This window comes from Sneathiella sp. P13V-1 (assembly GCF_015143595.1).
Classification (GTDB): Bacteria; Pseudomonadota; Alphaproteobacteria; order Sneathiellales; family Sneathiellaceae; genus Sneathiella.
On sequence record NZ_WYEU01000002.1, the window covers coordinates 57672 to 115342 of the forward strand.

55 protein-coding genes and 1 other RNA gene (2 of these 56 cut by a window edge) are annotated in these 57671 nt (G+C 47.6%); 45 read left to right on the forward strand and 11 right to left on the reverse strand.

The features are described 5' to 3' along the window. Window positions 1-719: the 5' portion of an iron-containing alcohol dehydrogenase gene (locus GUA87_RS07205; protein ID WP_193715898.1), read on the reverse strand. The gene continues 415 nt to the left of window position 1, outside the view; 719 of the gene's 1134 nt are visible here — the first part of the coding sequence; the start codon lies at window positions 717-719; the stop codon falls past the left edge of the window. Window positions 720-913: 194 nt separating this feature from the next. Here GUA87_RS07205 and GUA87_RS07210 point away from each other — a divergent pair, with 194 nt between their 5' ends. After that, the gene (locus GUA87_RS07210; RefSeq protein ID WP_193715899.1) at window positions 914-2845 is read left to right on the forward strand and encodes a bifunctional metallophosphatase/5'-nucleotidase; all 1932 of its coding nucleotides are present in this window, start codon (window positions 914-916) and stop codon (window positions 2843-2845) included. 62 nt (window positions 2846-2907) lie between these two features. Here the strand turns inward: GUA87_RS07210 and GUA87_RS07215 are convergent, their stop codons facing one another. After that, window positions 2908-3390 (reverse strand): DUF1499 domain-containing protein, encoded by a 483-nt coding sequence (locus GUA87_RS07215; RefSeq protein WP_193715900.1) that lies wholly within the window; start codon window positions 3388-3390, stop codon window positions 2908-2910. Between the two features lie 203 nt (window positions 3391-3593). Here GUA87_RS07215 and GUA87_RS07220 point away from each other — a divergent pair, with 203 nt between their 5' ends. Genes GUA87_RS07220 through GUA87_RS07235 form a run of 4 tightly spaced genes read left to right on the forward strand, consistent with a single transcriptional unit; the run spans window position 3594 to window position 6471 of the window. Next, window positions 3594-4298 carry an ABC transporter permease gene (locus GUA87_RS07220; protein ID WP_193715901.1) on the forward strand — a complete coding sequence of 235 codons (705 nt, stop codon included), beginning with the start codon at window positions 3594-3596 and terminating at the stop codon, window positions 4296-4298. Beyond that, window positions 4295-5008, forward strand: a complete 714-nt coding sequence (locus GUA87_RS07225; RefSeq protein ID WP_321575886.1) for an ATP-binding cassette domain-containing protein — start codon at window positions 4295-4297, stop codon at window positions 5006-5008. Before GUA87_RS07220 ends, GUA87_RS07225 begins: the two co-directional genes overlap by 4 nt. Then, a complete protein-coding gene (locus GUA87_RS07230) occupies window positions 5005-5829 on the forward strand; it encodes a substrate-binding domain-containing protein (protein WP_193715902.1) in 825 nt (274 codons plus the stop codon). The genes GUA87_RS07225 and GUA87_RS07230 overlap by 4 nt, the downstream gene beginning before the upstream one ends. A 12-nt stretch (window positions 5830-5841) precedes the next feature. Beyond that, window positions 5842-6471, forward strand: a complete 630-nt coding sequence (locus tag GUA87_RS07235; protein ID WP_227711794.1) for a trimeric intracellular cation channel family protein — start codon at window positions 5842-5844, stop codon at window positions 6469-6471. On the opposite strand, the gene GUA87_RS07240 is transcribed toward GUA87_RS07235, so the two are convergent. Continuing rightward, window positions 6468-7004: a winged helix-turn-helix transcriptional regulator gene (locus GUA87_RS07240; RefSeq protein ID WP_193715903.1), complete on the reverse strand. Its 537-nt coding sequence runs from the start codon at window positions 7002-7004 to the stop codon at window positions 6468-6470. The two genes, GUA87_RS07235 and GUA87_RS07240, sit on opposite strands and share 4 nt — an antisense overlap. A gap of 40 nt (window positions 7005-7044) precedes the next feature. Between GUA87_RS07240 and GUA87_RS07245 the strand changes: the two genes are divergently transcribed. After that, window positions 7045-7416: a VOC family protein gene (locus GUA87_RS07245; protein WP_193715904.1), complete on the forward strand. Its 372-nt coding sequence runs from the start codon at window positions 7045-7047 to the stop codon at window positions 7414-7416. A gap of 75 nt (window positions 7417-7491) precedes the next feature. Then, on the forward strand, window positions 7492-8556 hold the full coding sequence (locus GUA87_RS07250; protein ID WP_193715905.1) for an alkane 1-monooxygenase: 1065 nt from the start codon (window positions 7492-7494) through the stop codon (window positions 8554-8556). Here GUA87_RS07250 and GUA87_RS07255 read toward each other — a convergent pair. The 3 genes from GUA87_RS07255 to GUA87_RS07265 all read right to left on the reverse strand — a co-directional run bounded on the left by GUA87_RS07255 (window position 8543) and on the right by GUA87_RS07265 (window position 10197). Next, window positions 8543-9019: a hypothetical protein gene (locus tag GUA87_RS07255; RefSeq protein WP_193715906.1), complete on the reverse strand. Its 477-nt coding sequence runs from the start codon at window positions 9017-9019 to the stop codon at window positions 8543-8545. The genes GUA87_RS07250 and GUA87_RS07255 overlap by 14 nt on opposite strands. A 70-nt stretch (window positions 9020-9089) precedes the next feature. After that, complete coding sequence (locus GUA87_RS07260) at window positions 9090-9863, reverse strand: crotonase/enoyl-CoA hydratase family protein (RefSeq protein ID WP_227711795.1); 774 nt, start codon at window positions 9861-9863, stop codon at window positions 9090-9092. A gap of 22 nt (window positions 9864-9885) precedes the next feature. Further along, window positions 9886-10197 (reverse strand): putative quinol monooxygenase, encoded by a 312-nt coding sequence (locus GUA87_RS07265; RefSeq protein WP_193715907.1) that lies wholly within the window; start codon window positions 10195-10197, stop codon window positions 9886-9888. Window positions 10198-10438: 241 nt separating this feature from the next. Here GUA87_RS07265 and GUA87_RS07270 point away from each other — a divergent pair, with 241 nt between their 5' ends. The 13 genes from GUA87_RS07270 (at window position 10439) to GUA87_RS07330 (ending at window position 23534) form a co-directional block, all read left to right on the forward strand. Next, window positions 10439-11215 (forward strand): DeoR/GlpR family DNA-binding transcription regulator, encoded by a 777-nt coding sequence (locus GUA87_RS07270; RefSeq protein ID WP_193715908.1) that lies wholly within the window; start codon window positions 10439-10441, stop codon window positions 11213-11215. Further along, window positions 11212-12258, forward strand: coding sequence for an ABC transporter ATP-binding protein (locus GUA87_RS18060; protein WP_193715909.1), 1047 nt, complete (start codon window positions 11212-11214; stop codon window positions 12256-12258). The genes GUA87_RS07270 and GUA87_RS18060 overlap by 4 nt, the downstream gene beginning before the upstream one ends. A gap of 114 nt (window positions 12259-12372) precedes the next feature. Next, window positions 12373-13614, forward strand: coding sequence for an ABC transporter substrate-binding protein (locus GUA87_RS07280; protein WP_415774792.1), 1242 nt, complete (start codon window positions 12373-12375; stop codon window positions 13612-13614). 54 nt (window positions 13615-13668) lie between these two features. After that, window positions 13669-14547, forward strand: coding sequence for a carbohydrate ABC transporter permease (locus GUA87_RS07285; RefSeq protein ID WP_193715911.1), 879 nt, complete (start codon window positions 13669-13671; stop codon window positions 14545-14547). Continuing rightward, window positions 14544-15356, forward strand: a complete 813-nt coding sequence (locus GUA87_RS07290; protein WP_193715912.1) for a carbohydrate ABC transporter permease — start codon at window positions 14544-14546, stop codon at window positions 15354-15356. The genes GUA87_RS07285 and GUA87_RS07290 overlap by 4 nt, the downstream gene beginning before the upstream one ends. 154 nt (window positions 15357-15510) lie before the next feature. Beyond that, entirely contained in the window at window positions 15511-17415 is a 1905-nt protein-coding gene (locus tag GUA87_RS07295) for an ATP-binding protein (RefSeq protein WP_193715913.1), read from the forward strand. A 343-nt stretch (window positions 17416-17758) separates the two neighbouring features. Continuing rightward, window positions 17759-18946 carry a type III PLP-dependent enzyme gene (locus GUA87_RS07300; RefSeq protein ID WP_193715914.1) on the forward strand — a complete coding sequence of 396 codons (1188 nt, stop codon included), beginning with the start codon at window positions 17759-17761 and terminating at the stop codon, window positions 18944-18946. Between the two features lie 23 nt (window positions 18947-18969). Continuing rightward, the gene (locus GUA87_RS07305; protein ID WP_193715915.1) at window positions 18970-20007 is read left to right on the forward strand and encodes a 1,9-bis(guanidino)-5-aza-nonane synthase; all 1038 of its coding nucleotides are present in this window, start codon (window positions 18970-18972) and stop codon (window positions 20005-20007) included. Window positions 20008-20013: 6 nt separating this feature from the next. Further along, window positions 20014-20922, forward strand: a complete 909-nt coding sequence (gene speB, locus GUA87_RS07310; RefSeq protein ID WP_193715916.1) for an agmatinase — start codon at window positions 20014-20016, stop codon at window positions 20920-20922. Between the two features lie 78 nt (window positions 20923-21000). Then, window positions 21001-21240, forward strand: coding sequence for a hypothetical protein (locus tag GUA87_RS07315; protein ID WP_193715917.1), 240 nt, complete (start codon window positions 21001-21003; stop codon window positions 21238-21240). 136 nt (window positions 21241-21376) lie between these two features. Beyond that, complete coding sequence (locus tag GUA87_RS07320; protein ID WP_193715918.1) at window positions 21377-22183, forward strand: undecaprenyl-diphosphate phosphatase; 807 nt, start codon at window positions 21377-21379, stop codon at window positions 22181-22183. A gap of 62 nt (window positions 22184-22245) precedes the next feature. Further along, window positions 22246-23052, forward strand: a complete 807-nt coding sequence (locus GUA87_RS07325) for a DUF3108 domain-containing protein (protein WP_193715919.1) — start codon at window positions 22246-22248, stop codon at window positions 23050-23052. A gap of 29 nt (window positions 23053-23081) precedes the next feature. Continuing rightward, the gene (locus tag GUA87_RS07330; protein ID WP_193715920.1) at window positions 23082-23534 is read left to right on the forward strand and encodes a D-Ala-D-Ala carboxypeptidase family metallohydrolase; all 453 of its coding nucleotides are present in this window, start codon (window positions 23082-23084) and stop codon (window positions 23532-23534) included. Here GUA87_RS07330 and GUA87_RS07335 read toward each other — a convergent pair. Next, window positions 23527-23991, reverse strand: coding sequence for an Lrp/AsnC family transcriptional regulator (locus GUA87_RS07335; RefSeq protein WP_193715921.1), 465 nt, complete (start codon window positions 23989-23991; stop codon window positions 23527-23529). The two genes, GUA87_RS07330 and GUA87_RS07335, sit on opposite strands and share 8 nt — an antisense overlap. A 160-nt stretch (window positions 23992-24151) precedes the next feature. Here GUA87_RS07335 and GUA87_RS07340 point away from each other — a divergent pair, with 160 nt between their 5' ends. Together GUA87_RS07340 and GUA87_RS07345 are read left to right on the forward strand one after the other, a co-directional pair. Beyond that, window positions 24152-27568 carry an indolepyruvate ferredoxin oxidoreductase family protein gene (locus GUA87_RS07340; protein WP_193715922.1) on the forward strand — a complete coding sequence of 1139 codons (3417 nt, stop codon included), beginning with the start codon at window positions 24152-24154 and terminating at the stop codon, window positions 27566-27568. Window positions 27569-27667: 99 nt separating this feature from the next. Beyond that, complete coding sequence (locus GUA87_RS07345; protein WP_193715923.1) at window positions 27668-29047, forward strand: adenylate/guanylate cyclase domain-containing protein; 1380 nt, start codon at window positions 27668-27670, stop codon at window positions 29045-29047. Here the strand turns inward: GUA87_RS07345 and GUA87_RS07350 are convergent. Beyond that, window positions 29044-29688 carry an MBL fold metallo-hydrolase gene (locus GUA87_RS07350; protein WP_193715924.1) on the reverse strand — a complete coding sequence of 215 codons (645 nt, stop codon included), beginning with the start codon at window positions 29686-29688 and terminating at the stop codon, window positions 29044-29046. The genes GUA87_RS07345 and GUA87_RS07350 overlap by 4 nt on opposite strands. Before the next feature lie 65 nt (window positions 29689-29753). Further along, window positions 29754-30656, reverse strand: coding sequence for a transcriptional regulator GcvA (gcvA, locus tag GUA87_RS07355; RefSeq protein ID WP_193715925.1), 903 nt, complete (start codon window positions 30654-30656; stop codon window positions 29754-29756). A gap of 112 nt (window positions 30657-30768) precedes the next feature. Between gcvA and GUA87_RS07360 the strand changes: the two genes are divergently transcribed. The 12 genes from GUA87_RS07360 (at window position 30769) to ccoS (ending at window position 44889) form a co-directional block, all read left to right on the forward strand. Then, entirely contained in the window at window positions 30769-32556 is a 1788-nt protein-coding gene (locus GUA87_RS07360) for an acyl-CoA dehydrogenase family protein (RefSeq protein WP_193715926.1), read from the forward strand. Between the two features lie 28 nt (window positions 32557-32584). Beyond that, window positions 32585-34375: an acyl-CoA dehydrogenase family protein gene (locus GUA87_RS07365; RefSeq protein ID WP_193715927.1), complete on the forward strand. Its 1791-nt coding sequence runs from the start codon at window positions 32585-32587 to the stop codon at window positions 34373-34375. Window positions 34376-34619: 244 nt separating this feature from the next. Next, window positions 34620-35432, forward strand: coding sequence for a Crp/Fnr family transcriptional regulator (locus GUA87_RS07370; protein WP_193715928.1), 813 nt, complete (start codon window positions 34620-34622; stop codon window positions 35430-35432). Between the two features lie 10 nt (window positions 35433-35442). Then, window positions 35443-36792 carry an oxygen-independent coproporphyrinogen III oxidase gene (gene hemN / locus GUA87_RS07375; protein WP_193715929.1) on the forward strand — a complete coding sequence of 450 codons (1350 nt, stop codon included), beginning with the start codon at window positions 35443-35445 and terminating at the stop codon, window positions 36790-36792. A 223-nt stretch (window positions 36793-37015) separates the two neighbouring features. After that, window positions 37016-38638: a cytochrome-c oxidase, cbb3-type subunit I gene (gene ccoN, locus GUA87_RS07380; protein ID WP_193715930.1), complete on the forward strand. Its 1623-nt coding sequence runs from the start codon at window positions 37016-37018 to the stop codon at window positions 38636-38638. A 5-nt stretch (window positions 38639-38643) separates the two neighbouring features. Then, window positions 38644-39369 (forward strand): cytochrome-c oxidase, cbb3-type subunit II, encoded by a 726-nt coding sequence (gene ccoO / locus GUA87_RS07385; RefSeq protein ID WP_193715931.1) that lies wholly within the window; start codon window positions 38644-38646, stop codon window positions 39367-39369. An 8-nt stretch (window positions 39370-39377) separates the two neighbouring features. Continuing rightward, window positions 39378-39530 carry a cbb3-type cytochrome oxidase subunit 3 gene (locus GUA87_RS07390; protein ID WP_193715932.1) on the forward strand — a complete coding sequence of 51 codons (153 nt, stop codon included), beginning with the start codon at window positions 39378-39380 and terminating at the stop codon, window positions 39528-39530. After that, window positions 39530-40396: a cytochrome-c oxidase, cbb3-type subunit III gene (gene ccoP, locus GUA87_RS07395; RefSeq protein WP_193715933.1), complete on the forward strand. Its 867-nt coding sequence runs from the start codon at window positions 39530-39532 to the stop codon at window positions 40394-40396. The genes GUA87_RS07390 and ccoP overlap by 1 nt, the downstream gene beginning before the upstream one ends. Window positions 40397-40479: 83 nt before the next feature. Beyond that, window positions 40480-41937, forward strand: a complete 1458-nt coding sequence (ccoG, locus tag GUA87_RS07400; protein WP_193715934.1) for a cytochrome c oxidase accessory protein CcoG — start codon at window positions 40480-40482, stop codon at window positions 41935-41937. Window positions 41938-41948: 11 nt separating this feature from the next. Further along, window positions 41949-42431 carry a FixH family protein gene (locus tag GUA87_RS07405; RefSeq protein WP_193715935.1) on the forward strand — a complete coding sequence of 161 codons (483 nt, stop codon included), beginning with the start codon at window positions 41949-41951 and terminating at the stop codon, window positions 42429-42431. After that, window positions 42419-44740 (forward strand): cation-translocating P-type ATPase, encoded by a 2322-nt coding sequence (locus GUA87_RS07410; RefSeq protein WP_193715936.1) that lies wholly within the window; start codon window positions 42419-42421, stop codon window positions 44738-44740. Before GUA87_RS07405 ends, GUA87_RS07410 begins: the two co-directional genes overlap by 13 nt. Further along, window positions 44737-44889, forward strand: a complete 153-nt coding sequence (gene ccoS / locus GUA87_RS07415; protein WP_193715937.1) for a cbb3-type cytochrome oxidase assembly protein CcoS — start codon at window positions 44737-44739, stop codon at window positions 44887-44889. Before GUA87_RS07410 ends, ccoS begins: the two co-directional genes overlap by 4 nt. Before the next feature lie 47 nt (window positions 44890-44936). Here ccoS and GUA87_RS07420 read toward each other — a convergent pair whose 3' ends face one another. Then, window positions 44937-46151 carry an MFS transporter gene (locus GUA87_RS07420; RefSeq protein ID WP_193715938.1) on the reverse strand — a complete coding sequence of 405 codons (1215 nt, stop codon included), beginning with the start codon at window positions 46149-46151 and terminating at the stop codon, window positions 44937-44939. 181 nt (window positions 46152-46332) lie between these two features. Between GUA87_RS07420 and GUA87_RS07425 the strand changes: the two genes are divergently transcribed. The 4 genes from GUA87_RS07425 (at window position 46333) to GUA87_RS07440 (ending at window position 50179) form a co-directional block, all read left to right on the forward strand. Continuing rightward, on the forward strand, window positions 46333-47073 hold the full coding sequence (locus tag GUA87_RS07425; RefSeq protein WP_193715939.1) for a TerB family tellurite resistance protein: 741 nt from the start codon (window positions 46333-46335) through the stop codon (window positions 47071-47073). A gap of 1 nt (window position 47074) precedes the next feature. Further along, on the forward strand, window positions 47075-47761 hold the full coding sequence (locus GUA87_RS07430; protein ID WP_321575887.1) for an N-acetylmuramoyl-L-alanine amidase: 687 nt from the start codon (window positions 47075-47077) through the stop codon (window positions 47759-47761). Window positions 47762-47793: 32 nt separating this feature from the next. Continuing rightward, an RNA gene (gene rnpB / locus GUA87_RS07435) (RNase P RNA component class A) lies at window positions 47794-48176 on the forward strand. A 152-nt stretch (window positions 48177-48328) separates the two neighbouring features. Beyond that, complete coding sequence (locus GUA87_RS07440; protein ID WP_193715940.1) at window positions 48329-50179, forward strand: cation:proton antiporter; 1851 nt, start codon at window positions 48329-48331, stop codon at window positions 50177-50179. A gap of 39 nt (window positions 50180-50218) precedes the next feature. On the opposite strand, the gene GUA87_RS07445 is transcribed toward GUA87_RS07440, so the two are convergent. Beyond that, window positions 50219-50686, reverse strand: a complete 468-nt coding sequence (locus tag GUA87_RS07445) for a Dps family protein (protein WP_193715941.1) — start codon at window positions 50684-50686, stop codon at window positions 50219-50221. Window positions 50687-51089: 403 nt separating this feature from the next. Here GUA87_RS07445 and GUA87_RS07450 point away from each other — a divergent pair, with 403 nt between their 5' ends. The 7 genes in view from GUA87_RS07450 to mraY are tightly spaced (at most 4 nt apart) and all read left to right on the forward strand, a layout consistent with a single transcriptional unit that may run on beyond the window. Continuing rightward, window positions 51090-51554 (forward strand): division/cell wall cluster transcriptional repressor MraZ, encoded by a 465-nt coding sequence (locus GUA87_RS07450; protein WP_193715942.1) that lies wholly within the window; start codon window positions 51090-51092, stop codon window positions 51552-51554. Beyond that, complete coding sequence (gene rsmH, locus GUA87_RS07455) at window positions 51544-52497, forward strand: 16S rRNA (cytosine(1402)-N(4))-methyltransferase RsmH (RefSeq protein ID WP_415774793.1); 954 nt, start codon at window positions 51544-51546, stop codon at window positions 52495-52497. The genes GUA87_RS07450 and rsmH overlap by 11 nt, the downstream gene beginning before the upstream one ends. Next, window positions 52494-52925 (forward strand): hypothetical protein, encoded by a 432-nt coding sequence (locus GUA87_RS07460; protein WP_193715944.1) that lies wholly within the window; start codon window positions 52494-52496, stop codon window positions 52923-52925. The genes rsmH and GUA87_RS07460 overlap by 4 nt, the downstream gene beginning before the upstream one ends. Next, on the forward strand, window positions 52922-54712 hold the full coding sequence (locus tag GUA87_RS07465) for a peptidoglycan D,D-transpeptidase FtsI family protein (RefSeq protein ID WP_193715945.1): 1791 nt from the start codon (window positions 52922-52924) through the stop codon (window positions 54710-54712). Before GUA87_RS07460 ends, GUA87_RS07465 begins: the two co-directional genes overlap by 4 nt. After that, window positions 54699-56138 (forward strand): UDP-N-acetylmuramoyl-L-alanyl-D-glutamate--2,6-diaminopimelate ligase, encoded by a 1440-nt coding sequence (locus tag GUA87_RS07470; protein ID WP_193715946.1) that lies wholly within the window; start codon window positions 54699-54701, stop codon window positions 56136-56138. The genes GUA87_RS07465 and GUA87_RS07470 overlap by 14 nt, the downstream gene beginning before the upstream one ends. Next, on the forward strand, window positions 56135-57565 hold the full coding sequence (locus GUA87_RS07475; protein WP_193715947.1) for a UDP-N-acetylmuramoylalanyl-D-glutamyl-2,6-diaminopimelate--D-alanyl-D-alanine ligase: 1431 nt from the start codon (window positions 56135-56137) through the stop codon (window positions 57563-57565). The genes GUA87_RS07470 and GUA87_RS07475 overlap by 4 nt, the downstream gene beginning before the upstream one ends. 4 nt (window positions 57566-57569) lie before the next feature. After that, on the forward strand, window positions 57570-57671 hold the 5' portion of the coding sequence (gene mraY, locus GUA87_RS07480; protein ID WP_193715948.1) for a phospho-N-acetylmuramoyl-pentapeptide-transferase. It continues 987 nt past the right edge of the window; the window shows 102 of its 1089 coding nt (coding positions 1-102); it begins with the start codon at window positions 57570-57572; the stop codon falls past the right edge of the window.

Sequence of the window (57671 nt, forward strand, 5' to 3'; positions counted from 1 at the left end):
CAGCGGGCTTCCTTATCCTGACCGTCCTCAACCGCGCGCTTTAGATACGTGACAACACGCTCTAGACCGTCAAGACCAATCGCTGCCGCTGGTGGGTTAATCACAGGTGTGAGATAGGCTTCAATGCAGTGCGCCATGGCATCCATACCTGTTGCAGCGGTAAGAATGGGAGGTAGGCCCAAGGTCAGATCTGGATCGCAAATAGCCATTTTGGGTAACAATTCAGGACTTGCGATCACCACTTTATGGCCTTCTTCGGTTATGATAACGGAACCTCCACCAACTTCACTTCCGGTTCCTGCCGTCGTTGGAATTGCAATGATTGGAGGGCATGCTCCAATGCTGTCACGCCCGCCTTTTACGGTGGACCAATTCCCGATGGGACCTTCATGATCAACAGAAAGCGCAACACCTTTGCCAAGGTCGATGGACGAGCCGCCGCCAATTGAAATGATGCCGTCGCAGTTATTCTCCCGATAAAGCGCGAGAGCGTCTTTCACAGCGACTTCGGTGGGGTTAGGGGGCGTGCCGTCGAAGGTTGTAAATTCCACATCGTTTGGAATGGCGTTTCTTAAGGTATCATAGAGCCCTGCCGCAATAATGCCTTTGTCGGTACAAATCAAAGGGCGTTTGATGCCGTTCTTTTCCAGTGCCATTCCAATTTTCTTAATCGCACCATGATCAATTTCCATATGATTTGGATAGGTGATTGTTGCCATTTTCCCCTCGCTTTTTGTTTTTGATTATTTTTTTGCAAGATTAGAAAACAATTCGCAGTATCACCAGAAAAAACTAATGGTCGTTATGGCAATGTCATAATTGTTTTATCGCACCAACATGCAGCTGCAAAAAAACTGTCATGCTCTTCCATATATTGTTTTGCATTAAACAATATCTACGGGGTGCTACTCTTATGTTCAAAAAAGCTCTATTGGTAAGCGCGTTGGGGTGCGCGTTATTTGTACCATCACTTGTATCCGCTGAAACACTTTCCGTCCGCTCTGTGACGCCAAACCCACTTGGCGCTTTCGAAAAACTCTATGTTTTGAACGGCAATACGATTGCTAATGAAAAAATGACGTTGGACCGCTCTCCTGCCGCGGTGATGATGAAGGAGGGGGAGACACGTAACGTTCGTATCCTTCATATAAACGATATCCATGCACGATTGGTGGAATATCACCGTAAAGGTGATGCGCATCGCATGGCGCAAATTGCGAAAATCGTCAAGGACGCGCGGAAATCTGCAGAAAGCAATAACGAGGCGGTTCTGTTCCTCAGCATCGGAGATGAGCATATCGGCACTGTCTGGGACGAACTTCTTGGGGCAAATGAAGATGAGTTTCAAATGAGCGCACCTTACCATGCCTTATCTGCCGCAGGTCTTGATGTGGCTGCAGTTGGAAACCATGAGTTGGATAAAGGATCCGCGCTGCTGGCACGCGCTATCGAACAGGATGCAGATTTCCCTGTGCTGACAGCGAACTTGAAGGGGTCTAAACACAACATGCCATGGGCACCCGCTGCCATAGGTGTTGTGAATGGCGTGCGCGTTGGAATAGTCGGATTGACATCTGTTATTGATACCTACCTTGAGACTGAAGCCGACCCAGGACTTAAAGGCTACAATCCCGCGGTGGTGGCTGCAAATGTGGTGAGTGCGCTAAATGATCATGTAGATATGATCGTGATTGCAAGTCATGTTGGATATAACGGCAAATTGCCCGGTGATCAGACGGCAAAATATGATCTGAAAATGGGTGATGTTCAAATCGCGGAGGCGGTTGCTAAAGTCGCAACTAAACCTGCATTGCTTCTTGGCGGTCACACCCATACTGTTCTAAACAAGGACGGCTTTAGCAACGATACGATTATTAAAGAAATTCCAGTTGCTCAGGTCGGTGAATATGGGCGTTACGTTGGTAACACAACCGTCTCTCTAACGATGGGCAAGGGCGGCAAAGTTACTGCTGAATATGGCACCGGCCTCATTGCGACCAAAGGCCGTAAAACTGAAACTGAAGCCGACTATGATGTAGACTATCAGAAAAATATTCTGGATCCTATCAAGCTACGTCTGGATGAACGACTGAAAGCACCTATTGGCAGGGTTGTGAAGTTTGAAGGTCTCGACGATGCCAAGGTTATTGAAGATCGTTATGTGGGCGAGAGTGCCATTGCAAACTTTATGAATGATGCCATTGTCGTACGAAGCATGCATTGGCCAACAGGTCAGGTGGATTTCGCCGCTTTCAATGCCACAGGTATGCGCGGCGTTGATATGAACGGCGACCTCACATATGCGGAATGGTACAGCGTGATGCCTTATGCGGATGAAGTGCTTGTTTACGAAATGAGTGGTGCCGAAATTAAGGACCTCGTGGAAGATAACGCACGCCGTATCCTGCGCCCAGAAGAGCTTAAAAAGAATGGTGGACCGCTTGATCCTTCTAACTTCATTTCACGGGGATTTCAGCATTACTCTTCTGGTATTCGCTATGAGATCAATATGGGCGCCAATGTCATGGAAACCAAGGCTGTCAATATTACCCTAAATGGTGAGCCGATTGAAAAGGTCTTGGATAAGAAATTCAAGATGGTCTTTAATTCATACGTATCGCACGGACGTGAAGGGTATGATGGCGGTGCCATTAAAGGTCTGCCGCCTGAAATCAAAGGCTTCAACCTTGAAGCACTACGAAAAGAACGGGCGAAGAACACATATCTTCTCTATCGCGGGCAGATCATTGACTACATTCAGGCCGATGCAAAAGGTGTCGTGGGCCCTGAAACTGGTGCCAAATACGACCAGCGGGTTGTTGTTCGAGGCGCTAGTGTAAACTAATCCCGGATTTTTTTAAGAGAAAGCGCGGTGCAAGCCACCGCGCCAATCCGTCATGGAAAATCTTATTCTGAAATAGCTTGCAGCCATTTCGTAACGCGTGCCTGATTAGCGCCTAAATCAGAGTGACCATAGATGGAACGGCTGTAGATATACAGTATGGATTTGCCTCCTTCTAAGCCGACAAATTTTACTGAAATGATATCTGGCCAACGGACGAGTGAGGTGCGGTCAAGAATTTCAATCTGGTCACTTTCATCCAAGCGGACTTTTGCGTTGCTGTTTTCCAGAATGAATTTTTCAAACCGTCCTTTCAAGTCAGTCGCGGAAAGCTCGAATATGGGCGGCTGCCCATTTGGTTTTGTGTTTTGGCAAACCTCTGTATCACAGAGTAAAAACCAGTTCGGTTTGTTAGGTGCCTTCAATGTTGAAAAGTCGGTTTTGGAAGCTGCTGGCGCGGACAGAATGTTATCCCATATAGGGGTCAGCCTTAGTAACACAAGCAAAATGAGCAGGGAAATGATCCCGTAGATGAAAAGTTGCAGCATTTTGAATAACCCCCTGGATCTCATGCGACTTCATACCTGTGTTCTTGTTAATTGCCTTTTGAGGTTAGCAGTTTCTTTCGGCTGTCCCAAGCCATAATAAACCTACACAAAGTCCCAAATAAAGGATACGGATGGTATAAGCAGGATCCAGAATTTTTGGAATCACATTCCCGTGATGAGAAGCAAATGCGGTCAGAAATTTAATGAATGATATTTTAGGGGGAGTACTTGAGGCCTTCAGGTTGCTGGTGACGCTGGATGAGGATCTTATTGAAATATCAATGAGATCCATGCAGGTTACTTTTACGGCTGTTTTCATTGCCTCTGTTATTGGACTGCCTTTAGGGGCATGGCTTGCCGTTGCCAGATTTAGGTATCGCAGGTTCTCTATCGCGCTATTGAACGCTTTAATGGGATTGCCGCCAGTAGTGGTGGGGCTTTTCGTTTATGTGGTGTTATCCAGATCAGGCCCATTTGGTGTGCTGGATTTACTGTTTACGCCAACCGCGATGATTGTTGCCCAGGTCATCATTGTAACCCCGATAATAGCTTCCATATCCCATCAGGTTTTAAGGGAATTGTGGTTCTCCTATCATGATCTATTGATTTCCATCGGTGCTACGAAGTGGCAACGAATGTTGGCACTTTTGAAGGATGGGCGTCGTGGCCTTTTAACAGCCACCCTGACAGGATTTGGGCGGGCTGTTGGTGAGGTGGGCGCGATTATGATTGTCGGCGGGAATATCGACCACTTAACGCGTGTGCTGACCACTGCTATTGCACTTGAGGTTGGAAAAGGTGATTTCCCGCTGGCCATTGGTCTTGGGATTGTTCTGATTTCCCTTGCGCTGATCGTAAATCTGTCTATCCACCTCTTGTCCCGAACAGAAAGAGGGGCAACCTGGTGACGTCAATTTTACCGATAAAGCTGGAAAATATCTCCTTAAGGAGAAAAGCAAAACACATACTTGGGCCTATTGACTGGGAAGTTTCCGGGCGTGGCGTTACCATGTTGATGGGCCCCAATGGTGCCGGAAAATCTTCGCTGCTAAAAATGATCCATGGTTTGGAGCCGATACGCGAGGGAAAAATAGTCTGGCCATCAAATGCGACGGATTTCCGTGAACAACAATCCTTTGTCTTCCAGTCCCCAATAATCATGCGAAGGACCGTATTTGAAAACCTGATTTATCCGCTCAGACTTCGAAAAATCTCTCCTGATGAGAGAACTAAACGAGGGGAGTTTTGGCTGGAACGAATTGGCCTTGCCGATATGAGAAATGCGGATGCAATGTATCTTTCAGGCGGCGAGAAGCAGAAACTTGCATTGGCCCGCGCACTTATCATCAAACCGCAATTACTATTTCTGGATGAGCCGACAGCAAATCTGGATGGCGGATCTACTTTTCTGATTGAAAAGATTATCAAGGAGATCGCGGATCAAGATGTACGTGTCATTATGTCGACACATGATTTGATGCAAGGCAAACGCCTGGCGGATGAAGTAGTATTTTTAAATAAAGGGAATATAGTAGAAATAAGTCCCGGTACTGAGTTTTTTGAAAATCCCCGATCGGATCTTGCAAAAAGATTCTTAGACGGAGAAATATTAATATGAAACTCCTGCTTGCCCTTGTCGGTTGGTGCCTTTCTCTTCTGATCGCAATGCCCTCTTGGGCTGATGAAATTAAACTGGCTGTGACGACCTCTTTTCATAACTCGGGTCTTGCTGATGAGCTTCTCCCAGAGATTAAAAAGGATTTGAACCTGACCGTACATCTTCTTGTCGTTGGCACAGGTCAGGCCCTTAAATTGGGGCGGTCTGGAGATGTGGATGCGATATTGGTGCATTCAAAGAAGGCGGAAGAAAAGTTTGTCGCAGATGGCTTTGGCTGCTATCGCCGGGAGTTGATGTATAACGATTTTGTTTTGGCGGGTCCGAAGAATGATCCGGGCAAGATCGCCAGACTTTCTAAAGCAGTTGACGCCTTAAAAGTAATCGAGAAAAACAAACATCTTTTTGCCAGTCGCGGCGATGATAGCGGTACCCACAAAAAGGAAATAAGCCTTTGGCGCTCAGCTGGGTTAAACCCGTTTGAATTTGACAGCGTCTGGTATCGCTCCGCCGGATCAGGGATGGGGGCGACACTCAATATTGCCAATGCGATGAATGCTTACGTATTGACGGACCGTGCAACTTGGCTGAATTTCAAGAACCGTGATGGACTGAAACTAATGCTCCAAGGAGACAAGGCACTCCATAATCAATATACCTTCATTCCCGTTTGCATAAAAAAACATCCTCATGTGAAGCGGGAGCTTGTGGCCAAGGTTGAGCAATGGCTTGCTGGAGAAAAAGGGCAGGGCATCATTGGTGCCTACAAGTTGGCGGGGGAGCAATTATTCTTTCCCAATGCGAATAACAAGAACCTGAATTAGGTGGTCGGTTAATTGGAGATTAGTCAGTTAATTAATATTCTCGATCTCGCAGGTGTTGCGGTTTTTGCAGCAAGTGGCAGTCTGGTCGCGAGCCGAAAAGAGATGGATCTTATCGGGTTCGGGTTAATGGCCGCGCTTACCGGGCTCGGTGGTGGGACCCTTCGTGATCTTATTTTGGGGCGTGAAGTTTTCTGGCTGCAAGCGGAGTGGTATGTGGCCGTATGCCTTGTCGTCGCTGCTGTGGTTTTCTTTGTTGCCCCTATGCTGCAAAGAAGATTTACCGCACTGCTATGGGCTGATGCGGTTGGGCTTGCTGTTTTTGCCGTTATGGGAACTCATATAGCGATGGTGGAGCAGGTGCCGTGGATACAAGCCATGGTGTTTGGAATGATGACGGCGACTTTTGGCGGATTGATGCGGGATGTTGTGGCAGGTGAACCGTCACTGTTTATGAAGCCCGAAGTTTATGTCAGTGCTGCATTTGTTGGCGGAGGCACCTATCTTCTATTATTGGAACTCTCCCTTCTGCAGCCGGTCGCGGCTGTTATCGCTGTGGTCTGCAGTTTTTTGGTTCGTAGTGGCGGAATTATCTGGAAGTGGGAGCTTCCCCGCTACAAACCCAAGGCGGGTCGCGAATACTAACTCACTTGCCGCACGGTTTGAGTGATTTCTCCACCTGTGTTGATTGCCATATAAGTTGGATAGGGAACTCGGTGAGATAGATCTATTTCCCGTTTGAGCCATTCTCTTTCTTCCAACGCACCAAGTGACTGGGATAATGCGCGGTCAGTAATCGTTCCAAGACTTGATTTAATCGCTGAGAAGCGGGCGGGTTGCCTAGTCACCGCAAGCACGGGCACCGTCCAGCTTTTTCGAACCAGATCAAACATCTCTTCCTGTGGGACGAGTTGGATAATTCGATCCGCCATGGAGGCGATGACTTTTCCTTTTACTGTTAAACGAAATTCAGGCCGCAAAGGGTGGCCGTGCCCCGGATTTTTTTCGATCAATTCAAGTTCATATAAGTGATTTAAGCTTGCGCCAAAGGAAGTTCTGCTTGCGCCCGTTGCGGCAACAAGCGGCGCTTGTTTTCCTGTGTGACCTGAATAGAGGAGCGAGAGAATTTTCAGTGTCCATGCTTTGGATGTGAGCTTGACAAGCAGTTCTGTATTCATAAAGTATAGTTACTATACTTTTGATGCAAAGGGAAGCGATATGTCGGTAATTACAGTAGATGATCAGATAACGATCGCATTGTCAGTGCGTGATAGGCACGTTAGTGCTGAGTGGTATCAAAACACTCTTGGCTTTCAGCTTGTCCATCATATCGATGAGGCTGGATGGAGCGAACTGCAAACAAATACACAAGGGGTGGCGCTAGGGTTGGGAGAGCAGGTGGAGCCTCAACCAGGTAATTCGGTCCCGGTTTTTGGCGTTGCTGATATCGGTGTTGCGCGCAAAGCGTTGGAAGAGGCGGACGTGCAATTTGATGGCGATACAGAAACGATTGAGGGCATGGTCAGTTTGGCAACATTCTATGACCCAGATGGAAATGCCTTGATGATCGCCCAAAATCTCGCGGTTTAGGGGGGATTGCCCTTGTTGTGATGTGAATGGATTTCATATATTATCCAATTCTGTTGTTGAGGGAGGCCAACGGCTATGCCGCATTACGGATGGTATTATCTGACTTATCTTTTGCCAGCACTTGTTGCTTGGGGAATTTATGCGGGTGGATGGCTGTTATGGCTTGCCCCGCTTTGGACATTTATTCTTGTGCCTATTTATGATCACCTTCGCGGTACAGAGCAGGGCAATGTAGAACCGGAGCAAGAAGCTGCGTATTCATCTGATATTGGATATAATCTGGTGGTATGGCTTTGGCCCTTTCTGCAAGCCGGGTTACTGGCGGCGGCGTTTGCGCGCATTTATGTTGGCGGCTTTGCGTTTTGGGAGTTGGTTGCAATGACCTTCTCTGTCGGTATCATTACAGGGGCTGTCGGGATTACATGGGCTCATGAGCTTTGTCACAGGACCAATGTTGTCGAGAGGGCCTTGGCCGAGATTACGTTATATATGGTGAGCTATCCGCACTTCGCAGTGGAGCATGTCTACGGTCACCACAAAAATGTAGCAACCCCAAAAGATCCAGCAACTTCAAGGCTTGGAGAGAGTTTTTATAAATTTTATTTCCGTTGTGTTTGGGGGAGTTTGCGAAGCGCCTGGCAAATTGAAGCCCAGCAAATGAAGAAAAAACGACGCGCCGTTTTACATTATTCAAATCGTATGGTGCGTTACTTGGTTGTGCAGGTTTTGCTATATGCGGCTGTTTACTACCTGTTTGGTGTAACAGGCCTTGTATTTTTTGCAGTGCAATCCATTGTCGCCTTTACCTTACTAGAGCTGATTAACTATCTGGAACATTACGGACTTCTTCGGAAAGTAAATGATCAGGGGCGCTATGAAACCGTACGCCCTTGGCACAGCTGGAATTCCAGCCATATTGTTTCGAACCTGTCATTGATCAATCTTGCACGGCATTCTGATCATCATTTCCGGGCATCGCGGCGTTATCAGATCCTTCGTCATTTTGATGAGGCTCCGCAATTGCCTTCTGGCTATTCGGCGATGTTGGTTCTCGCGCTTGTTCCGCCCCTTTGGTTCCGAGTAATGAACCCGAGAGTGCGGGAGTGGCGCAAAACCCATGAGGTACCTATTGAGGCGTAGGGCTTGGTGTCTTTAGACAGCTTTTGATCAATTCCGCGCAAAGGGCGCGGCTACCTTCTGACTGATCATTGGTGCGGTAGGATAAAGAGACAACCTTGTCATTTTCCAAAGTGAAAGTCGCTTTACAGCTTTGCTGCTTTGGAATTGTGACCGGATAATGATAAAAGCCGCCGATCCCCCAGCTTCGATTGGGGCCAACTCTCACGGAAGGGTAAAATCCAGGTCCGGGATATGGGGGGAGGATATGGGCAATATTCTCTGCTTTATATGCGACATATTCCCGACCTCGCTCATCCGTGCTTTCCTGATCCGGAAGTCCTGCGCACTCAAATAATTCGGATTTTGCCATACCAACAATTTCAGTTCTGGCGGTTTCAGCCTGCTCTAATGCTATATTCGCGCAGGAATTAAGTGAAAATCCGCACAGCAGCATAAATCCAATTTTAATGAGCGGCTTGCTCATATGAGGTGTCCTTCCCGTTATCCAATATAGATATTGTAGGGAAGAACACATCATTCAACGGTGATTTTGATCAATCAGCGATGCTTCCATGGCGCCCAGATCCGGCTGCGAATTTTGCGGCACCTTGACTGGCTTCTTGTATGATTGCCTGACGTGCGCTTTGCCATTCTTCATACAGTGCGGCTTTTTCGTCTTTGCCAAATTGGGTGTAAATAGTTTCACGGTCCGCAAGCATGGCAATTGGCGGGAAGGTTGCTATTCTCTCCGCCAATTCAATGGCGTCTTTTTTAAGATCTTTGGATGTTGTCAGCCGAGTAACTAGACCTAGTTCAAAGGCGCGTTCAGCAGATACCGGATCTCCTGTTAGCATCATATCCATTGCGGGGCCGGTTCCAATAATGCGGGGCAAACGCGTGGGTGTGCCATCGCTCATGGGGACGCCCCATCGCCTGCAGAAAATACCAAAAACAGCTGTTTCATCTGCAATTCGAATATCACAGTAAAGGGAGATTCCAAGTCCCCCTGCAACGGCATAGCCTGAAATTGCACCAATCACAGGTTTACTTAAGGGGCGGTGTAGTGGCCCCTCAGGGTGCCCTGCCCAAGGTTTATAGTCCGCCTTCTTGCTAACTTCTTTCAAGTCAGCCCCAGCACAGAAGTTGCCACCCGCGCCGATAAGAACTGCCACTTTTTGACTGTCATCCTGTTCAAAATCGAGAAAGGCTTTTGTGAGCAATTCTGTAGCTTCTTTATCAAGCGCGTTGCGGCTTTCTGGCCTGTTCAGCGTGATAACTGAAACAGGCCCATGAATCTCGGTATAGATCTTTAATTGGTTCGGCATCATGATTGCCTTTCAAATGAAAGAACTATTCCGCAGCAGTTAGAATGTGGATGGCTTTATCTGCCACTAGGTCCTTGGTCTTTTTGCCGTATTCTTTCATATGATCTGAAACGGCGTGAGCCATCAGATCTTCCTGACTTTCCCACTTTTCAATAACCGCGAAGCTGTCCGGACCAAGCTTCGTTTGAAATGGTCCCATATCTGGCGCGTCGACTACAGCCGCATATTCAACGCAACCTTTTTCTGCATGAACAGCGGGAACATTGGCATTAAATGCAGCCAATACTTCATCTCTTTTTCCGGGCTTAGCGGTAATAATTGCTACGATATTGAGCATGGTGACTTCCTTTCATTTTATTATTTTTTGTCGTCTTTAAAATCGTAGCAGTTTTAGAGGATTTTCCAAATGATAATCACGCCTGTGTGTTAAGTGGCTGACATAGCAGGATTCTTTTTTATAGGTTGAATGAACTTCTTCGACTTTCAAATGCTTAAAAATTCTGAAAAATAAGTTTCATAAAAACGTCATTTGCTTTCATATGAAAATTTATCTACTCTTTCTGTAGGGAGAGAAATAAATGAAACCGGAAGCAAGAAAAGCCGAGATAGCTGATCTGGTGCGCCGTGAAGGCTTCATTTCAGTGGAGGCTTTGGCAGACAAGTTCGCTGTTACAACTCAGACAATACGTAAAGATATCAATCAGTTGCATGAAGCTGGATTGGTGTTTCGGCGCCACGGTGGGGTGGAGCCAATTACTGTCATGGCGAACCTTGCCTACGGTGTGCGTCAGGTTCTGAACTTGGATTTCAAACGGAAGCTCGCCTCTCTGGCGGCTGAATATATCGAAGATGGTTCGGTGCTGGCGTTCAGTATCGGAACCACACCTGAGCTTGTAGCGCAGTCACTTGCTGCAAAAGAAGATCTTACGGTTATTACCAATAACCTTGGGGTTGGGATGAGTTGTCTTGGCTTTAAAGGGTGTCGCGTTTTCATCGCAGGTGGCGAGATTAGAACATCTGACAGAGATATCGTCGGACCAGAAGCCGCAAATTTCTTCGGCAAATACAAGGTGGATATCGGGATTTTCGGTATTGGCGGGTTGGATCCAGAAGGGCATTTGCTTGACTTCCACGAAGAAGAGGTGATGGCCCGCAATTCAATTTTGGAAAACTGCCGGACATCGTTTTTGGTCATGGACCACACAAAAGTAAATAGGCCCGCTCATGTTCGGGGCGGACATATCACGGATGTCGACTACGTGTTTTGCGATCGCGCGTTACCTGCCAACATTTCGCGCATGTTGGAGGAGGCAAACACGAAAGTCATCTATCCGAAAGAAAGCGAGAAAGTATGAGTAGTATTGTTGTTACAGATCTTGTGAAACAGTTTGCAGACGCAGAACCTGTGGTAAAGGGTGTTTCCTTCACCGTGGAGGAAGGCACACTTACAGTGCTGCTCGGCGGGTCAGGTTGCGGTAAATCAACGATTCTACGGATGATTTCTGGTCTTGAAGATGTTTCAGGGGGGAGCATTAAAATCGGCGGTGAAGAAGTGTCAGGTACGGATGCTTCCAAACGTGGCGTATCGATGGTTTTCCAGAACTACGCACTATTTCCACACCTTAGCGTCGCTGAAAACATCCTGTTCGGCTTGAAAGTCCGAAAGGTTCCAACTGCCGAGAGAAACAAACGCCTTCAGGAAGCGGCGGAACTGGTTGGATTGTCAGAATATCTTGATAGAAAACCTGCGCAACTGTCCGGTGGGCAAAGGCAGCGTGTGGCGCTCGCACGAACTATTGTGGCGCGCCAGCCTGTCTGTTTAATGGATGAACCGTTATCCAACCTCGATGCTAAGCTAAGGGCCTCCATGCGCGCTGAAATAAGGTCCCTGCAACAGCGTTTAGGGCTCACTATGATCTATGTGACCCATGATCAGATTGAGGCCATGACAATGGCAGATCAGGTGGTTCTATTGAATGATGGTGTGGTTGCACAGATGGCATCACCCGCTGATCTTTATGATGATCCGGCCGATACATATGTGGCGCGGTTTATTGGAAGTCCGCCCATGAATGTACTTTCCGAATTCGCTGGGGCAGCTGAATTCATCGGTGACTGGCAAAAAGGGTGGACATTAGGTGTCCGCGCGGAGCACGTGAAAATTGCCACCTCCGGCCTCAAAGGCAAAGTCGAAAATGTAGATTACCTCGGTTCGGAAACGGTTTTATGGCTCGATACCGATGGTCAAAAAATTGCCTGCAAATTGCAAGGCAGAACAAATCATCAGGTGGGTGACGAACTTTTCTATCAATGGGATCAGAAAGATACGCACTGGTTTGATGAAAATGGAGTAGGGCGAGACAGCGTGCAGGCTGCCCCGCCTTCTAACCGCATTTGAGTATGTCGCGGAAAGTAACCTGATGGTGCTTAAGCAGCATCGTCAAACACCAAACAGGATAGAGGATTATAAACCATGTCTTTTCTAAAACCAAAGAACTTGCTGGGCTTGGCAATGGGTGCCACGATGGCACTCAGCGCAGGTGTCGCAGCTGCTAAAACCAGTCTCACCATGTATTATCCAGTTGCTGTGGGCGGACCGCTTACAAAAATCGTGGATGGTATTGTCGCTGATTTTGAAAAACAGAACCCGGATATTGATGTCAATGCGATCTATGCCGGTAACTATAACGACGCCCGCATTAAAGCTCTTGCAGCTCTGAAAAGTGGTCAACCAGCGCAACTTTCTGTCATGTTCTCAATCGACATTTATGATCTGATTGAGCAAGACGCCATTGTTGCATTTGATGATGTTGTCTCCACTGATGAAGAGAAAGCCTGGTTGAAATCCTTCTACCCAGCCTTGATGGAAAACGGGCAGACTTTGGGTAAAACCTGGGGTGTTCCGTTCCAGCGTTCCACAATCGTCATGTATTACAACAAAGACGCTTTCCGCGCAGCTGGTCTGGATGCCGAAAATCCACCAAAAACATGGGAAGAGTTGGTGGCCGCTGGTAAGAAACTGACCAAAAAAGATGGCTCCCAGTGGGGTATGATGATCCCATCTACTGGTTACCCATACTGGATGTTCGGTGCGCTCACAAAACAGAACGGCCAAGTTCTGATGAATGCAGACGGCACAGAAACATATTTCAACAATCCAAAAGTTGTTGAAGCTTTGTCCTTCTGGAAAGATCTGTCTCAGAAGCATGAAGTGATGCCAAAGGGTGCCATCGAATGGGGAACACTTCGTAAAAACTTCCTTGAGCAGAAAACAGCGATCATGTGGCACTCCACAGGTAACCTGACAACTGTGAAGAAAAACGCCAAGTTTGATTTTGGTGTTGCGATGCTCCCAGGAAACCCAAGCCGTGGTACGCCAACAGGTGGCGGTAACTTCTACATCTTCAAAAAATCAAGCGATGAAGAAAAGAAAGCCGCTCTTAAATTGATCAAATTCATGACCAGCCCAAAGAATGCGGCGAAATGGTCAATGGAAACTGGTTACATCGGTGTAAGTCCAGAAGCCTACAAAACGAAAGAGCTGAAGGAATATGCCAAATCCTTCCCACCAGCTGCTGTGGCACGTGATCAGTTGAACTTTGCGACAGCTGAACTGTCTACATACCAGACAGGTCGTGTGCGCAAACTTCTCGACGACGCTCTGCAAGCTGCAATTGCTGGGGGTAAAACACCAGAAGAAGTTCTGAACGACGCGCAAGCACGCGCCACTCAGCTTCTGAAGCCATACAAATAAGTATTATGTGATGGCCGGGGCGGGATGCCGCCCCGGTGATTTTTGGAGTTTTGAATGCGGATATCGGGTAATCGTCATATTTTGGGGTGGTTGTTAATTTCGCCAGCGGTAATTCTGTTGGTGACTTTTACGCATTACCCGTCTGTTTCCAGTTTTTTTTCCAGTTTGTTTAGTCGTGGCAATCCGATACGCCCCTCTAAATTTGTCGGTGCTGACCAGTATACCGCCATGTTGGAAGACCCTGTCTTTTGGACAGTTCTGGAAAATAACCTGATTTACGCTGCCGGAACCATTCCGGCTTCAATTGGTTTAGCTTTGCTTATGGCCGTTTTGGTGGATCAGATGCTGCCCGGGCGTGCTTTTTTAAGGCTAGCCTATTTTACACCTACAATCTTGCCGATGATTGCCGTCGCAAATATCTGGCTGTTTTTCTACACACCTGAAATAGGTCTTTTGGATCAAGTTCTAAGGCCTTTGGGAATTGATACCCCTAACTGGTTGGGGGATCCCAGCACAGCTTTGTGGTCAATCATTTTCATAACCATCTGGAAAGAAGCAGGCTTCTTCATGATCTTTTATCTGGCAGCCTTGCAAACGCAGTCACCAGAGTTAAAAGAAGCCGCCAAGTTGGAAGGGGCAAGTGCGTTTACATTCTTCCGGAGGGTCACATTTCCTTTGTTGATGCCAACCACCTTATTCGTATTGGTGAACGCAGTATTGAATTCATTCAAGCTGGTGGATCATATTTTCATTCTGACCAAAGGTGGTCCAAATAACGCGAGTAGCTTGATCCTTTATTATATCTACGAAACAGCCTTTTCTTTCTTTGATACGCCGTATGCAGCGGCGCTGACCATTGTTCTTCTAGGCTTCCTTGCTCTGTTGGCATTTGTACAGTTTGGCCTGCTTGAAAAAAGGATCCACTACAGATGAGGAACTTTATCCCTTACACCTTAACCAGTTTTGGGGCATGGGCACTGGCAATCTTGTGGATTTCGCCATTGGTTTTCGCTTTTTGGGCGGCATTCCACTATTCATCAGACGCCATTCATTTTGATTTGCTGGCGCCGCTTACTTTCGAGAATTTCCGCACCGTTTGGGAGCAGGCACCTTTCCCCCGATATATGTTCAATACTTTCGTGCTGGTGACAGGATTGTTGATCTCCCAATGCGTGCTGGCCACCTTGGCAGCGTTTGCATTTGCCAGAATGAATTTCTGGGGCGGCAGTGTTGCTTTTGCGTTGGTGTTGGTTCAGTTGATGGTAACCCCTGAGATTTTAATCGTAGAAAATTACGCAACCGTTTCTGCACTTGGCTATGCGGATAGCCTTGTTGGAATTGGACTGCCTTATGCAGCTTCAGCCTTCGGAATTTTCCTTCTTCGTCAGAGTTTTAAATCTATTCCGAAGGAGTTGGATGACGCCGCGCGGATGGAGGGGTGCTCAACACTCGGAATTTTGTGGCGGGTCTATGTTCCGTTGGCAATACCAACTTATCTTGCATACGGGCTTGTCTCCATTAGCCATCATTGGAACAACTTCCTGTGGCCCCTGGTGATTTCAAACTCGGTGGAAACAAGACCTTTGACTGTCGGTCTTGCTATATTTGGCGCGCCTGAATCTGGTGTGGAGTGGTCAGAGATCTCAGCGGCCACCCTTATATCGATTGCTCCGCTGCTAATTGCATTCCTTTTGTTCCAACGTCAGTTTATCAAATCCTTCATGGCATCCGGCATAAAATAGTTGCCTGATATCAAGCGATAAAATTCAAAAATTAAGAACTGCGCAACTATTTGAAACTAATCTTTCCTGCAGGAAAGAAGTTTGAGTTTTGAGGGGGAGATGCGCAGGAAAGGCTGTTACTTTTCTGGTGCACTACTCGCATTTCGGGAAAAAGATGGTCGCTGGTGAACTAATACTGTTTCTGTGTTTGTTTACAGCCTTTGTTGTGTTGTTACGACAAAGGCTGAAATTCACGCGTGTTCATATCGGACCAAAGCTGGTTATTGTCGGGCTTGGCCTGGTTTCGCTAACCTCTTTTATTGATTTCCTGGTCGTTGGCCCCAATCATGTACTTCCAACCGGCATTCATGATGAAGAATTTATCGAGTTCTGGCGCATTTATGGCTATGTCCCCGGGATGATTTTCATCCTTTTGGGGATGGCTGGCTTTATCCCTGCAATGGGGGCATTGAACAAGGCTTACGATGTGCGTGAGGCTTCGGAACGGAAGCTGCTGCAGCAGGCCGTTGATCTGAACGAAGCCAAAATGCGTGCTGAAAAAGCAGAACTTATTTTGCGTGAGGCACTTGAATCAATTGCGGATGCCTTTGTTATCTTTGATGCAGAAGACAAACTGATTGCCTATAACAGTCAGTATAAAAAGCTCTTCCCAGATGTTGCTGATATATTGGAGCCAGGTGTTACCTTCGAGGAGCTTATTCGCTATCAGGCAATGACTTCGGATTTGCTGGAAAGTGACGAGGAGAAGGAAAACTGGGTGCAGCAACGCCTTGAGGAGCATCGAAACCCAGACGAAGCTAAAGAGCAGATTTTTAAAGACGGCCAGATTTATAGGCTGTCCGAGTTTAAAACCGCATCTGGCGGAACCGTTGCGGTTCGAACCAACATAACGGACCTTCGTAATCGCGAACGCGCCCTTATTCATCTCAATGAACGTCTGGAAGAAGCGCAATCAGTTGCCCATCTTGGTAGCTGGTCAAAAGAGCTTTCATCAAACAAGTTGGAATGGTCTGACGAAGTCAGCCGTATTATGGGATACGAACTTGGTACCATTCCGCATGAGTATAGTTACTATACGGATCGCATTCACCCGGATGATATCGACGAGATGTTTGATATCGTACGCAGCGCCCTTAAAGAACAGGATGGATATCAGGTTGAATACCGAATGGTTCACCCTGATGGCAAAGTTGTTCATGTCAGGGAACTGGGTAAGGTGGTCAAGAACTCAGCCGGAGAGCCTGTCGCGCTACATGGTACCATGCAGGACATCACTGCTGAGCAGGAGGTGGAGCAGGAGCTTCTTGAAGCCAAAAAGAAAGCGGAAGAGGGAACGAAGGCAAAATCAATGTTCCTGGCCAATATGAGTCATGAACTTCGAACTCCGTTAAATGCGATCATTGGTTTTGCAGAAGTCATTTCAAAAGAGATATTCGGCTCGATCAATAACGAGAAATATAAAGAATATTCTGAAAATATTCTCTCTTCCGGTCAGCACCTGTTGTCATTGATTAATGATATTCTGGATTATTCCAGACTTGAAGCAGGCAAGTTTGAATTGGATGAGGTTGAGGCCGAAATGAGGGAAATTCTGTCCTGGACAGAACTTCTGCTGCGGCCTCGTGCCCAGGAAAAACATATTGCCTTAAATGTGGATCTGGATACCGACCTTATCTTTAGCGGTGATGAAAGAAAGATTAAACAGGTTCTGATCAACCTTGTGAATAACGCGGTTAAATTTACACCCCCAAATGGAGTGGTCGACGTCTTTGTCGAAGATAGCGATTTTGACCATGTGAGAATTGTTGTTCAGGACAATGGTTACGGAATCAGTGACGAAGATTTGAAACAAATCATGCGTCCCTTTGTGCGGACAGTTAATTCGATGACCCGTTCAATTGAAGGAACGGGGCTTGGATTGCCGCTTTCCAAATCCATTGTCGAATTGCATGGCGGCAAACTGGAAATGCAGAGCAAACAAGGAATTGGAACACGTGTGGACGTGTTAATGCCGCGTCGCCGGTTTGAGAAAATGCAAACTCTCAAAAAAAAGGCTTGATTTCATTCCGAAATAAATTCATATGGGCTTCGAAGACGTAATGGCGCACGTGCCACGACGCTTGTCTCCATAATGGATTGTACGGGCAACGACGCAAATCGTCCTTTCTTGGTTTTCTGGTGTTTCACCAGTAGGATTGATTGAGGGGTTTGCCGTAGATGAACTGAAATCCGTAATTGTATTCCCTCCAATTGAAATTGCCGCGAACCGCTAATGGTTTGTATTATTTTCTTTTGGAGAAATCTGTCTTGCTTCTTGAACGTTGAGGAGCGGAACGTAATGGCACCCGAAATTGAGCGATGAGGTGCTGTCTGACAACATTCTAATAATTGGATTAAAGCCCATGCAAATTGCTCTACAAAAAAAAGCATTAACCCTGGGGGAGTATGAAACTTCGTCATTGGGATTGAGAGCTTACAATGACGAAGCGACAGCGCTTTCACTAGAGAATTGTGCAGATGCAGTACATTTTCTGTATCCGGAAATTCTGACTGGCAATCTCGCAAAATTTACAACTTCCTTCGCTGGGACAACCCTGTACGCGATTAAAGCCAACCCACATCCATCACTGCTAACCTTTATGTGGAAGCATGGGATTAGAAGTTTTGAAGCTGCCTCCATCCGGGAGATACGTTTCATTTTGTCACTCCTGCCCGATGCAGAAATCTATTACATGCACCCTGTGAAAAGCAGGCAGTCTATTCGCGAAGCCTACCAACTGGGTGTAAGAGCGTTCGCCTTCGACTGTGCTGAAGAGCTCTACAAAATTGAAACTGGAACAGATCATGCTGAGGATCTAAGCCTTTTCCTGAGATTGCATATGGATCAAGCTGATGCCCGGTATCCACTCAATGACAAATTTGGGCTGTCGCTAAATGAAGCGCCACTTATCCTTCAACGGATGCAGTCTTCTGCAAATAAATTGGGTGTTACTTTCCATGTTGGATCTCAATGCATGAACCCTGATGCCTACCGTCATGCGCTTTCACAGGTCAGAATGGTGGTTGATCAGGCTGGTGTTGACATTCATGCTATCGATGTTGGTGGTGGGTTCCCTGTTTCTTATCCGGGTATGGATAACATCGACCTGGCGCCCTATTTTGATACAATTAAACAGGCAATTGCCGAGTTTGATTTTGGTGATGTTGATCTGCTGTGTGAGCCGGGAAGAGCGCTTTCAGGAAATGCAGGCGCGGTCGCGGTCCGTGTCGAACTTAAAAAGTCGTCGAACCTGTATCTGAATGACGGAACTTACGGTGCCTTATTTGATGCAGGAATTTCGAACTGGAAATATCCTTTGTCTGTTGTGACTTCGGATGGACGCACGCTGGACCCATCAGAAAGTGACTATAAGTTCTATGGTCCAACTTGTGATAGCCTGGATATGATGGCGGGCCCTTATAAATTGCCTGCGGATATTGAGGAAGGTGATTGGATTATCTTCCATCACCTTGGCGCATATGGTTATGCCATGCAGACAAAATTTAACGGATTTTATTCTGACACCGTTGTCGAGATTTCGGCTTTGTGATCAGTGACGTGTAGGTTTTTAAAATGAACGATCAGACTGTAAATATTGAAAAAACGGATTTGCTGACCAAAAAGGTTGAGCATATCGATATCAAAAGCTTCGATGCGCGCCCAATTGTTGAGGCGATGAGCAAGATGTCTTTTTCTTCCCGCGATTTGGCCCGCGCAACTGAGATTTTTAACAAATCAGTTGCGGACCCTGACTGCGCGGTGATCTTGACACTTGCAGGCTCAACATCAGCAGGTGGATGTATGCATGTATATCGGGATATGGTCGAGTGCGGCATGGTCGATGCGATTGTATCAACCGGTGCCTCCATCGTTGATATGGATTTCTTTGAGGCATTGGGTTTTTCTCATTATCAAGGTGATCCTTTCATGGATGATCGGAAATTGCGGGATCTGTATATTGATCGCATTTACGATACTTACATTGATGAAGAAGAGCTTCAGTCCTGTGATGAAACCACTAAAATCATCGCGGATAGTCTGGAAAAACGCCCGTATTCTTCGCGGGAGTTTATTTATGAAATGGGTCGTTGGCTCAAAGACAATGCGGTCAAGAAAGGGAGCTTGATCGAAACCTGCTATGATCACAATGTTCCGATTTTTGTACCTGCATTCTCCGACTGCTCCGCAGGGTTTGGTCTGGTGAAACATCAGGTGGAAAATCCGGATCAGCATATGAGCATCGACAGTGTAGCTGATTTCCGTGAACTTACAGAAATCAAGATGGCGGCAGGTACAACAGGTTTGCTGATGATTGGTGGCGGGGTGCCCAAAAACTTTGTACAGGATACCGTTGTTTGTGCAGAAATCCTCGGTAAAGAGGTGGAAATGCACAAATATGCTGTTCAGATTACTGTTGCAGATGTACGTGATGGTGCCTGCTCTTCCTCAACGCTGAAAGAAGCGTCAAGTTGGGGGAAGGTTGACACAGTATATGAGCAGATGGTTTACGCGGAAGCAACAACTGTTGTTCCTCTGTTGGCATCTGACGCTTACCATCAGGGAGCTTGGAAAGACCGTCCACGCCGAAACTTCTCAAACCTGTTTAAGTGATAACGGATGCAGGATCTGAAAAGTAGAGTTTTGCCTTCTGAAGAGGGGTTCTTAGGCCTCTCTCCAGAAGATGCAATGCCTTTTGAAGAGGCCAAAGTTGTTATTGTACCTTTTGGTCTGGAAGCCTCTGTTAGTTATGGAGGAGGGACGTCCAAAGGCCCTGCGGCGCTTATTGAAGCGAGCCATCAGGTTGAGCTTTTTGATGAAGAGTTTTGGACTGAACCCTTTCGTGAGTATGGTGTTACGACGCTGACTGATGAAGCGGTAGATGGCTCCGATATTCCTGCGGCACTGGATCAGTTGGCAGCTATCAATTCTACCCTCCTTGCAGCGGGCAAATTTCCGCTGGTGGTGGGTGGTGAGCATTCCATTACCCCAGGTGCTATCAGACCTTTTCTGGAAAAATACCCTGATCTGGCAATTTTGCATTTTGATGCTCACGCCGATTTGCGTGATGGGTATGAAGGGGAGCATTATTCTCATGCGGCGGCCATCCGCAGAGTGTTAGATCATCCGACAGTTCCGATAGTTTCTGTCGGGATTAGAAATATCTCTGCTGAGGAAATTCCGTTTCTGGAAGAGAATAGGGACCGTATTCAAATTCACTGGGCTTATCAGAAAGACACTTGGGATGTTGAGGAAATTGTGAGACCTCTTAAAGGGCGTCCAATTTATCTGACTTTTGATTTGGATGGATTTGATAGTTCCCTGATGCCCGCCACAGGAACACCAGAGCCTGGGGGGCTGTTTTGGGATGATGCGCTGAAAATTATCCGCAGGGCTGCTGTTGTAGGGAATATCGTAGGCGCAGATGTCAATGAGTTGGCACCAATGGAAAGTTTTCATGCACCAGACTTCCTGGCTGCGAAACTCGTCTACAAGATATTAAACCATACATTTTGCGATCCCGTTTAGAGATATCGTCACAATATTGCCCGAAAATAACCCTTTTAGGGCTATCAAATTGGCATAATTCCTCGTCATCGTGGAATTATGAAAAAACCTACTTTTGAAAAATACACATGGTTTGAAACCTTTAGGTTCCTTCACCCAACCTACACAGGGTGGGGGTTTCTGGTTCGCGTGTTGATAGTTTTAAATTTTGTAGGTGGCCTTGGCGCGGCGATTTTGCTTTTGAATGAACGTCCTACTCATTCAATTGCAGCCGATGAATGTCGCTATTGCTCAAACCTGCAGAAGCCATTAGAAAGCCAAAGTCGGTTCGTTGGTTAATTAACCATAGTTCATTTTCCTGTTTATTTAAATTTAAGCCTTGTTTTTTATCAAAAGAGGGTGCGTCATGAATATGCCATGGTTGCTGTCTAATTTGCTCGACCAATAGGGCGTACCTATCGTGTGAGGGGAAAAATTGGCTTTTTTTCATTTGTTTGTTTTGGCGGTTATTCAGGGGATAACCGAGTTTTTGCCAATTTCCTCTAGTGGGCATCTTGCTCTGGTTCCAATTTTAACAGATTGGCAAGACCAAGGGCTGCAACTTGATATTGCCACACATGTTGGAACACTTTTGGCAGTTGTCCTCTATTTTCGATCCGATATCATTTTTATGATCAAGGGACTGGCTGGTCGCGGGAATGCAACTGATGTCATTTTCGGGCGTCAGCTGTTCTTTCATACAGTCATTGGATCCATACCCGCCGTCTTAGCGGGGGCTGCCATATACTTCGTGTTGGAGGCAGAGCTTCGATCCCTGCTTATGATTGCCGTGATGACGTTGTTCTTTGGTATTATTCTTGGCGCGGCGGATCTTTTCTTTAAGGGTGATAGGGATTTGCGGGCCATGAACAGCTGGGATGCGCTGTTTATTGGGATTTTCCAGATTTTTGCTTTGTTTCCGGGAACCAGTCGTTCTGGTGTTACGATGACTGCAGGTTTGCTACGTGGAATGGATCGTAAAGCAGCAGCTCATTTTTCCATGCTGTTATCTATCCCGATTATATTTGGGGCAGGGGTAGCTGGCACAGGAAAAATTATTGCAAATGGTCAGGTCGAAGTTGGTCTAAGCGCACTAATCGCTGCTTTTGCAGCATTTGTGGTTGCCTATCTCGTTATTAAGCTGCTGATGGATTGGATCGCGAAGATTGGATATATGCCCTTTGTGATTTATCGTTTGGTGCTGGGTATTCTCCTGCTGATAGTATTTTCAGTAAGCGGTTGATCTTGAAAAAGACATTGTTCTTTCCTATTTATTAGGGCAATGTCAATTAAGGCGGTGGGTCAATGTCTATTCGAAATATTGCATTAGGAACGCTGGTAGCTGTCGGCACTGTTGGAGTGGCTAAAGCTGAGACCCTAAATATGACCCATTCCGTTTATCTTGGCGGGTTCTTTATGGGCACCTTCCAAACCGAATTTAACCAACTCAATGATAGCTATTCCATTAAAGCCGTTGCGAAAAGCAACAGGAAACTGGATTGGTTTTTCACTTGGGATGCAGTAGCCTCTAGCGAAGGTAAACTTAGCGGCAACAAAATCCTACCTTCAGAACACCGCTATCAGAGCAAATGGAAAGATGAACAGCGCGGCGCTGAAATTCTTTTTCAGACTGCCGCCCCTCCTAAATATGAACTTACGGGAAAAAAACCCAACAATCCGAAGAAATCCACACCGCTTAAACATGTTGAGCTGATGAAGGCCGTTGATCCGCTAACGGCGATCATGGCGGCGACTTTCAAACTGGAAAGTGATGGCAAGTGTAATGGGCAGTATCCGGTTTTTGATGGACGTCGTCATTACGAAATCAATCTGAAGGACATTGGTGTCGCCTCTTTTAAGAAGTCAAATTATTCAGTTTTTAAGGGTGAGGCAAAAGGTTGCCGTATTACCTATAACAAACTTGGCGGTTTTAAGAAAAACTCTAATTTTGAACTTGAAGATGATTTGGATATCTACATGGCAGCTCCTGTGCCGGGAGGGCGTATCGTGCCTGTTCGTATGAGTGTGGATACCGAATTGGGTGGGTTTGAGTTACATCTGGAACGTTACAAATTCCGTGATGTCCAACTCGCGAGCCGTAACGCGAAGTAAGTTTTCCAAACAACTTGAGGAGTTAAGCTGTGAATGTTACAGAGCACTTTACCTTGCGTGAATTAACCCATAGCGATGTGGCCTTGCGGCAAGGTATTGATAATACACCCTCCCCAGAGGTGGCAGACGCGCTCACCAAATTAGCAGCACATATTCTTGAACCGGTCCGGCAACATTTCGTGACCCCTTTTTCACCAAGCAGCGGATACCGCTGTATCAAACTTAACCGGTTAATAGGATCAAATGATAATTCGCAGCATGTTAAAGGGCAGGCTGTGGATTTTAAAATTCCAGGAAATGATAATTACGATATCGCTTTTTGGATTTATCAAAACCTGGATTTTGATCAGATCATTTTGGAATGCTATACACCGGGTGACCCGCAAAGCGGATGGGTCCACTGCTCATATGTGGAGACAGGAAACCGAAAAGATGTGCTGACCTATACGGGGCGGGAATATCTGCACGGATTAATCAGTTAGCGAGTAGCGGTAATGATCCGCTTGATTTTATGTCCTTCAGAACAATGTTGGATTTAACATGAGCGATACCCGGTAATCTGAAAATAAACTCATCCAGAAATTTGTTAAATTCAGCAATGTTTCTCACGACGACCCTTAAGTGATAATCCGCATCTCCGGTTGTGGCATAACAATCCAATATTTCCGGCCGCTCATTAATGGCGTCAATAAAAGCCTGCACATTCTCTTCTTTTTGACGAGACAAGCTGACATGCAGGATCGCGGAAAATTCAAATCCCGCAGCGCTTCTATCCAGTTGCGCTCTATATCCTTCTATAAGGCCAATCTCTTCAAGGCTTTTGACCCGCCTCCAACAGGAGGAAGGGGATATAGAGAGATTGCTAGCGAGCTGTGCGTTTGTCGCTCTACAGTCCTCTTGCAACAGGTTCAAGAGTTTTAGGTCAATATCATCAAGCATTCCCATATTTTATATAATGTGGAATTATTTTTCAAAAATAAAATACAGAATAAAAAATATAGTCATTATTTCGGGAAATGCGGATTAAGACTGGTAAGAGTTTTCAGAAGCGGCGTGATAAAATCTAATCAGGTTGAGCTGTGGAGCGAGGAGAGTATCTATGTCCAGCAATGAGAATATCGAAATCAGGGACTATGAACTGAAAGATCGGTATTTCCAAAAGACGGGGCGGGTCTTTTTGACGGGTACGCAAGCACTGGCGCGAATTCCATTAATGCAAAAGCAGCTTGATAAAGACAAAGGTCTGAAAACAGCCGGGTTTATTGCCGGATACCGTGGCTCGCCGCTCGCGACCCTTGATAAAGAGCTTTGGACATTGAAAGAGACGCTCAAGGAAGAGCAAATCGAGTTTATCCCTGCTGTAAATGAGGAGCTTGCTGCGACAGCGGTTCTTGGATCGCAGCAGGTCGAAACGGATCCTGAAAAAGAAGTGCAGGGCGTTTTTGGCATGTGGTACGGCAAGGGGCCTGGGATTGATCGTGCAGGTGACGCGTTAAAGCATGGCAATGCCTATGGATCCTCACCCACGGGCGGCGTTCTTGTGGTAGCTGGCGACGATCATGGAAGCGTGTCTTCCTCCATGCCGCATCAGTCTGATGTGGCGTTTATGACATTCTTTATGCCAATTCTAAATCCTGCCAATGTTGCGGAATATCTGGAATTTGGGGAATATGGCTACGCCCTGTCCCGCTACAGTGGCATGTGGGTAGGCTTTAAAGCGGCCACTGAAACTGTTGAAAGTGGTATGAGTGTAGAGTTGAAAGCGCCGCGAGAGTTTAAAGTGCCTGACTTTACGCCGCCACCTTCAGGGCTTCACTATCGGTGGCCAGATCTGCCGGGCCCCCAGATTGAGGAGCGCTTGGAGGCTAAAAAACATGCGGTACTTGCCTTTGCAGAGGCTAATCCAATTGACCGTCATATCTATGATGTGGCGGAGGCTAAGTTTGGTATTGTGACAACCGGTAAGGCGCATTTGGATCTGATGGAAGCGCTTCGACTTCTCGAAATTGGGGAAAAAGAGGCTCGCGAAATCGGTATCGACATTTACAAGATCGGAATGGTTTGGCCGCTCGCTAAAAAGTCATCATTGGATTTTGTGAAAGGCAAGGAAGAGGTGCTTGTCGTTGAAGAAAAGCGCGGCATTATTGAAAGTCAGTTTAAAGAATATTTCTACGATCATCCGGGTACAAAGCCGCTCAGAATGGTTGGGAAGAATGACGAGTTTGGCGCACGCCTTATTCCGTGGATTGGTGAACTCAGCCCACGTCAACTGGCGGTCATCGTTGCCAAAAGACTTCAAGGTGTCTTTCCAGATTTGAAACTGGAAGAAAAAGTAACCGCCTTGATGGCAGAAGATGCCGTTTGTCTTCAAGTGGAAGGCGCAACACGTAGTCCCTACTTCTGTTCGGGGTGTCCGCATAACCGGTCCACAAAAGTTCCAGAAGGGTCAAAAGCTCTTGCCGGTATTGGCTGTCACTTTATGGCGAGCTGGATGAACCGAGACACCAACTATCTTATCCAGATGGGCGGCGAAGGGGTGAATTGGGTAGCCAATTCACGTTTCAACGGAAACAAGCATGTATTCCAGAATCTAGGAGATGGGACCTATTATCACTCAGGCATTCTCGCTATTCGTCAGGCTATCGCTGCGAATACAAATATCACCTACAAAATCCTGTTCAACGATGTAACGGCGATGACCGGAGGGCAACCTGCGGATGGCCCTGTGGATGTTGTCTCCATTGCTCATTCGTTACGTGCGGAAGGTATTGAACGGATTGCACTTTTATCCGATGATATTGGAAAATTTGATCCAGCTGACTTTCCTAAAGGGGTGACTTTTGACGATCGGATTGCTCTGAACAACATTCAGAAAGAGCTGCGTGAAATCCCTGGTGTGACAGCCCTCATTTACGATCAGGCTTGCGCAACAGAGAAGCGCCGTCGTCGCAAAAGAGGATTGATAGAAGATCCAGCCAAATTCGCTTTTATCAATCCGGATGTTTGTGAAGGGTGCGGCGATTGTTCTGTAGCCTCAAACTGCCTGTCCGTAGAGCCATATGAAACAGAGTTTGGTCGGAAAAGGCGAATTAATCAGAACGCCTGTAATAAGGATTTCTCCTGCCTTGAAGGCTTCTGCCCGAGTTTTGTGACGATTGAAGGCGGGCAGCGTGCGAAACCAAAAGTGAAAGACCTAACGGCAGTTTTGGAAGAGCAACTTTCTAAGCTGGATACGCCTTTCGTGAAGGCGCTGGATCGTCCTCATAGCCTAGTTGTTACCGGTGTTGGCGGGACAGGTGTTATTACGGTGGGGCAGCTCATCACAATGGCCGCTCATTTGGAAAATAAAGGGGCATCGGTTCTTGATTTTATGGGATTTGCCCAGAAATTTGGCCCAGTAATCAGTTATGTACGCCTTGCAGAAGACCCTGATCAGATAAATCAGGTACGCATTGATGATAACTCAGCCGATGCGCTTATCGGGTGCGATATTGTTGTAAGTACATCCCCGAAGGCGTCAGCGACCTACCAGCGCGGTGTAACGCAAGGGGTAGTCAACACGGCGAATATGCCAACAGGCGATTTTACCCTTAACCCAGATGCAGACCTGAAGTCGGATCAACGATTTGAGTTGCTCGACGCTACGTTGGGGGCAGAGCATCTGTCAGGTGTAGATGCCAATCGGGCAGCAGAAAAACTTCTGGGGGACAGTGTGTTCGCCAATGTTTTGATGCTGGGTGCCGCCTGGCAAAAGGGACTGGTTCCCCTTTCGTTCAGAGCTCTGATGCGCGCAATTGAGTTAAATGGCGTTGCGATTGAAAAAAATATGCAAGCCTTCAAATGGGGGCAAGTGCTTGCAGCGAAACCTCTATTGCTGGAAGAGCTGACGGATAGGGAAAAAGCAGCGCTCGAAAAGACAACCGCAGAAATCATCGACGATCACGTTAAGTTTTTGACGCAATATCAAAACATAGCATGGTCTCAAAAGTACAGGGATTTTCTTGAGGAAGTTCGGAGTGACGTCTCTGATGATGAGCTTGTCCTCATTGCGAAAAGCTTGTTCAAACTGATGAGCTATAAGGATGAATATGAAGTTGCACGGCTTCATTCCTCTCGTGACTTTGAAAATAGAATTGCCGATCAGTTTGAAGGTGATTTTAAAATTATTCATCATCTTGCGCCGCCACTCTTGGCAAGAGGTGAAGACAGCCGTGGTCGTCCAAAGAAAATCAAATTCGGACAATGGATCCGGGGAGCCTTTCCGGTACTTGCAAAGATGAAATCCGTGCGGGGAACTCCATTCGATATTTTCGGATATCATTCTGAGCGTAAAATGGAACGCGAGTTGATCGAATGGTACAAGAGTGCTGTCCGCGGTGTGCTCTCCGATCCTGACACGGTCGGAAGTGATCGCAGAATTTCCGTCTTCACCCTGCCGCAGGAGATAAGAGGCTTCGGTCCTGTGAAGGTGCAAGCTGTTGAAAAGGCAAAAGAAAAACTGAATAAACTGAGTTAACCTTTGTAACTTCAATGTCAAAAATCATTGGAATGCCGCAACGTAACGCTTATATAATGCGAAACGCGGGTTGGACCGAGCTAGGTCAAGGGGAAGCCAATGGTAGACGCAGTATTGCCGAAGGTCAGCGAGCGCAGTGATAAGGAGGCGTCTCCAGACGAGCTTGCCTCCAATCAATTTCTTGAAGAAGCGCTTAAAGAGAATAAACGAGAAGGGCTTGTTCTTGCTGTCAAGGCGCGAACCATAGCCCTTTCTGTTGTTGGCGTTTTCCTTTTCTTTATGGTTGGGGATTGGAGTTTTCTCTACTATGAGGCGCTGATTGGCGCCTTTATGCTGAACGGCTATGCTCAGTTGAAGCTAGGTCGAGTTGGCCGCTCCAGAATTGAGCTCCTTCTGCTGGCGCTTGATTTGGCATTGATGACAGTAACACTAGTTGTTCCAAATCCTTTTTCTCATCAAGATTGGACTGTAGCGCTTCAATATCGGATCAGCAATTTTTCCTACTTCTATATTTTGCTGGCAGGGGCAGCACTTGCCTATTCCTGGAAAACCATGTTCGCAGTTACATGGTATACGGCACTTCTGTGGGCGATCGCTTATTACTGGGCTATTCAGCAGCCAGGTTTTGATACATACATCTCTGAGCAGATATCAGAATTGCTAGGCCATAAACCAGAGATTTTGGAACTGCTTCATCCGGATTCGAATCTTTTACATATGCGCTTTGAGGAGATCCTCATTTTCGCGATTGTTGCGGGAATTTTGGCATTGAACAGTTGGCGTTCCAATAGGTTGTTGATGCGTCAGGCTGAAGCAGCGAGAGAACGTGCCAATCTGGCTAGATACTTCGCTCCGAGCATGGTTGAGCATCTCGCTGGGCGGGATCATCCGTTGCGTGACGTGAGATCCCAGTCGGTTGTGGTGATGTTCGTGGATATTGTTGGCTTCACCAAGATGGCGGAAACAGCATCTCCGAACGAGACAGTGATGTTGCTTCGAGAATTTCATAATCTGATGGAGAAGGCTGTCTTTGATAATAACGGGACACTGGATAAATTCCTCGGGGATGGTTTGATGGTCACTTTTGGTACCCCGATCCCCAGTAAAGATGATGCAAAGAACGCTATAAATTGTGTACTGCAAATGCAGACAGATGTGAAAAGCTGGAATGAGAAAAGGAAATCACACGGCCTCCCGGAAGTGAAAGCTTCAATTGGTGTTCATGCGGGTGAAGTGGTTCTAGGTGATATTGGATCAGAGCGGCGATTGGAATTTGCAGTGCTCGGGGACGCCGTGAACGTTTGTAGCCGACTAGAAGCCCTGACACGCGAATTGGCTGTGAAGGCAGTTGTAAGTTCAGCTGTTGTAGAGCAGGCAGGTGGTTCTGACTTTGCGGTTGAGAAGGGATTTGCTCATCACGGCCCAGTAGAGCTTAGAGGCCGCAATGAGGCTGTTGATATCTGGACGCGGCGGGATTAACCGAAATTAAGGTCTGCGACAAACGGATTGGATTGTTTTTCCTGCCCAAAGGTCGACATGTTTCCATGGCCGGAGACAAAAGCTATATCATCACCGAGAGGGAACAGCTTTTCACGTATGGAACTGATCAGCTGGTCGTGGTTCCCCTGTGGAAAATCAGTGCGGCCAATTGATCCCTGAAAAAGCACATCACCGACAAATGCAATTTTTTGATCTTTGTTGATAAATACAACATGACCCGGAGTGTGACCCGGACAATGCAGCACGTCCAATGTTTCGTTGCCGACAGTTACAGTGTCTCCATCATGAAGCCAGCGCTCAGGTGTAAATGCAAAGGATGGGGGAAAGCCGTATCGAGAACATTGTTCCGGTAGTTGATCGATCCAGAATTTGTCTGCTTCATGCGGTCCTTCAACAGGCACACTGAGGCGTGTTTTGAGCTCTTCCGTTCCGCCCGCGTGGTCAAGGTGGCCGTGGGTGATCAGAATCTTTTCAATTTCCACGCCTTGGTCTTCGGCGGTTTTGACAATGTGGTCCAGGTCTCCACCCGGGTCGATCACGGCGGCTTTTTTTGTCTCTTCGCACCAGATCAATGTGCAATTCTGGGCAAAAGGTGTGACTGGTATAATTACGGCTTTCATCTTGCTCCGATCGGCGGCATGGCCGCATCAATTCTTGTTTGTTGAGGCTTATATAGCAAAGTTAGTCAAGTCTGACCACTCTCCTCAGCATGTCCCGCCTCTTCCAATAACCAGTTTTTTAAGTGCTCGATGTTCGGATTGCGCCGGGAAGAGGTAGAGGTGACAACATGAAACGGGTGAGTTGAGGGGCGTTCAAGATCGAATAACTTAACAAGACGGCCGTTCTTGATGTCCTCTCGGATGAGAATGTCGATCCCAATGACAACCCCGATCCCTTCAATAGCTGCGTGAAGGGCCATGTCAGCGCTTTCGAAATTCATGCCACCATTTGCGTTGATTTTACTCGCACCAGCATACTCACACCATCTAGGCCAGTCAGTTGGTCGAGGGCTCTCATGAAGAAGAGGGAATTTGTTCAAGTCTTCGAAAGATCTAATTTCTTTCGCGAGAGTTGGGCTGCAAACTGGGAAAGTTTTTACATCCAGTAATTTGTCAATGTTAAACCCACGCTGTGAATAACCTTCCTTGAGCACTTGGATGGACATATCAAAGCCGTCTTCCAGGTAGTCTGCCGCATTTAAGGAAGTTGTCAGTTGGATATTGAGATCTGGGAAATCTTCATGGAGTTTCGCCCAGCGGGGTATGAGCCATCTGACAGCAAAAGAAGGGTAGGTGCAGATAGACAGTGTGTTGTTTTGCGATGTGGTTCTAATTCTGTCGGAAGCGGCTGAAATCTTCTGTAGAGGTTGGGAAATTTCCGCGTGATATTGGCGGCCGATTGCTGTGAGCTCAACCTTCTTGTGGTGACGATGAAACAGTGTTTTCCCTAAAAACTCTTCAAGGCTCTGTATTTGCCGGCTCACTGCCCCGGGAGTGACATTCAGCTCTTCTGCAGCTTTATTAAAACTCAAGTGACGAGCGGCTGATTCGAAAGATTTTAAACCTGAGTTACTTGGAATAATTAGCATTTTAAATATTTTTGATTGAGTAATTATCAATCATAATCAGAAGTTTTTTCGTTTGTCCAGTGTAGATGGATTTCGCACACTTAGCTGCAAATGCAATGCAGGAGATGATGCGATGAACTTCTATAATAAAAACAATGAATTTAACCCTGAAAGTCTATCGGATTGGGTCGCCCCTGATTGTCATGGTCTGAATTTCTATGACATCGATCATTCTTTTCAGGATGTGGCGACAGTTTACATGCCTGAAGAGCTGCAGGCTTTTTTGGCGCCTCATTATCGGGATTTGGGAGAAATTTCAGGAAATGATCTGGATGTGTGGTCTCGTGATGCAGATCGCCATATCCCGCAACTTCACAATCGTGATGCAAAAGGCCGCGATGAAGACTGGATCGAATTTCATCCGTCTTACCGAAAAATGGAAAATGTGGCGTTTGGAAAGTTTGGTCTTCACGCCATGAGTAACCGCCCTGGCGTTTTGGGGTGGGACGAGAAAATTCCGCCTGTTGGAAAATACGGCTTTCAGTATTTGTTCGGCCAATCAGAATTTGGTCAACTTTGCCCGATTTCAGCAACTGAAAGTACGGCGATGCTGATTTCCCGTTATGCAGATGAGGAAACGAAAGCTCTGTTCCTTGATCGGATGCTTTCACAGGATATGGACGATATCCTGAAAGGTGGTCAGTTCATGACTGAGAAAACAGGAGGGTCGGACGTTTCAAATATCGCGCTGCAAGCGCGGGAAGAAAATGGAGAATGGCGCCTATATGGTGAAAAATGGTTCTGCTCCTGCGCGGACGCAGATGTGATCCTTCTCCTCGCTCGTCCAGAAGGTGCACCGGGGGGGAATGCAGGCCTTGGACTGTTTGCATTGCCGCGCCATCTGGAAGACGGTAGCCGCAACAGTTACCGGATTGTTCGCTTAAAGAACAAGATGGGTAGTAAATCCATGGCTTCGGGAGAAATCATTTTTGATGGCGCGCGGGTGTATCCGTTGGGTGAGGTTGGACCTCATGCCAATCGCGGGCTGAAAATGATGATGGACCAGGTGAATATTTCCAGAATTTCACATGGTGTGAGAGCGGCGTCCATGATGCGTCGTTGCCTGAACGAAGCCTTGGCTGTTGCGGGCTACCGTCGTGCGTTTGGTAGTCGTTTGGTTGAAAAACCGCTGCTACGTAGGCAGTTGTTGAAACTAATGGTGCCTACGGAGCAGGCGCTTTCCATGTTTATGTATACGGCCACAATGATGGAAAAAGGGGATGCTGGTGATCAACACGCAGCAAACGTAACCCGTATTCTAACACCGCTTCTGAAATACAGAACTGCACGTGATAACGTGAAAGTTGCAACGGGCGCCATGGAGGTCCGGGGCGGCAACGGTTACATCGAAGATTTTGTGAACCCTCGCCTTGTCCGGGATGCGCATTTAGGTGTTCTTTGGGAGGGGACTTCCAACATTAATTCTATTGATGTGATCACGCGCGCAGTTGCCCGTGTTGGTGCCCATGAAAATCTCCGCGATGACCTGACCAAGATCGTAGAAGATAATAACACGATCCCTGGTCAGTTCGCAGGGCAGTTGAAATCGGTTGTGGACCAGAGTGTTGATTTCGCGGACGCGGTCGCACGGGAAGGGCGTGAGCCACTTTATCGTAAAGCGGCAAGTGCGCTTTACCACACAACAACATCCGTGCTGTTAGCGGATGAGGGATCCAAACTTGGCAAGCAAGGTGGGGATGCAAGGCGTCTTCTGTTATCTCGAATGGTGTTGGAGCATAAACTTGGTCAAAGTAATCCGTTTGGCATGGAAAATGACCAGTTTGAAGAGAAAGCGAGTGCAGCGCTTCTTGATGGCGGGGCAGTGAACTTTGAAGAAGTTTCTGATATATTGAGTTTGTAAGCACCAAATCAAGAACAAGGAATAAGGCGTGTTTCTGAATAATGTACTGAAAAAGAAAGAAGAGCGGGAGCTGGAGGATTGGATCTCTCCCGATTGCAGCGGGTTGAATTTCTTTGAAATTGACCCAAACCTACAGGACCTGCTGCATATATATCTTCCTGATGACTTGAGGGAGCATATGACCCCCTTGTTTCACAAGTTAGGTGAAATTGCAGGGGGGAGGCTTGATGAGCTTTCCCGTGTCAGTGACAAACGCACGCCTATTCTTCATCACCGTGATGCGCGGGGGAGAGACGAGGACTGGGTGGAATACCACCCAGCCTATCGCGAGATGGAGAAAATCGCTTATGGGGATTTTGGGATCCATTGCATGTCCCATGTCAGCGGCGTTCATGGCTGGCCTGAAAAAGTGCCGCCAATGGCAAAATATGTTTTCACCTATCTATTTACACAATCTGAATTTGGCCTGATGTGCCCGATTTCGATGACGGACACGTCATATGGGTTGCTGGCAAAACATGGACCTAAAGATTTTCTGGAAACCTATGGCAAGAAAATGATGTCGCAAGACATGGGTGAGCTGCTCACCGGCGCCCAATTTATGACCGAGAAAATTGGGGGATCAGAGGTTGCCAATCTGGCTGTGACAGCGCGCGAAGAAGGTGGTGTTTGGCGGCTTTATGGAGATAAATGGTTCTGTTCAAATATTGGGGCAGGGGTTACCCTTGTGCTTGCCCGCCCAGAAGGGGCACCAGAGGGGAACAAAGGCCTTGCCATCTTTGCGGTTCCCAGGAATCTGGAAGATGGAAGTCGCAACAAATACCGCACTGTCAGGTTAAAGGATAAACTTGGAACGAAATCAATGCCGTCGGGTGAAGTGATTTTTGAAGGGGCTGTCGGCTATCCTTTTGGTGATGTAGGGGCAAAGCCAAATAATGGTTTGCGCCAAATGATGGATCAGGTCGTTATGTCGCGATTGTCCCATGGCGTAAGAGCAGCCGGTATGATGCGCCGGTGCCTGAACGAGGCGTTGATGGCGTCTCAAAACAGGGAAGTGTTTAGCGAGCCAGTCATCCAGAAACCGTTGATGCGCAGGCAGTTGCTGAAACTTATGATCCCGACCGAACAGGCTTTGTCCATGTTTATGAATGTTTCTGTGAAACTTCATCAGTCAAATCAAGGAGATAGGGACGCTGAGCGCCTCAATCGTATTCTGACTCCACTTCTTAAATTCAGAACATGCCGTGATAACGTAGATGTCGCAGGTGGGGCGCTAGAGGTGCGCGGTGGTGTCGGCTTCATTGAAGACTGGATCAACCCACGCCTTGTAAGAGATGCTTATACGGGCCTTCTTTGGGAGGGGACATCTAATATCAATGCGCTGGATATTACAGGAAGGGCTGTGGCAAAGGTTCGCGCTCATGATGATTTGCAAGATCATTTGCTTGGTAGGATTTCTGCGAAAACCGAAATTCCGGGCCAGTATGCTGGCGAACTGAGCGGACTTTTAAAACGCGCGCATGATTATGCGGATGAAGTAGCGCAAAGCGGAAATGAAACCTTGTCCCGTCAGGCCGCCAATGCGCTCTATCATTCAACCACAGCAGCCTACATGGCGGAAGAAGGAGCCCGCCTTGGTGCAATGGGCAGAGATGCGCGCAGGTTGCTTATGTCACGCATCGTGGTGGATACGAAACTAAAGCCAAGTGATCCGTTGGGGGCTCCTGAAACCTCCTTTGAAGTGGCGGCCGGGAATCGGTTGCTGGACACCACTCCAGTAACACTTGATGAAGCATCAGAACTGCTTCGTTTGGCCTGATATTTCTGTTTAATTTGAATGTCATAGCTCGATTTATCGAGCTGTGACAAAATGTCGCTTAACTAGTTTCGTTTGCGACTTTTTCTGATTAAGTAATTGATTTCAATCAAATATTATATTTTTCTGTAATTCTGTGCTACCCTCCTAAAAGGGATGTGCGACATCCGGACGCATTGTTCCTTGCCTGCCCTTTCGCTTTGATCGGAGCATGGAGAACTAAGGTGACTTAGGAAGGATGGAGAAGATGGCTTTGAATGCTGAAAACACAACTGCGCAAAATGGCGGTTCAGTAGCAAATGAGGGTGGATGCCAACGTTTCAATTCCATGCCGGGGAATGGCGCTCAGCCAAAAACAAATTACTGTAGTGCGTGTGCGGCCCATAAAACGGCGCTATGCGCAAAACTTTCAGGTGAAGAACTTGCAGAATTTGGGGCGCTAAGTCAGCACAAAACTTTTGCCCCTGGACAAACACTTTTCAACGAGTTTGATGAGGCACGCTATTATTACACTGTCGTCTCTGGTGATGTACGCTTGTCTCGGATGCTGGATGACGGTCGCCGTCAAATCACTGGTTTCAAATCCAAGGGTGATTTTATTGGTCTGGGAACTGACGGACACTTCTCGTCTGATGCCGAAGCGATTAACGAAGTTGTGGTTTGTCAATTTACCGTGTCCAACATGAACCACTCCTTAGAAAACTTTTCTGCAGTTCAGGGGCGATTGATGGAAATGATGCAGCACGAAGTGATTGCGTTGCAGGATCATATGTTGCTGCTGGGACGCAAAACACCTGTTGAGAAAATTGCTAATTTCTTATGCGAGAGGGCCAAAAAGTATGCCGGTGTACATCCAGAGGATGAAATGGTTCAGGAAGTTGATGTCTTCCTTCCAATGAGCCGTACAGATGTTGCAGATTTCCTTGGTCTTACCATTGAAACTGTAAGCCGGACGATTACCAAACTTCGCAAAGCGGGCGTCATCGAGTTGGAAACAGCGCAGCATGTCGTCGTTAAGGACTTTGAAGAGCTGTCAATGATTGCAGACGGCGAAGTGTAAGAGGCCCGTTATGGTTACCGATCTAGCCAAAAAATACGCGGCTCCTGTGCCGCGTTACACAAGTTATCCAACGGCACCACATTTTGCACCTTTCTCTGATAAAGAGATTTATGGCCACTGGCTGAACGAATTGGATCCTTCAAAGCCTGTATCGCTCTATCTGCACGTCCCCTTTTGTAATCAGATGTGTTGGTACTGTGGGTGTCATACCAAAATCACTAAGAAATATCAGCCGATTGCTGAATATGCAGATGCAATGCGGGCTGAAATTCGCACTGTGGTGAAAGCCTTGCCTGAAAACATGAAGGTTGGCCATATTCACTGGGGCGGCGGAACGCCAAGTATTCTTTCTGGTGAAGATTTCAAGTCCATCATGGAATTGATTGATGCCCATTTTGAAATGACACCAAATGCTGAAAGGGCAATTGAAATTGATCCGCGCACTGTTGATGCGGATAAAATTCAGGCTTTGGCCGAAGCCGGCATTAATCGCGCCAGCTTAGGAGTACAAGACTTTAATCTGGTTGTTCAAGAAGCAATCAACCGGGTACAATCCTACGAAATGACAGCTGAGGTAGTGCGTCTGCTGCGCGAAAACGGGATTAACAGCATCAATTTTGATCTGATGTACGGCTTGCCACTTCAAAGCGTGCAGGATGTCATCAAAACCGTTGAACTGTCACATGAGTTGCGCCCCGACCGGGTTGCTCTTTTTGGGTATGCCCATGTTCCATGGATGAAAACTCATATGAAAATGATAAATGATGAGGATCTTCCAGGTACGGAGCAACGGGTTGCTCAGGCAATGGGGGCATCCAACCGTCTGAATGAGCTTGGTTATGAGCAAATCGGTTTGGATCATTTTGCAAGCCCTGATGATGAAATGGCAATTGCTTTGAAAGAGCAAAAATTGCACAGAAATTTTCAGGGTTATACGACAGACGAAGCGGATACTCTGATCGGCATTGGAGCTTCTTCGATCGGTAGTCTGCCGCAAGGGTATGTTCAGAATACAGTCCCAATCGGCGACTATAAAAAGCAGGTGTTGAATAACGGTTTCGCAGTGGCCAAAGGTATTGCGGTGACAACCGACGATAAAATGCGGCGGGATGTTATTGAGCGCCTGATGTGTGATTTGACAGTAGATCTTGCAGAGCTAACAGCGCGCCATCACCAATCAGCAGACACCTTTGATGAAGAATTGCAACGTCTTGTCTCATTCGAACAAGACGGCCTCGTGAAACTGGATGAAAAGCGTATTACAGTCACAGAAGATGGGCGATATCTCGTTCGAACCATCTGTGCCGTGTTTGACACTTATCTCAAGAAAGGGGTAGGCAAACATTCCCGCGCTGTATAATTTCACTAAAAGTTATAGTACTTTAGTTCATTAAGGATAGATATTCTGACTATCCTGAGTAGTTGTAAAAAATTGTTTTGAACCACCCTAGTTGGATTGACTCAAGTCAATGCGACAAAGGGGGGTACGAATAGGTTCAGGCTGGGGGTAACCCTGCCTGAATGAAAAGCCAATTCTGGCTTTGCACTCTAGCGATGTAACAAACAACAAACGGAAGACTGGTATGAACCTGTTGTGGATAGCCTTTTCGATCATCGGAGCTGTCCTTGGCCTTTTGCTTTCTGCCAAAGCACAAGATCAAGGAATGATGATCCATGGCATGGTCTTCGCGGCCGCATCTGTATTGGCGGCCTACGCGTTGATCTCTCGTCACTATCGTTCCAGACCTGCTGAAGCTGCGGGGCCGGGCGGTATCGTCTATAATACGGAAATTGTAAAATATGGTGTGATTGCATCAACATTCTGGGGGGTCGTTGGCTTCCTGGTTGGTGTTGTAATTGCATTCCAACTTGCATTTCCTGTACTTAACCTTGACCTACCTTGGACTAGCTTTGGACGTCTTCGTCCTTTGCATACGTCAGCGGTGATTTTTGCCTTTGGTGGTAACATCCTGCTGACAACATCTTTCCACGTGGTGCAGCGGACATCCCGCGCGCGTCTGGCTGGTGATGTTGCTCCTTGGTTTGTATTCTGGGGCTATCAGCTGTTTATCGTGCTGGCCGCAACAGGGTATCTACTCGGTATTACTCAGGGTAAAGAATATGCCGAACCTGAATGGTATGTTGACCTCTGGCTGACAGTTGTCTGGGTCGTATATCTTCTGGTGTTCCTGGTAACGCTCTGGAAGCGTCAGGAAAAACATATTTATGTGGCGAACTGGTTCTACCTTGCGTTTATCGTGACCGTTGCGATGCTTCACATCGTCAATGCGCTCTCTATGCCTGTTAGCATTACCGGCGTGAAGAGTTATTCACTCTTCTCTGGTGTGCAGGATGCGTTGACACAGTGGTGGTACGGCCACAATGCTGTGGGCTTCTTCCTGACAGCTGGTTTCTTGGCTATCATGTATTACTTTGTGCCAAAACGCGCTGAACGTCCGGTTTACTCATACCGTTTGTCTATTATCCACTTCTGGGCACTGATCTTCTTATATATATGGGCTGGTCCTCACCACCTGCATTACACAGCGCTTCCTGACTGGTCACAGACACTTGGTATGACATTCTCCGTTATGCTCTGGATGCCTTCCTGGGGTGGTATGATCAATGGTCTGATGACCCTGTCTGGTGCTTGGGATAAACTGAGAACTGACCCTGTGATCCGCTTCCTGGTGACATCTGTTGCCTTCTACGGAATGAGCACATTCGAAGGTCCGCTGATGTCTATTAAAGCTGTGAACGCTTTGAGCCATTACACAGACTGGACAATTGGTCACGTTCACTCTGGTGCCCTTGGTTGGGTTGCTTACGTGAGCTTTGGTGCCCTTTATTTCCTTGTTCCAGTGGTTTGGAACCGCAAGTCACTTTATTCCGACAAGCTAGTTTCCTTGCACTTCTGGGTCTCTACCGTTGGTATCCTGCTGTATATCACAGCGATGTGGGTATCCGGTATCCTGCAAGGTCTGATGTGGCGCGCATATGATAGCTTCGGCTTCCTGGAATATTCTTTCAGTGAAACTGTAGAAGCGATGCATCCATTCTACGTAATCCGTGCCCTTGGCGGTGTTCTGTTCCTGATCGGCTCGCTAATTATGGCATACAACCTGTGGCGTACAGCCCGCGGTGATGTCAAAGAAGCTGAATCAGAAACTCTGATTGCCAATCCAGAATTTGCGGCAGGGAGGTAAGGAAAATGATCAGTCATAAAGTCATTGAGAAAAATTCCATTCTGATGGTGATCCTGACACTTGTTGTTGTCTCCATCGGTGGCCTCGTTGAAATCGTGCCGCTTTTCTATCTGGAAAGCACAATCGAGAAAGTTAAAGGCGTTCGCCCGTACAGCCCATTGGAGCTTGCTGGTCGTAACATCTACATCCGTGAAGGTTGCTATAACTGCCATAGCCAGATGGTTCGTCCACTTCGTGATGAAGCAGAACGTTATGGTCACTACAGCCTTGCTGCGGAAAGTATGTATGACCACCCATTCCAGTGGGGTTCAAAGCGTACTGGTCCTGATCTTGCCCGTGTTGGTGGTCGCTATTCTGATGAATGGCATGTCACTCATATGCGCCGCCCTCAGGATGTTGTGCCGGAATCTGTAATGCCATCTTATTCATGGTTGGAACAGAACGAACTGAGCGTTCCTGATATTGCAGCGGAACTAGTTGCAAACCGCCGTGTTGGGGTTCCTTACTCTGACGAAATGATCACGAAAGCCGAGCAAGACCTGAAAACTCAGGTTAATCCGGATGCGGACGAAGTTGATGAACTTCTCGCTCGTTATCCAAAAGCTCAGGTTCGCGATTTTGACGGCAACCCAGAGCGCCTGTCCGAACTTGATGCGTTGATTGCTTACCTGCAAATGCTGGGTACGCTTGTGGACTTCCAGTCCTATGACGAAAAAGCAGGCCAGAGATAGGAGGAGATATGGATTATCAAGACGTTTCCTATTTCGCGCAGACATATGGTCTATTGTACCTGTTTGGTCTGTTCATCATCGTAGTTGCTTATGCACTGTGGCCAAAGAACAAGGAAAAGTTCGATCACGCAGCGCATATCCCACTTGAGGAGGATAAATAATGTCCAAAGTGGAAAGAGACGAACACTCAGGCACAGAAACAACTGGTCATGAGTGGGATGGCATTAAGGAGCTTGATACTCCGATGCCTCGCTGGTGGCTGTGGTCCTTTTACGCATGTATTGTTTGGTCCATCGGTTACTGGATTGTAATGCCAGCCTGGCCTCTGGTCAGTGACTATACCCGCGGTATGTTGGGGTATTCTTCACGTGCGCTGGTGACAGAAGAGCTGGCTACTGTGGCGGCTGGGCGTGCTGAGGTTACCAAAGCGCTTCAGGAAACAGAGCTTGCTGACGTGAAGAATAATCAGGAACTGTACCAGTTTGCAGTTTCCGGTGGTCGTTCTCACTACGCAGTGAACTGTTCACAATGCCATGGTTCAGGTGCGCAAGGTGGCCCAGGCTTCCCTAACCTGAACGACGACGACTGGCTATGGGGTGGTAAGGTTGATGAGATCTACGCCACTATCCAGTACGGTATTCGTTCCGATCATGATGAAACACGCACAGGTGAAATGCCTGCCTTCCTTAAAGACGAGATCTTGGAAAAAGGTCAAGTCAATGATGTGACGGAATATGTTCTGTCTCTGTCTCAGGAAGGGCGTGACGCAGAGGCTGTTGCACGCGGTAAAGAAGTCTTCATGAACGAATGTGCTTCTTGCCACGGTGAAAATGCTAAAGGTGGCCGTGAGTTCGGCGCACCAAATCTTACAGATGCAATTTGGTTCTATGGCGGTGACAAAGAAACCGTTCAGAAAACTATCGCGAATGGCCGTCAAAACGTGATGCCTGCTTGGGCTGATCGTTTGGACGACACCGTTATTCGTCAGATTGCACTCTATGTACATTCTTTGGGCGGTGGTGAGTAATTGCCCAAAGAAACTAGTTGTTGTTTGATGCTAGAAATGTGGTGCGCTGAGTCGCTCAGCGCACCGCTTATGGAGCTAGAGACGTGTCAAATTCCCCCGTTGAAAAAATTGACGTCCAAGCGGTAAATAAAAAAGAAAACCGCTCCCTATATGTCAGTCGTAAGAAAATCCATCCCAAACGTGCCGAAGGGACGTTTCGGCGCCTCAAGTGGATTATCATGGGGATTACGCTGGCCATTTATTATGTAAGCCCTTGGATCCGTTGGGATCGTGGGCCACTGGCTCCTGATCAGGCGATCCTGATCGATCTGGAGCATAACAGATTTTATTTCTTCTTTATCGAGCTGTGGCCTCAGGAAGTCTACTATATCACTGGTATATTGATCCTGGCGGCTCTTGGCCTTTTCATGGTTACGTCTTTGTTTGGCCGCGCATGGTGTGGATATTCTTGCCCCCAAACAGTTTGGACTGACCTGTTTATCGTTGTTGAACGTGCGATCGAGGGGGATCGAAACGCGCGCCTGAAACTTGATAAAGCACCAATGTCCTTTTCTAAACTTATGAAAAGGGTTTCAAAGCACACCAGTTGGCTCATCATTGGATTGCTGACAGGCGGTGCCTGGATTTTCTATTTCGCTGATGCGCCGACCCTTATTCAGGAAGTTCTAACCGGCGAAGCCCGCAGTGTCGCTTATTCTACGATCGGTGTTCTGACGGCAACCACCTATGTATTTGGCGGTTTAATGCGTGAACAGGTATGCACTTATATGTGTCCATGGCCACGGATTCAGGGCGCTATGGTGGACGAACATTCATTGACCGTGACATACCATACGGCGCGTGGTGAACCTCGCGGGCCTCACAAGAAAAACGATACATGGGACGGGCGGGGCCATTGTATTGATTGTAACCAGTGTGTCGCGGTTTGTCCGATGGGTATTGATATTCGCGATGGTGCACAACTTGAATGCATTAGTTGCGCTTTGTGTATTGATGCATGTGATGCTGTGATGGAAAAAGTCGGCCTTCCAAAAGGCCTGATAAGTTATGACACCCATATTGGCCGTGTATCGAAAGAGCCAATTACAAAACTAGATGTTCCGTTTATTCGACCACGGACAATAGCCTACGCAGTTCTACTGACCTTGGTTGGATCGATAATGCTCTATGCCTTGCTGACACGCTCTGCACTTGATGTGAACGTGATCCGGGATCGTAACCCACTTTTTGTTCAATTGTCTGATGGCACGATCCGAAACGGATACACTGTTAAAATTCTGAACAAGGTACATGATGTTCGACGCTTCCAGGTGACGATTGATGGACTAGAGAATGCCAAGGCGTGGAACCAGAGTGAAGGTCCGCAATTTGAGCATATCGTCGTTCCTGTTCCTGGAGATACACTGTCTGCGATTAAACTCTTTATTGCAGCGCCAAGGAGTGAGCTGGAAAGCGGAAGTATGGATATCACTATCATTGTTAAAGACCTTGTTAGCGGTTTGACCGAGAAACAAAGTACAACGTTTAAAGGGCCGAAGTGATGGAGGCTGTAGTGGAGAAAAAACTCGAAGGCAAACATGTATTTATGATTTTGCTGGCGTTTTTTGGAGTGATGTTTGCCGTCAATGGCGTGTTTGTTTATGTGGCTTTGACCAGTTTTTCTGGGGTGACCGAAAAGGACGCCTATGTGAAAGGGTTAAACTATAACCGCGCCATTGAAGAAAATCTGGAGCAGCGGGCAAGAAATTGGCTGGTGCTTCTGGATACTGAAAATCTGGGGCAGAGTTCTTCTATTCTGACGTTGAGTGCGAAAGATCGAAACGGCGAAGATCTGTTTTTTGATGACGTCACAATGGTATTGAAGCGCCCTGCTCAGGAAGATCTCGATTTTGAGGTTACTTTGACCAAGGAAGCGGAAAAATTTGTGGCTACTGTGGAATTTCCACTTCCTGGGCAATGGGATGTCATTGTTTTGGCCAATGGCGCGGGGTATGACAAACCGTACCGTCTGGAGAAAAGGCTATGGGTCAAGTAATTCAGCCAACAGATAGTCCGCAATTTAGCGGTGTGCGCCGTGACCTCAGCGGTAACTGTTGTTCCGGTGGTGCCATTGCACTGGCCGATGCCAACAGCCCGATTGCAGATTTCCAGAACTTTATTGCCTCTGATCCATCGGCTTTTGTGGACACGGATGAAGATGGCAATGCGGTCCTTCATCTGTTGGTGGAAAACATGCATTGCGCCAACTGCATTCAATCCATCGAGAAAACGCTAAGATCTGCGGAAGGCGTTAAAGAGGCACGTGTGAATTTTTCAACACGTCGCCTGTTGGTGCGTTGGGATCAGGACAAAATAAGCGCCGCAGACCTTGTGAAGCCGGTTATCGATCTGGGATATCCGCTTACACCCTATAATGCTGCCATGATGCAATCCGCATCGGAAGAAGAAAACAAACGTCTCCTGAAGGCACTTGGTGTCGCAGGATTTGCAGCGGCAAATGTGATGCTGTTGTCAGTCTCCGTCTGGGCCGGGATCTTTTCAGAAGACATGGGGCCATCAACCCGTGACTTCATGCATTGGGTGTCGGCCTTGATTGCCATGCCGGCTGTAGCATATTCCGGTCAGGTTTTCTTTAAATCCGCCATCGGGGCCCTTAAGAATGGCCGGCTTAACATGGATGTGCCAATTTCTTTGGCCGTTATTCTGGCCGTTGGTATGAGCTTGTCTGAAACCATTCAAAGTGGGCATTACGCGTATTTTGATGCGGCGGTAACACTTCTGTTTTTCCTGTTGATCGGTCGTTATCTGGATAGTCAGGCACGAAGCAAAGCCAGATCAGCGGCGGAACGCTTGTTGTTGATGAAAGCGGTTGCGGCAACTGTTGTTGAAGCTGACGGTACCCATCGCTCTATCCCAGTGGACAATGTCACACCCGGCACAACTGTCCATGTGGCTGTTGGCGATCGGTTCCCTGTTGATGGTGAAATCCTGGAAGGCCGGACCAGTGTGGATAACAGTTTGGTAACGGGGGAAAGTCTGCCCGTAGACGCCTCAGTTGGTAACGCAGTGTTTGCGGGTACCTTGAACTTGTCCGCTCCTATTAAAGTGAAAGCGACAAACACAGGCGATAATACACTGTTGGGTGATATTGTTCGTCTGATGGAAAATGCGGAGCAGGGGCGCGCAAAATACGTTCGGATCGCTGATCGCATCGCTGAATATTATGCGCCTGCGGTTCATATTTTGTCAGCACTGACTTTTGCAGGTTGGTGGTTACTTGGTTTTGACTGGCAGGTGGCCCTTCTGCAAGGTGTGGCTGTTCTTATTGTGACATGTCCATGTGCACTTGGGTTGGCCGTTCCAGTCGTTCAGGTGGTTGCAAGCGGAAGATTGCTCCATCGCGGTATCCTTGTGAAAGCCGCGGATGGACTGGAGCGCCTTGCCGTTGTTGACACAATTGTCTTCGACAAAACAGGAACGATTACGGAAGGCCGCCTTGATCTCATAAACAAAGCGGATATCTCAGAAAGCTCATTGGTTTTGGCTGCGAAAATGGCCAGATCCAGCCGCCATCCACTTGCCCAAGCTGTGGTTCGTGCCGCTGGTGGTGTGAGCGGAGAGCTTGCTGGTGTGGAAGAACATCCCGGTCTAGGGCTTAGCGTCCAGACAGATGCCGGTGAAATACGTTTGGGTAGTCGTAGCTGGTGCAGTGCTGAAGAGCTGGATGGTGCAGAAAATGCTGGGCCTGAAATGTGGCTCAGCGAACCAGGAAAGGCACCTGTTCAGTTCCTGTTTGAAGATACAATGCGCCCTGACGCTTTTGAAACAGTTGAAGCGTTGAAGAAACTTGGAATGCATGTGGAACTGCTGTCCGGTGACCGGAAGAATGTTGCAGAAAATGTGGCGAGAGAGGCGGGCATCGACCACTGGAACGCTGAAATGCGTCCTGAACAGAAGGTCCAACATCTGGAAGCTCTAAAAGCACAAGGACGTAATGTTCTGATGGTTGGCGATGGTCTGAATGATGCGCCTGCGCTTACTGCTGCTAATGTGTCTTTATCTCCTGCCTCTGCCGCAGATGTGAGCCAAACTGCCGCAGATTTTGTTTTCCAGGGAAGAAGTCTTTCTGCGGTTCTTGAAACTGTTGAGGTTGCGAGGTTCTCTCATCGTCTGGTAAAGCAGAATTTTGGTCTCGCCTTCGGTTACAACGCGATTGCGGTGCCGTTAGCGGTCCTCGGGTTTGTAACCCCGTTGTTTGCGGCTATTGCCATGTCAGCTTCTTCATTGGTAGTGTGCGCTAATTCCATGCGGTTGCGGAAATCCAGAAAAGGAATGAATGCATGAGTGTGCTTGTATATCTGATACCGATTGCTTTGTTGTTAGGCGGCCTTGGACTGGTGGCCTTTCTGTGGAGTCTTAAGAGTGGGCAATATGAGGATCTTGACGGGGCTGCTCAGCGTATCCTGATTGATGATGACGAGCCACTTGCCTGATTGGTTGTAAGCTCAAAAAAAAGCCGCCCGGTGTGGGCGGCTTTTTGCTAGGAACTTGCCTTTTCCATCAGCGCTTCTTCTTCTGGAAAACGTGGCCCTTTTATAGTTTCATTTCCAGGCTCCGGTGCAAACGGGATGTTCAGTGAGCACAGAAGCGACATCGCCGCCATTGCAGCCCCTGCGAGGAAAACGCTGGCAGGTGAGGTCAGCCAGAGAATACCAAAGACTACGGGGATCACCACCGCTGCAATGTGATTGATCGTAAAGCTCACGCTGGCTGTAGAGGCCATGTCTTTCGGGTCCGCAATCTTCTGGAAATAGCTTTTGATGCCAATGGCAAACGCAAAGAAGAGATGATCGATGATATAGAGGGCTGCGGCCATCACGGCACTTTCCACAAAGGCGTAGCCGGTGAACACAAAAAACAGACCGACATACTCAAACACGAGGGCTTTTCTCTCTCCCCAATGTGCGATTAGACGACCAATACGGGGGGCAAGAAAAATATTGATGGCGTGGTTCACCAGATATAGCGCAGTAATGGTGGAAACGTCATAGCCAAATTTCTCCACCATCATAAAACCAGCGAAGACCATAAAAATCTGTCGTCGCGCCCCGGATAAGAAGGTCAGCGCATAATAGAGCCAGTATCTTTTTCGAAGGACGATTTTCTTTGTTTGCGGGACCGCGGCCTTAAACATTGGATAGGCAGACCAACAAAAGAGGGCTACAAACACGGAGATCGCGCCACCTGTTGCGTACATCACGGCGTAATCCAGATCCGCAAGCTTTGTCGCCGCGAAGATCAAACCGTACGCCGCTAACGACGCAAAAGCCTGCGCCGATATCTGACGCCCCATGACCAGAGGGGCTCTCTCTTTTGATACCAATTGAAGTGTTAGAGATTGACGCAAGGTTTCATGATAGTGAAAGCCAATCGACATCAGAATGGTCGTAAGATAGAAGCCAATTTCAGAAGGAAAGAAACCGGTAAGCGCAACGCCAACTCCAAAAACAAGTAATGACAACATTAAAAGTCTTTGTTCTGCAATGATCAGCAGGGCGAAGACAACCGTGAACGCCAGAAAGCCCGGAATTTCGCGTAAAGATTGGAGGATACCGATTTCCTTACCTGTGAAATTCACCATATCCACAGCGAAATTGTTAAGCAGAGCCATCCAGGTTGCCCAGCCTAATCCCCAGCCAGCAGCGGTGATCATCAGCAGGACTTCTGGGTTTTCTTTCCAGGATTTCTTTATCATTGACGGGGGCCTTAATTAGAGGTGTCTGGTGTCATCTTATCGCCCCTTTTGTTGTATAGCAAACTATCAGCAATTCATTCACCTTATCATCGGAATTGATAGGGTTCATTTAAGATTGGTTGTTAATTATCTGTTTTGGCTGATATACTTGGGTTGAACAACCGTCGATTAAGAGAAAATCATGGCAATTTGGGGTAAAATTCTAGGAAGTGCAGCGGGTTTGTTGCTGGGCGGTCCTCTTGGCGCATTAATGGGCGGTGTCGCAGGGCACGTTGTCGATAAATATCGTGATACGGATGAGGAAACCGAAGGTGAAGAAGCGCCGACAGGACTAAAACAAGTCGCTTTTACAATCGCGGTTGTTGCTCTTGGTGCCAAGCTGGCGAAAGCTGACGGTGTTGTTACCCGTGATGAAGTCGACGCTTTTAAACGCGTGTTCCGTATCCCGCCCGAAGAGGAAAAGAACTTTGGTAAGGTCTTTGATCAGGCGCGAAAAAATGCCGCTGGGTATGAGGCGTATGCGAAACAGGTTGCGCGGATGTTTAAAAACAGCCCTCAAGTGATGGAAGATTTGCTCCACGGTTTGTTTTCAATTGCCATGGCCGACGGCGTTTTGCATCCCGATGAAGACGAATATCTTCGGAATATTGCTGAAATCTTCGGTTTCGATGAACATGCTTACGATCGCTTTAGAAGTTATCATTCTGGTGCTGAAGCGCGAGATCCATATCGAATTTTGGGGGTGTCACCTGAAATCTCAAATGAGGAATTGAAGAAAGCCTATCGTGCGCTAATTCGCGAAAATCACCCGGATAAAGTGATCGCAGAAGGATTGCCGCAAGAATTTGTTGAACTTGCAAATGAAAAAATCGCAAAGATTAATGCCGCTTATGATGAGGTAAGTAGCAAGCGAGGTATGTGAGGTGCCTGTTGAGGTTACACATACACCGTCTCCAAACTTCAATGATCGCAATGAAGGCGCGGTGCCTACTGTGTTGGTGGTGCATTATACAGGGATGGTTACTGCAGAGGCTGCGTTGCGGCGCCTTTGCGATCCAAGGGCCGAGGTAAGTGCACATTATCTTGTCATGGAAGATGGAGAGGTTCATCAACTTGTATCAGAAGACAAGCGTGCATGGCATGCGGGTGTGGGTGTTTGGCGCGGTATCACCGATTTGAACTCAGCATCAATCGGCGTTGAGATTGTTAATCCTGGGCATGAGTTCGGGTATGTCGATTTTGCTGAAGAACAGATGAAGAGTGTTGCTCTTCTTGCAGAAGAGATTGTGCGGCGCCACGACATAAAGCCTTGGAATGTTATTGGGCATTCAGATCTGGCTCCTGAGCGAAAAGAAGACCCGGGAGAGAAGTTTAACTGGAAGCTCTTAGCGTCAATGGGCATTGGGATGTGGCCCACGAAAAAACTGGGAGAGGCAAGGGGGGAAGCGCAGTTAATAGAAGATTTGAAACAGATCGGTTACGACTGTTCAAATTTACAGAAAACCATTCTCGCTTTCCAGCGTCATTGGCGCCCTAATATCCTGAGTGGCCTGCCCGATGAAGAAACTCAGCGGATTGCAAGAACCCTCTGTCTGCAGTTGTCCTCTTGACCTGATATCACATGAAGCGTAAATCAGTTTTGTCAGATGGTTGGATGGCCGCTGCCTAATTTAGATTGGGGAGAGGAAAGTCCGGGCTCCACGGAAATGCGGTGCCGGTTAATGGCCGGCGGGGGCGACCCTAGGGAAAGTGCCACAGAAAGCAAACCGCCTGTTATACAGGTAAGGGTGAAAGGGTGCGGTAAGAGCGCACCGCGCGACTGGCAACAGAAGCGGCATGGTAAACCCCACCGGGAGCAAAACCTAATAGGGACGGTCGGCGTAGGCCTTTTGGTGCTGCGCAAGCAGGTTTTCCGGGCTACCGTCCGGGTTGGTTGCTTGAAGGGTCTGGCAACAGGCTCTCTAGATGAATGGTCATCCATCGAGAAATCGAGGACAGAACCCGGCTTACAGACCATCTGACGCGTATTCCAGGCATGCCTTTAATGGCCTTGTCATATTAGATGGATATTTGAAAAGACTTTCCGTTAAACCAAGTTGTTTAATAGGTTAAAGTTAGTCGCAGAGCTTTGATTTGGTGAAGGGAAAAGAGTGGGGTATCGGTTCAAAAAGAGCAGCATGGACGCTCTAACTATGTTCTTGCTGTTTGCAGTGACATTACTGTTTCCCACACCAGCATTAGCCGCCGGAGTGGCGCTGCCACCATTGGTGTATGATATTGGTATCTGCCTTTTTGTGGCAAGTGTTATCGGTATTGTCGCTGTTCGTGTAGGAATGCCCAGCATCGCAGCTTTTTTGATTGCCGGGATACTTGTTGGACCGATTGGTTTTGGGCTTATTACAGAGCCAAAAAACATCGACACCATCGCTGAACTGGGCTTCATTTTGCTGTTATTCATGATTGGACTTGAGATCGATGTCCGAAAGATCATGAGTAGCGGCAAGATTATAATTATCTCGGGAGTTTTTCAGTATCCACTCACCGTTCTTTTAGGGATCGGGGTCGTCAAACTTTGCTTGTTCTTAGGATTGGATGGCCTGTTTCCTGGAAACTACGACGCTTTATACTTCGGAATTTTCCTCGCTGGCTCTTCTACCCTGCTTGTGATCAAACTGTTTCAGGAACGGTTTGAATTGGGAACAGAAAGCGGCCGTTTGGCCCTTGGATTGCTGGTGTTTCAGGACATCTGGGCGATTATCGTGCTTGTCCTTCAGCCTACATTCCATGCTCCTGAATTAAGCTCTGCGCTGATTTCATTTTTCGGTATGTTTATACTGGTGGCAATTTCTGTGGCGTTGGCGCGAGGTGTTGTGGTCCGAGCCTTCAAATGGCTCGCTAAAGAACCACAGATGATTTTTGTGGGTGCTATCGGCTGGTGTTTTACAATCGTATTTGTTGGCAGTAGTTTGGACTATGTGGCTGGTTATCTGTTCGAGTTGCCAACTTCATTGTCCGTGGGATCCGGCATGAGTGCCTTGATTGCCGGGATGACCATTGCCACATTGCCTTATAGCCGGGACATTATTGCCAAAGTAGGGATCGTCCGCGACTTTTTCATTGTTTTGTTCTTTGTCGGATTGGGAATGAGTATTCCTGAAATTCAGGATTATTCCGTAGTAATCGTCGCGGTGATGCTGGTGTTCTTCGGCCTACTTGCAAGGCAACTTATCTTCTTTCCTCTTTTTTATTATTCAGGTGGGGATAGGCGACATGCCCAGACATCAGCAATTCGTTTGGCGCAGCTGTCTGAGTTTGGTTTGGTGATTGCGTTTCTTGGGATACAGCAGGGTCATTTGTCCAAGGAATTCGGAAGTACGATCATTTTTGCGTTTATCGCAACGGCCTTGTTGACACCTTTTAACTTTAAGAATGCATATAAAATATACGGTTGGCTTGCACCGGCGCTTGAAAAGTTGGGCTTTAAAGAACCACCCGCCGAAATTGAAGATGAAGAGGTGGAAACTGACATCGTCCTTCTTGGTTTCCATCGTGTCGCGTCGTCATTGCTGCATGAAGTGTCCGTCCATCGTCCCGAATTGATGAAGCGTATTCTTGTGATTGATTTCAATGTGCAAATTCACCCTGCAATTCGAAAAATGGGTGCCTCTGTAAAGTACGGAGATCTCGCCAGTGAGCAGACCCTGCGCCACGCGGGTGTGGATCGGGCTAGTGTGATTGTCGCAACCATTCCGGATGAAATCTTGCGGGGAACTAACAATCGAACGTTGGTGCACGATCTCAGGGCAATGAATGAAAATGCAGTGATTATCGTAAATGCTGAGAAACCTAAAGCTGCGGACGAGCTATATGAAGCTGGCGCGGACTACGTTTATTTGACGCGCGTGCATACGGCGAGGGCGTTGGATAAGCTCATAGAGCGGACACTCGATGGAAGTTTGTCCTCCTATCGCGATGAACAAGAAAAAACCCACGGAAAAATACAGGAGCGTTGGGAAGTTCTGGATTAAAGAAGAGAGGCTGGAGGCCTCTCTTTTTGTTTGTCGGGGTTAGAGCAGGGAGCGAAGCATCCAGGCAGTTTTTTCATGGATGCGCATTCGGTCAGATACAAGCGCTGCCGTTGACTCGTCATCTGCATCCTGCGCAATTTTCAATACATCCCGGCAGGTTCTGACCACCGTTTCGTGGCTGGCTGTCAGGATACGAACCATATCATCTGCTGAGGGTATGTCTTCAACCTCTTTAATGCTGCTTAAGCCTGCAAACGCTTTGTAGGTTCCTGGTGCGACAACACCCAGGGTTCGAATGCGTTCGGCGATTTCATCCACAGCCAGAGCCAGTTCGTTGTAATGCTCTTCGAACATCAAGTGCAAGTCTCGGAATTTGGGGCCTGTTACATTCCAATGGAAATTATGAGTTTGCAGATAGAGGGTGTAGCTATCCGCAAGCAGATGCTTCAGGCCGTCTGCAATTTTGTGCATATCGTCTTGTGGAATGCCGATGTTGATCTCGCTCATGATTTCCTTCCTTTTTTAGAATTATTCAAATGTAGTGAGTTTTGGCAGAATTTAAAGAGGGAACACGCTCAAATTTCACAAGTTTATTTTTAAGGCGTCTTCTTCTGCAGGCAAAGATCGAAATCAAATCAATGTAGAACAAAAGATGAACATAATAAAATATAAGAAGAAAATTCTATAGGTAAGTCCTCGATGAGTGGGCCGAAAATATGATTAAGAAAAGCTTAAGAATTTATCCAATTATCTCCATTAGAACTTGTTGAAAACCCAAGGAAAACAAGCGTTCCTCCATTGACTCCCAAGAAAATCCATGTTATCCCAGAATATCCCATAAATGCTCCAGATTAATCTGGAAGATGAGGGGCGCAGTCTAACGCGAGGGAAATAGAGGGGTTTTTGGGCTATGGCCCTATTTCTGTCTACGGTTCAAAACAAGATCGATAAGAAGGGGCGGGTTTCTGTGCCGGCTCGCTTTCGCTCGATTCTGGCTGAGCGTGGGCATGCGTCCGTTGTTCTGTTTCCAAGTTTTGAGGGTGATGCCATCAACGCCTGCGATATGGGTGTGATGGAAGGTCTTCTTGAAAAAATTGGTGGCTTTGATCCTTTCTCTGAAGATCGTGAATCTGATGCTGATGCTTTGATGGCTGAGGCAATTGAGTTGCCCATCGATGGGGATGGCCGAATTACGATCCCGCTAGCCTTGTCCGAAGAGGTGGGAATTGATGATAAGTGCGTGTTTGTTGGACGTGGCGACAGTTTCCAGATTTGGGCGCCAGAAAAATTCGAAGCCCGCATGAAGGCAGTGAAGGAACGGGCGCGATTGAAACGGGCTAGGGGTTCCAATATTGCGGGGCGGGATAATGACTAAAGTGCCGCATATTTCTGTTCTGTTGAAAGAGGTTCTTGATGTGCTTTCCCCGAAAGATGGGGAGGTGTTTGTGGATGGAACCTTCGGAGCGGGTGGTTATAGTCGCGCTATTCTGGAGGCGGCTAACTGCACGCTTTATGGCATTGATCGCGATCCTCGTGCGAAGGTGGCGGGTGATCGGTTGGCTGCTGATTATCCGGGACGCTTCAAGCTATTGAACGGGTGCTTTGGTGATATGCAATCTTTGCTTTTGGCAGAAGGTGTGTCGAAAGTGGATGGTATTGCGCTGGATATTGGTGTGTCCTCCATGCAAATTGATGAGGCTGAGAGGGGTTTCTCTTTTATGCAGGACGGACCGCTTGATATGCGAATGTCGTCAGATGGGCGCACAGCGGCGGATGTGGTGAATGAAGAGGGTGAGCAGGAGCTTGCGAGAATTCTCTTTCACTATGGGGAAGAAAGAAAATCCAGAGCGATCGCAAAAGCAATCGTAGCGCGGCGTGAAGAGAAACCGTTCGAGCGGACAGTGGAGCTTGCGGATCTGATTTCTTCGATCGTCAAAGTGACAGGTAAAGGTATTCACCCGGCGACGCGCTCCTTTCAGGCGCTCCGCATTTACGTAAATGATGAGCTTGGAGAGTTGCATTCCGCATTGGAGGCTTCGGTTGATTTGTTAAAATCAGGCGGACGGTTGGCGGTTGTCTCTTTCCATAGCCTTGAAGATCGTATGGTGAAGAAGTTCCTTGCAGATCGCTCTGAGGCGCGCGGTAATCCATCGCGTCACATGCCTGATGTGGAGGCGAGAGAAGAGCTTCTGTTTAATCTGGTCAAGCGTGGTGCAATCAAGGCGACAAAGGATGAGATTGATCAAAATCCCCGCTCACGTTCAGCGCGGTTGAGAGGGGCAATTCGTACACAAGCCGGTCAGGAGCTGTTCTTATGAAATGGCAGCTTACAGCAGCTTCGTTGTCTCTTGTTGTTGGTGTTTCCTATGGCCTCTATCAACTTTCATATGAGGTGCAGACGCTTGAAGGTGAGCTGGCCGAATTGAACGGCAAAATTCGTGAAAATGAGCAGGCGACAGAAATTCTCAAGGCGGAATGGGCTTACCAAAACCGTCCTGAAAATATTCAGGCTTTGACAGCCAAGTATCTTCCGCTTCTTTTGGTAGCGCCTTATCAAGTGGCGGGGTTGAACGATTTGCCGGAACGGACGCTGGATTCAAATGCGCTTGCAAAACTGACAGATCCGGTGCCGCGTCAAAAGCCACGATTTAATTGGGTGTATGAAATCGACGGTGTTGAGGTTGGGCCTAGTTACACGCTCGCGTCTTTTGGTTTGTCTTCAGGGGTTGAAGGTGATGACAAATGAAACGGCAGTCTTCAGTTCAGATTAAGGTTGTCGACCAGCCTGTGGTTGCCAGGGTTGGCTTAAAGCCCAAGAAGCAGGGTGCTTTCTTGCATTTGGAGGGAAGTGCAAAAGAGACCTTGGAGCAGGGGCGCAACCGTTTGGTCGTTGCGGGTGTTCTGTTTGCTTTTTGTTTTGTCGTATTGGCGGGGCGGCTTGTTGGTCTTGCTATTAGCGGTTCTGAGAATGAACTGGCTCAGGAAAATGTCCAAACGCAGTCGGTTGCCACGGCGCAGACGTTGGACAAACGCGCCCCTATTTATGACCGGAACGGTAATCTTCTGGCGGTAACGTTGGATGCGGTTTCTTTATTTGCTGATCCTCGAAAAATAATGGATGCAGACGAAGCTGCGAAGAAGCTCACCAGTGTTCTGACTGATCTTGAGCCCGCCGCCCTAAAAGCGAAATTATCCCTGCGACGTAATTTTGTATGGGTGAAACGGCATCTTACGCCGCAGCAGCAAAAATCAGTGAATGATCTAGGAATACCGGGGCTTTTTTTCAGAAATGAGGAGCGTCGTGTATATCCTGTTGGGAATTTGGCGGCGCATCTTGTCGGATATACCGATATTGATGGAAAAGGGATTGCCGGAATTGAACGGTATTTCGATGAGCGCCTTAAAGGGGTGAATTCCACAGATACCGGCCCTGTGCAACTTTCGATCGATACGCGGATACAATACGCATTGAGGGATGAGTTGAGCCGATCCATGTCCATCTTCCGGGCTATCGGTGCCTCGGGTATGGTGATGGATGTGAAAACAGGTGAAGTGTTGGGGATGGTATCGTTGCCGGATTTTGATCCAAATCGTCCCAATGATTATCCAAAAGACAATAAGTTTAACAAGGTTACCCTTGGTGTTTATGAAATGGGGTCGACTTTTAAAACCTTTACCACCGCAATGGCGTTGGATCTAAAATCGGTTTCCCTAAGAAGTGGGTATGATGCCACGAACCCCATTCGAATTGCTGGCTTCAGAATTCGTGATGATCACCCTAAAAAGCGTTGGTTATCCGTGCCTGAGATCTTCATGTATTCGTCCAATATTGGAACGGCGAAGATGGCGGATGCCATAGGCCCAAAACGTCAAAAAGCTTTCTTAAAGAAAATTGGTTTGTTGGATCGACCGATTATCGAATTACCTGAAGTGGGTGCCCCAATTTTGCCGCCACGTTGGAATACGCTTGAGACCATGACGATTTCATATGGGCATGGCCTGTCGGTAAGCCCGTTGCAGTTGGGGACAGCAATTAGTTCAATGGTAAATGGTGGCGTATTCCGTAATCCAACCGTAATTAAGCAGGATGCGGAAGTTGATGTCGAAGGTCGCAGGGTTATCCGGGAGGAGACCTCAGATACAGTTCGGCGTCTGATGCGTCTGGTTGTGAAAAGCGGTACAGGTAAAAATGCTGACGCGAAAGGGTATCTCGTTGGGGGTAAAACAGGAACTGCTGAGAAAGCTGTGAATGGACGGTACAAGCGAGACGCGCTTGTAACCTCTTTTGTGAGTGCGTTCCCGATGCATGATCCGCGTTATGTTGTCCTTGCTATGCTGGACGAGCCTAAAGGAAATGCGTCTACGCATGGGTTTAGAAGTGCAGGTTGGACAACTGCCCCAATTGTGAGCCGCCTCGTCGCGCGTGTTGCGCCTTTGTTGGGTGTCCAACCTGAAGACGAGGAAAGCAAGTCAATTCAGAAAGCTTTGCATATCCCTGTTTACTCTCGGGAGAAGAAAAATGCTTCTTTCTGAGGTTCTGAAAATCAAAGAGCATCTGGATAATGATCCAAATGTTGTCGGGATTACAGCTGACAGTCGGCGGGTAAAAGCAGGTTACATTTTTGCGGCATTGCCTGGGTCTGTAACAGATGGCCGGAAATTCATTCCGCAAGCTTTAAGCAATGGTGCTGTCGCAATATTGACTGACCGCCATTACGCAGAGGTGATTGATGCGGTTTGTATTCAGGTCGATGATCCAAGGCGGGAATTGGCTTTTGCGGCCCAGAAGTTGGCTGGCCCCGTACCGGATATGGTTGCTGCCGTCACGGGGACAAATGGCAAGACGTCTGTTGCTCATTTCTTGCGTCAGATATGGCAGGCATGCGGATATTCGTCGGCAAGTCTTGGAACGCTAGGTGTCGTGACCGCCGATGGGGCGCGGGACATTCATTACACGACTCCTGATCCCGAAATTATGCATGAAGAGCTGTCTGCATTGGTTGCCCATGGTGTGGATCATGTGGTGCTTGAAGCATCCAGTCATGGTTTGGATCAGCGACGCTTGGATGCTGTGGGTGTTCAGGTTGGGGGCTTTACCAACCTGACCCGCGATCACCTGGATTATCATAAAGATTTTGAAACCTATCTGGCAGCGAAGCTGGGGCTGGTCACGCGTGCGATCAAAGACGGCGGTTCTATCGTTTTAAATGCAGATAGTGATGTGTTCGGCGCTTTTAAAAAAGCTGCTGATGCGCGGGGTCTTAGAGTCATATCCTATGGCGAAAGCGGAACTGACCTCAAGTTACTGGATGCGAGACCTCATAGCGGCGGTCAGCATTTAGAATTTGAGTATTCAGGCAATTCATTTGTCCTCGATCTTCCGCTTGTCGGAACATTCCAGTCCGCGAATATCCTATGTGCACTTGGGATGGCGGTTGCTTCTGGCCTTGAAATGGATCAGGCCGTTCAGGGACTTCATGATATTTCCAATGTTCCGGGTCGAATGGAATTGATGGGAAAATCTAATGCTGGTTCAAACGTTTATGTGGATTATGCCCACACTCCAGACGCCTTGAAAACGGTTCTCGAAGCTGCACGGCCTCACACATCTGGTCGTTTGATCGTGGTATTCGGATGTGGGGGGGATCGTGACAAAGGTAAACGCCCTGAAATGGGCAAGATAGCTGCGAATTCTGCCGACATCGCCATCGTGACAGATGATAATCCGCGAAGTGAAGACGCTTCTGTTATCCGGTCTGAAATTATGATCGCATGTCCAGAAGCGCTGGAAATTGGGGATCGTCGGTCCGCTATTACAGAAGCCATTCGGGTGGGCAAGGAAGGCGACCTTATTCTTGTTGCAGGTAAAGGTCATGAAGAAGGCCAGGTTGTGAAAGGGGAAACGCTCCCCTTCAGTGATCGTGACGTTTGCAAGGAACTGTTGGGGGGGACGCAATGACCTCACCGCTTTGGACTGCAGAAAATATCATAGCTGCCACAGCAGGTGAATGCGCTGAAACAGATTGGACTGTAAACGGTATTGTTATTGATAACCGCGCTGTTTCACCCGGTGATTTGTTCATTGCCATTGTCGGGCCGAATAACGACGGACACAATTATGTGGAAGCCGCAATGGAGGCGGGAGCGGTCGCAGCGATAGTCTCAAAACCAGTGCAAGCAGTCGCGGATAAAATTCCTCTGGTAATGGTTGAAGATACGCAGGTCGCTATGGAAGCCTTGGGAAAAGCATCCCGTTCCAGAAGTAATGCGAAAATAATCGCGGTAACGGGTAGCGTTGGCAAAACCGGCACGAAAGAAGCCTTGGCTCATGTTTTGTCAGCACAGGGTAAAACCCATTGGAGCGTGGGAAGTTTCAACAACCATTGGGGTGTGCCGCTTTCATTAAGCCGGATGCCGATTGACGCTGAATATGCGATTTTTGAGCTGGGAATGAACCATGCGGGGGAGCTTACACCTCTTTCGCAAATGGTTAAGCCACATGTTGCAATCGTGACAACCGTGGCGGCTGCGCATATGGAGTTCTTTGAAAGTGTCGAAGATATCGCCAGGGCAAAGGCGGAGATTTTTAACGGCCTTCAATCGAGTGGTGTTGCCATCATAAATGCTGACATTCCCTACACAGATTTGCTTGTCGCCGAGGCGAAAAAGGTGTCGGGCGCGGATGTCCAGTTATTTGGAGAAAACACGAGCGCACAAATTCACCTTGATGACGTCACCGTCAATCCTCAATCCAGTGAAGTTTCTGCCACAATTGATGGGCATAAAGCTGACTTCACACTTCCTGTTCCCGGTAGGCATTGGGTTCAGAATATTCTGGCAGTACTGGGTGCAGTAAAGGCTGTGGGTGCAGATGTTGATAAGGCAATTGAAACGCTGAAGACATTGAATGCTCCCTCAGGGCGTGGTGTTCAGATTGAACTTGAAACGGTTGGGGGATCATACCGGCTTATCGACGAAAGCTACAACGCAAGCCCCATTGCAATGCAAGCAGCTTTTGAGGTTCTTGGAAATCTGGAAATAAAGGGGCAGGGGCGCCGTATTGCCGTGTTGGGTGATATGCGTGAACTTGGAGAAGATGCGCCAGAAATTCACAGGTCTTTGGCAAATGATCTGTTGGAAAATGGTGTGGATATGGTATATGCGTGCGGGCCTCATATGAGAGAGCTTTATGAGGCATTGCCCCAAAAAATGAAAGCAGCCTACGCGGCCAGTTCAGACGAATTGGTGGAGAGCGTTTTGGGTGCTGTGAGATGTGACGATGCTGTCCTGATTAAAGGATCATTGGGCAGCCGAATGAAGGTGATTTTGGACGCGCTTTTGGATCAGTCTAAGGGTCTTGGTATGGCGTCCGGATCGGAGGAATAAGAGTATGTTATACAATCTACTTTTCCCACTGGCGGAGGATTTCTCTATCTTCAACCTGTTCAGGTACCTAACCTTCAGAACGGGCGGCGCGATTATGACGGCTTTG

Excerpts from the sequence above, each read along its gene's own strand:
- GUA87_RS07300 (WP_193715914.1), top strand. The coding sequence starts at position 17,759 with ATGCAAATTGCTCTACAAAAAAAAGCATTAACCCTGGGGGAGTATGAA.
- GUA87_RS07260 (WP_227711795.1), bottom strand. The coding sequence starts at position 9,863 with ATGATGCCGAACCAATTAAAGATCTATACCGAGATTCATGGGCCTGTT.
- gcvA (WP_193715925.1), bottom strand. The coding sequence starts at position 30,656 with ATGCTAATTATTCCAAGTAACTCAGGTTTAAAATCTTTCGAATCAGCC.
- GUA87_RS07465 (WP_193715945.1), top strand. The coding sequence starts at position 52,922 with ATGAAACGGCAGTCTTCAGTTCAGATTAAGGTTGTCGACCAGCCTGTG.
- GUA87_RS07240 (WP_193715903.1), bottom strand. The coding sequence starts at position 7,004 with ATGAATACAGAACTGCTTGTCAAGCTCACATCCAAAGCATGGACACTG.
- GUA87_RS07255 (WP_193715906.1), bottom strand. The coding sequence starts at position 9,019 with ATGAGCAAGCCGCTCATTAAAATTGGATTTATGCTGCTGTGCGGATTT.
- ccoO (WP_193715931.1), top strand. The coding sequence starts at position 38,644 with ATGATCAGTCATAAAGTCATTGAGAAAAATTCCATTCTGATGGTGATC.
- GUA87_RS07390 (WP_193715932.1), top strand. The coding sequence starts at position 39,378 with ATGGATTATCAAGACGTTTCCTATTTCGCGCAGACATATGGTCTATTG.
- GUA87_RS07360 (WP_193715926.1), top strand. The coding sequence starts at position 30,769 with ATGAACTTCTATAATAAAAACAATGAATTTAACCCTGAAAGTCTATCG.
- GUA87_RS07450 (WP_193715942.1), top strand. The coding sequence starts at position 51,090 with ATGGCCCTATTTCTGTCTACGGTTCAAAACAAGATCGATAAGAAGGGG.
- GUA87_RS07265 (WP_193715907.1), bottom strand. The coding sequence starts at position 10,197 with ATGCTCAATATCGTAGCAATTATTACCGCTAAGCCCGGAAAAAGAGAT.
- speB (WP_193715916.1), top strand. The coding sequence starts at position 20,014 with ATGCAGGATCTGAAAAGTAGAGTTTTGCCTTCTGAAGAGGGGTTCTTA.
- GUA87_RS07410 (WP_193715936.1), top strand. The coding sequence starts at position 42,419 with ATGGGTCAAGTAATTCAGCCAACAGATAGTCCGCAATTTAGCGGTGTG.
- GUA87_RS07305 (WP_193715915.1), top strand. The coding sequence starts at position 18,970 with ATGAACGATCAGACTGTAAATATTGAAAAAACGGATTTGCTGACCAAA.
- GUA87_RS07350 (WP_193715924.1), bottom strand. The coding sequence starts at position 29,688 with ATGAAAGCCGTAATTATACCAGTCACACCTTTTGCCCAGAATTGCACA.
- GUA87_RS07475 (WP_193715947.1), top strand. The coding sequence starts at position 56,135 with ATGACCTCACCGCTTTGGACTGCAGAAAATATCATAGCTGCCACAGCA.
- GUA87_RS07420 (WP_193715938.1), bottom strand. The coding sequence starts at position 46,151 with ATGATAAAGAAATCCTGGAAAGAAAACCCAGAAGTCCTGCTGATGATC.
- ccoS (WP_193715937.1), top strand. The coding sequence starts at position 44,737 with ATGAGTGTGCTTGTATATCTGATACCGATTGCTTTGTTGTTAGGCGGC.
- GUA87_RS07280 (WP_415774792.1), top strand. The coding sequence starts at position 12,373 with ATGGGTGCCACGATGGCACTCAGCGCAGGTGTCGCAGCTGCTAAAACC.
- GUA87_RS07250 (WP_193715905.1), top strand. The coding sequence starts at position 7,492 with ATGCCGCATTACGGATGGTATTATCTGACTTATCTTTTGCCAGCACTT.
- GUA87_RS07245 (WP_193715904.1), top strand. The coding sequence starts at position 7,045 with ATGTCGGTAATTACAGTAGATGATCAGATAACGATCGCATTGTCAGTG.
- GUA87_RS07230 (WP_193715902.1), top strand. The coding sequence starts at position 5,005 with ATGAAACTCCTGCTTGCCCTTGTCGGTTGGTGCCTTTCTCTTCTGATC.
- GUA87_RS07370 (WP_193715928.1), top strand. The coding sequence starts at position 34,620 with ATGGCTTTGAATGCTGAAAACACAACTGCGCAAAATGGCGGTTCAGTA.
- GUA87_RS07295 (WP_193715913.1), top strand. The coding sequence starts at position 15,511 with ATGGTCGCTGGTGAACTAATACTGTTTCTGTGTTTGTTTACAGCCTTT.
- GUA87_RS07220 (WP_193715901.1), top strand. The coding sequence starts at position 3,594 with ATGAATGATATTTTAGGGGGAGTACTTGAGGCCTTCAGGTTGCTGGTG.
- ccoN (WP_193715930.1), top strand. The coding sequence starts at position 37,016 with ATGAACCTGTTGTGGATAGCCTTTTCGATCATCGGAGCTGTCCTTGGC.
- GUA87_RS07315 (WP_193715917.1), top strand. The coding sequence starts at position 21,001 with ATGAAAAAACCTACTTTTGAAAAATACACATGGTTTGAAACCTTTAGG.
- GUA87_RS07325 (WP_193715919.1), top strand. The coding sequence starts at position 22,246 with ATGTCTATTCGAAATATTGCATTAGGAACGCTGGTAGCTGTCGGCACT.
- GUA87_RS07440 (WP_193715940.1), top strand. The coding sequence starts at position 48,329 with ATGGACGCTCTAACTATGTTCTTGCTGTTTGCAGTGACATTACTGTTT.
- GUA87_RS18060 (WP_193715909.1), top strand. The coding sequence starts at position 11,212 with ATGAGTAGTATTGTTGTTACAGATCTTGTGAAACAGTTTGCAGACGCA.
- hemN (WP_193715929.1), top strand. The coding sequence starts at position 35,443 with ATGGTTACCGATCTAGCCAAAAAATACGCGGCTCCTGTGCCGCGTTAC.
- GUA87_RS07270 (WP_193715908.1), top strand. The coding sequence starts at position 10,439 with ATGAAACCGGAAGCAAGAAAAGCCGAGATAGCTGATCTGGTGCGCCGT.
- GUA87_RS07290 (WP_193715912.1), top strand. The coding sequence starts at position 14,544 with ATGAGGAACTTTATCCCTTACACCTTAACCAGTTTTGGGGCATGGGCA.
- GUA87_RS07285 (WP_193715911.1), top strand. The coding sequence starts at position 13,669 with ATGCGGATATCGGGTAATCGTCATATTTTGGGGTGGTTGTTAATTTCG.
- ccoP (WP_193715933.1), top strand. The coding sequence starts at position 39,530 with ATGTCCAAAGTGGAAAGAGACGAACACTCAGGCACAGAAACAACTGGT.
- GUA87_RS07340 (WP_193715922.1), top strand. The coding sequence starts at position 24,152 with ATGTCCAGCAATGAGAATATCGAAATCAGGGACTATGAACTGAAAGAT.
- GUA87_RS07335 (WP_193715921.1), bottom strand. The coding sequence starts at position 23,991 with ATGCTTGATGATATTGACCTAAAACTCTTGAACCTGTTGCAAGAGGAC.
- GUA87_RS07470 (WP_193715946.1), top strand. The coding sequence starts at position 54,699 with ATGCTTCTTTCTGAGGTTCTGAAAATCAAAGAGCATCTGGATAATGAT.
- GUA87_RS07210 (WP_193715899.1), top strand. The coding sequence starts at position 914 with ATGTTCAAAAAAGCTCTATTGGTAAGCGCGTTGGGGTGCGCGTTATTT.
- GUA87_RS07460 (WP_193715944.1), top strand. The coding sequence starts at position 52,494 with ATGAAATGGCAGCTTACAGCAGCTTCGTTGTCTCTTGTTGTTGGTGTT.
- GUA87_RS07215 (WP_193715900.1), bottom strand. The coding sequence starts at position 3,390 with ATGCTGCAACTTTTCATCTACGGGATCATTTCCCTGCTCATTTTGCTT.
- GUA87_RS07445 (WP_193715941.1), bottom strand. The coding sequence starts at position 50,686 with ATGAGCGAGATCAACATCGGCATTCCACAAGACGATATGCACAAAATT.
- GUA87_RS07345 (WP_193715923.1), top strand. The coding sequence starts at position 27,668 with ATGGTAGACGCAGTATTGCCGAAGGTCAGCGAGCGCAGTGATAAGGAG.
- GUA87_RS07425 (WP_193715939.1), top strand. The coding sequence starts at position 46,333 with ATGGCAATTTGGGGTAAAATTCTAGGAAGTGCAGCGGGTTTGTTGCTG.